The sequence below is a fragment of the Ruegeria sp. BI11 genome, from assembly GCF_056538005.1.
The window spans coordinates 222,254-276,435 of record NZ_JBQFSM010000004.1; the positions used below are offsets into that span (position 1 = coordinate 222,254).

A 54,182-nucleotide genomic window follows, 5' to 3' on the forward strand; every position below is an offset into this window, starting at 1 on the left:
CCGCTCAGCCTGCGTAAAAAAAAGTGCTTTGAGAATGGCGCATCTTGTGTCAGGCTCACAGTTAACCGCAACAGATAGAAAAGGAGGTGATCCAGTGTCGAGAAAGAGATTGGAGAGAGGTGTCGGAACAACCGGGGGGATCGCCCGTTAGGGCAGCCCTTGGCGGAGCGAGCGCTCCGGCTGGTCGATTGATCTAACCGACCCGACCTCCTGTACTTTCGAAGGGCCGTCCCGCCGGGGCGGCCCTTTTTGTTTCTGGACATGGCGGGTAAAGTCCACCACATGTTGCGCATCACTGACGATATCACCCTGCAAGACTGGGAAATGACCGAGAGTTTCATACGCTCTTCCGGTCCAGGCGGGCAGAACGTCAACAAGGTGTCGACGGCCGTCGAGCTGCGGTTCGAGGCCGCGCGCTCACCTTCACTGCCTGATCCGGTCAAGTCGCGGCTGAAACGGCTGGCTGGGCGACGCTGGACCAAAGAGGGAGCGGTTATCATTCAGTGTGACGAGACCCGCAGCCAGGCCCGCAATCGCGAAATTGCCCGCGCCCGGCTGGCCGAACTGATCACCCGCGCGTTGGTCAAACCCAAGCGACGTATCGCCACCAAACCCACCTATGGCTCGGTCAAACGACGGCTGGCGGCGAAAAAGGCGCGCTCGGACGTAAAGGCACTGCGCGGCAAGGTCGCGGAAGATTGAACTGGCAGTTTCCAGACACCTTGCTAGTTTTATAGGCAAGGGAGAGCAAGATCATGAGGTTAGAGGGAAAAACCGCGATTGTGACTGGTGGGGCGTCCGGCTTTGGTGCCGGGATCGTGCAGAAATTCCTGTCCGAGGGCGCGCGGGTCATGATTGCCGATATCAATGGTGACGCGGCCGAGGTTCAGGCAAATCAGCTTGGGCCGAATGCGATTGCTCAGATGGTTGATGTGTCGGATGCGGCCTCGGTACAGGCCATGGCGGATATGGCGATAGATCGGTTTGGGCAGCTGGATATTCTGGTGAATAATGCTGGCGTCACGCACCTGCCAACACCGTTGGAAGATGTCACCGAAGAGGATTTCGACCGCGTGTTCAACGTGAACATGAAATCGGTTTACCTGACCGCGCGGGTATTGGTGCCCAAAATGAAGGCGCAGGGCGCAGGGGCGATCCTGAACGTGGCTTCGACTGCCGGCTTGTCGCCGCGCCCAAATCTGAACTGGTACAACGCCTCCAAGGGTTGGATGATCACCGCCACCAAAACAATGGCGGTGGAGCTTGCACCGTCAGGCGTACGGGTGAACGCGCTGTGCCCAGTGGCTGGGGAAACACCGCTGCTGAAATCCTTCATGGGGGAAGATACGCCCGAAATGCGTGCCAAATTCCTGTCGACCATTCCCCTGGGCCGGTTTTCGACCCCCGACGACATGGCCAACGCTGCCTGTTTCCTTTGCTCGGACGAGGCCAGCATGATCACCGGTGCCGCACTGGAGGTCGACGGTGGTCGTTGTATCTGAGGTGCACCCATGATCCCCGGACCCCACAATCTGATCACCGATGTCCCCGGCCTGTTGGTCGGAAACACGCAGGATGCCGCGCTAAAATCCGGAACGACTGTCCTGACGGCAGATCAGGCCTTTACCGCCTCGGTCCACGTGATGGGGGGCGCGCCGGGTACGCGAGAAACCGATTTGCTGGCACCCGACAAATCGGTGGCACGGGTGGATGCAATTACTCTGTCCGGCGGGTCGGCTTTTGGATTGGATGCCTGTTCCGGCGTGTCGGACGCGTTGCGGGCGCAAGGCAGAGGGTATCCGGTGGGCAATACTGTGGTGCCAATTGTGCCCGGCGCGATCCTGTTTGATCTGCTGAATGGCGGCGACAAAGGCTGGGCGGAGAACCCCTATCGCGAAATGGGGCGGACAGCTTTTGAAAGCGCGAGCGATGATTTTGCACTGGGCACCGCCGGGGCTGGAACCGGCGCATTGGCCGCGCGGCACAAGGGCGGGCTTGGGTCTGCCTCACTGGTTCTCGACAATGGAGTGATGGTTGGTGCCTTGGTCGCGGCCAATCCGCTGGGCAGCGTGACAACGCCCGGAGATCGTCATTTTTGGGCCGCGCCCTTCGAATTTGGAGACGAATTCGGCGGATTAGGGTCTGATTCAAGCGCAGGGTTGGGCCTGCCCGCACCCAGCCTCAAGGTGCAGGCGATGCGGCTTTCCGAGCCGGAGAAAGGCAACACCACCATCGCCATCGTTGCCACCGATGCGGCCCTGTCGAAACCGCAATGTCAGCGGCTGGCGGTGGCGGCGCATGACGGCATTGCCCGCGCCATCCTGCCTGCGCATACACCGGGGGACGGAGATCTGGTCTTTGCGCTCAGCACTGGCGCGCAAGTCATCGACGCGGAAGCAGAGTTGGGCCTGATCGGACACGCGGCCTCGGTCTGTCTGGCACGAGCCATCGCGCGGGCGATCTATCTGGCGACTCCGGCGGCGGGCGACCTATTGCCCTGCTGGTCTGCGCCACATGACATAAGTTAAGGACGGCCTTTATGCCGCAGGGCACAGTACCCTCGCGCGGCAATCCGCGCGTTGACTCTTTTTTGCGCCGACGGTCCATTCGGTGCAGCCAATTCGTATCGGAGCAAAAGCTATGAATCGTATCCTCGCTACCGCAATAGTCGGCCTGTTGGCCCTTCCTGCTTATGCGGAAGGTGACGCCGAGGCCGGCAAGAAAACCTTCAATAAATGCAAATCCTGCCATCAGATCGCTGACCCGGCTGGTGAAGTCATCGTCAAGGGCGGTAAGACCGGCCCGAATCTTTACGGCATCGCTGGTCGCACCGCAGGCACCGTCGAAGGATTCAAATACGGTGACAGCATCGTTGAGGCCGGTGAAAACGGTCTGGTCTGGGACGAATCCACCTTTGTTGAATATGCACAGGACCCTAAGACGTTTCTGAAAGATTATCTGGGTGAGACATCGGCCAAGTCCAAAATGACCTTCAAGCTAAAGAAGGGCGGCGAAGACGTCTATGCCTATATCGTCAGCGTCTCGGGTGAATAACGTCTGAAACCAGACAGTTCGTGAGATTGCAAAAGGCCGCAGCCCCTGCGGCCTTTCGTGCGCTTGATAACCAGTTGGATCAAGGTCACCTTGGGGGTGCGCGTTTTATCATGCTCCGCATGAACTCGCAGAGCCAAGCCGATCCGGCGGCAGCCAATTCCGTATATCCCGCCGCCCTGGCGGATCGGCAGCAGGAGACAACAGATGGGTATCATGATCCCGGCCTGGGTTGATGGTGAATTGACCCCCGTGGACAAGCTTGAGGCGCATGAAAAGGGCCTGCGGCACAAGGCTGTGTCGGTCTTTGTCGTGCGCGGTACCGAGATTCTGATGCAACGGCGGGCATTGGGTAAATACCATACACCCGGCTTGTGGGCGAATACCTGCTGCACCCATCCTGATTGGGGCGAGACGCCCTCGGAATGCGCCGTGCGTCGCTTGCGTGAAGAACTGGGGATTACCGGGCTTTACCCGGAATACCGGCACCGGTTGGAATATCACGCCGATGTCGGCAACAACATGATCGAGCACGAGGTGGTCGACATCTTTCTGGCCCATGTACGCGGTCCGCTGAAAATCGAGCCGAACCCGGACGAGGTCATGGAAATTCGCTGGATCGACTATCACGATCTGTTGGCCGAAGTGCAGCGCCATCCAGAGCGGTTTACCCCGTGGCTGAAGATTTATCTGCACAGCTATGCTGACACGATTTTTGGCCCGGATCTGATCATCTCGGCCTCGTCCTGACCGCAACGGCTTGCAAGGGCCGCTCAAGCCGCCTAAATCAACGCGTTATGGCCAAGCAGAAGCAGAATACAGACCCGAATTACAAAGTCATCGCCGAAAACCGGCGTGCGCGCTTCGATTACGCGATCGAGGACGATATCGAGTGCGGCATCGTGCTGGAGGGGTCCGAGGTCAAATCCCTGCGTGCAGGCGGATCGAACATTGCTGAAAGCTATGCGTCTGTCGATGACGGAGAGCTGTGGCTGATCAACAGCTATATCGCACCGTATGAGCAGGCGAAAGTCTTCAAACACGAAGAACGCCGCCGCCGCAAGCTGCTGGTGTCGCGCAAAGAGCTTTCGAATCTGTGGAATGCGACCCAGCGCAAGGGCATGACTCTGGTGCCGCTGGTTCTGTATTTCAACCACAAGGGTCGGGCGAAGCTGAAGATTGGCATCGCCAAAGGTAAGAAGCTGCACGACAAGCGTGAGACTCAGGCCAAGCGGGACTGGTCACGTCAGAAACAGCGACTGATGAAGGATCACAGCTGATCCTCCACCTGGTTCAGAACGCCATCGCTGCGGCAACGGCGCGTTTCCAGCGATCATAGGCGGCGTCGCGGTCCTCGGCAGACAATTCCGGTTCAAACCGGCGATCCAGCGCCCAAGTTTCGGAAAAACCCTGTTGGTCCGGATACACGCCTGCGCGCATTCCAGCTAGCCAGGCTGCGCCCAATGCAGTGGTTTCCTGCATCACCGGGCGGTCGACCTCGGCCCCCAGATAGTCCGACAACCCCTGCATTGCCCAGTCCGAGGCGCTAGCGCCCCCATCTACGCGCAGGGTGACATCAGTATCCGCCCCCCAGTCGCCCTGCATGGCATGCCAAAGGTCACGGGTTTGATAGGCAATGCTTTCCAGCGTGGCCTTGGCGAATTCCGCACGACCGGAATTGCGGGTCAGTCCAAACACCGCACCCCGGCATTCGGGTTTCCAGTACGGTGCACCGAGGCCGGTAAATGCAGGCACCAGAACCACATGCTGGTTCGGGTCGGCCTGTTGCGCCAACTCGCCGCTTTCTGGAGCCGAATCGATAATTTGCAGCGCATCGCGCAACCATTGCACGGCGGCGCCAGCCACAAAGATCGACCCTTCCAGCGCATAGGTGCGCTTGCCGCCCAACTGGTAGGCGATGGTGGTCAGCAGGCGGTTCTTAGATTCAACCGGTTTGTCACCGGTGTTCAGCAGGGCAAAACAGCCCGTGCCATAGGTCGATTTCATCATGCCAGGTCGGAAACAAGCCTGCCCTATGGTGGCGGCCTGCTGATCCCCCGCAACACCCAAAATCGGGATATTTCCCCCTAATAGGGTCGTTTCTCCGAAATCTGAGGCGCAGTCATGCACCTTGGGCAGAATATTCATAGGCACATCCAGCAGATCGCAAATCTCGGCGCTCCACGCGCCTTTGTGGATGTCGAACAGCAGGGTGCGCGCGGCATTTGTTGCGTCGGTGGCGTGGCTGCGTCCCTCGGTCAGGCGCCAGATCAGGAAACAGTCGATGGTGCCGAACATCAGTTCTCCGGCCTCGGCGCGTTCGCGCGCGCCCGGTACGGTGTCCAGCAGCCATTTGACCTTGGTGCCCGAGAAATAAGGGTCCAGCAGCAACCCGGTTTGGGCGGTCACGTCATCCTCGCAGCCTGCCCGTTTGTAGCGGGCGCAAATCTCGGCGGTGCGGCGGTCTTGCCAGACGATGGCGTTGTGGATCGGCTGACCCGTGGCGCGGTCCCAGACCACGGTGGTTTCGCGCTGGTTTGTAATGCCTATGCCCGCGATCTGATCAGCGGTGACACAGGTAGTTTCCATCACCTCACGACAGACGCGCAGAACGCTCTCCCAGATTTCCTCGGCGTCGTGTTCGACCCAGCCTTCCTGCGGAAAATGTTGCGTAAACTCGTGCTGCGCGGTGCCTGCGCGCTGCATATCCGCGTCGAACAAAATGGCCCGCGATGATGTGGTACCCTGATCAATGGCAAGAATATAGGTCACGCCTGCGCCCCTCCCGTTTGGTTTTGCGGGACTTTAGCGCAAACAATGACACTCGTGCCAGAGCGTTCAGACAGGAATATTGTCGATCAGCCGCACGCCATCCGCCCAGGCCGCCGCAAACAGCCGGGCAGGCCGTGTAGCATGGGTCAGCGGCTCTAGCGTGTCTGCACAACGCAGTTGGATGTATTCGACCTGCGTAAATCCTGCGGCCAGCAGATCGGTTTCGGCGCGCGCGGCCAGCGTGTCAAACGCGGCCCCGGCTTTCAGCGACTGGGCCACACCCTGCAAAATCCGATGCTTGTTGGCGGCATTCTGCAGCCCCTCGGGCGAGAGGAGAAGATTGCGCGAAGACATCGCCAGCCCCGAAGGTTCGCGTACCGTGGGGCAGCCGATCACTTCAATGGGGATGTCCAGGTCACGTGCCATACGGCGGACGATCATCAGTTGCTGATAGTCTTTTTGCCCGAAATAGGCTCTATCCGCCTGCGTTTGCAGAAACAGCTTGGCAACCACGGTGGCGACGCCATCGAAATGGCCGGGACGGAATTCGCCCTCCATCACATCTGTCAGCCCGGCGACCGAGACAGTGGTGGCAAAGCCCTGCGGGTAGATTTCTTCGGGGTCGGGGACGTAAATCGCGTCGACGCCGTAGGGGACCAGTTTCTGCGCGTCTTCATTCTCGGTCCGCGGGTATTTGGCCAGGTCTTCGGGGTTGTTGAACTGTTTGGGGTTCACGAAAATCGTCACAATCACCCGGTCGGTTCCGGCCTTGGCGGCCTCGGCCAGAGACAGATGCCCTTGATGCAGCGCGCCCATGGTAGGGACAACGCCGATCGTTTCTCCGTTGCCGTGCCATTTGGTCGTAAGCGCACGCAGGTCACTCAGACGGCGCAGGATTGGGGCGGTCATGTCTTGGGTCCTTTGGACGGGGCCTGGTCGGAAAACACATGTTCGGCGGCAGGGAAAGTGCGGGCGCGCACATCGGCGGCATATTCTGCGATGGCGGCCTCGGCTTGCGGGCCCAGTTCGGCATAGCGTTTGACGAATTTTGGTTTGAAGGCGGTGAAAAAGCCCACCATGTCATCCACGACCAGAATCTGCCCGTCGCAACCGGCCGAAGCGCCAATGCCAATGGTAGGTATCGCAACCTCGGCGGTGATCTGATCAGCAAGGCCTTGGGGAACCTTTTCAAGCACAACGGAAAACGCGCCAGCCTCGGCCACAGCATGGGCGTCGGCCAGCACGGCTTGCGCCTGCTCGTCGCGACCCTGAACCTTGTAGCCACCCAGCGTGTTGATCGACTGCGGCGTCAGGCCGATATGTGCCATCACAGGGATGCCGCGTTTGACCAGAAAGCGGATCGTCTCGGCCATTTCCACGCCGCCTTCCAGCTTAACTGCGCCTGCGCCGGTTTCAGCCATAAGGCGGGCAGCATTCTTGAAGGCGTGGGACGGGTCATGTTCGTAACTGGCAAAGGGCATGTCGATGACCATCATCGCCCTGTCCAGACCGCGCGCGACGGCCTGACCATGCATGATCATCATTTCCATCGTCACGCCTAGGGTCGATGTTAGCCCATGCAGCACCATGCCGACGCTGTCGCCCACCAGAACAAAATCGCAATGGGTATCCATCAGCCGTGCCATTGGCGTGGTATAGGCGGTCAGGCTGACCAGAGGGGTGCTGCCTTTTCGGGCGCGGATGTCCTCGGCATTGGGGGCTGTTTTGCGGGCGGTGGCGCTCATGATCGCTCCTGCGGGGTTCATGTTGCAGTGCGGCATAGCAGATCAAACCGGGCCATAGAAACCCCGGTTGCGCGAACATTTCCTTGAATGACCCGAGGTTTGAAGGGACATTACCTGCAGAACGGCCCGAATAAACGCAGGGTCACGCCTTTCAGCGGGGAGAGTTTTTCATGACAAAGCAGATGTTTCGGACCTTTGCGTCAGCGCTGGCTGTGGGTGTCAGCCTGTTTGCCACGCAGGCTTTGGCAAAATCCGACATTACCATTGCGATGCAGCTAGAACCACCACATCTGGACCCGACCAGTGCCGCCGCGCAGGCCATTGATTCGGTGGTGTACACTAATATTTTCGAAGGTCTGACCCGCTTTATGGGCGACGGTTCGGTCGTGCCTGGCCTGGCCGAAAGCTGGGAAATTTCCGAGGATGGTACTGTCTATACATTCAAGCTGCGCGAAGGGGTGACCTTTCATGACGGCACCGTCATGGATGCTGAGGATGTCAAATTCAGCCTCGACCGCGCCACGGCTGAAGATAGTGCCAATGCGCAAAAGGCGCTGTTTGCAGGGATCGAAAGCGTTGAGGTTGTGGACCCACTGACTGTCAAAGTCACCCTGTCCGAGCCGAACGGGAATTTTCTGTTCAACATGGCTTGGGGGGATGCGGTGATCGTCGCGCCCGAAAGTATCGACAACATCAAAACCAATCCGGTGGGGACCGGAGCATTTACCTTTGGCGACTGGGTGCAGGGCGACAGTATCACGCTGAACCGGAATCCGAATTACTGGGGCGAACAGCCTGCATTAGAGACTGCTACGTTCAAGTTCATCTCGGACCCCACCGCCGCCTTTGCCGCGGTGATGGCCGAAGATGTGGATGTGTTCGACAACTTCCCCGCACCCGAAAACTTGCCGCAATTCGAGGCCGATCCACGCTTTCAGGTACTAGTAGGGTCGACCGAGGGGGAAACCATACTGTCGACCAATAACAAGAAACCCCCGTTCGATGATATCCGCGTGCGGCAAGCGCTGGCTCATGCCATCGACCGGCAGGCAGTCATTGACGGGGCGATGTTCGGCTACGGCACGCCCATTGGGACTCATTTCGCACCGCATAACCCGGCCTATGTCGATCTGACCGGCACCTCGGCCCATGACCCGAAAGAGGCTGCCAAGCTACTGGCCGATGCAGGGTATGAAGAAGGGTTTGAAACCACACTGCACCTGCCGCCGCCCTCTTATGCCCGGCGTGGGGGTGAGATCATTGCCGCGCAACTGGCCGAAGTTGGCATCAATGCCGAGATTATCAATGTGGAATGGGCGCAGTGGTTGGAATCTGTTTTCAAAGGCAAGGATTACGGCCTGACCATCATCAGCCATACCGAGCCGATGGATATCGGGATTTATGCCCGCCCCGACTATTATTTCCAGTATGACAGTCTGGATGCACAGACGCTGATGGAAACACTGAACGCAACCACTGACCCGGATGAGCGTAAAAAGCTGCTGGGCGATATGCAGCGCCTGATCGCCACGGATTATGTCAACGGATACCTTTTTCAGCTGGCCAAGCTGGGGGTCGCCAAGGCCGGTGTTCAGGGCCTGTGGGAGAACGCGCCAACCGCTGCCATCGACCTGACCCAGATCAGCTGGGCCGAATAATCTGATCCAGGGCTGTATCCGGCCCCGGATTACCCGTTTCCGAGTGAGCCTGACAATGAATTTGGTCCGTTTTTTGTGTTTTGTTGCGGTTACTGCCTGCCTGTTCGTGCTGGGCGGCAAGGCGCAGGCGCAGAATGTGCTGGATGGCGGGCTTGGGGCGCTGGTCGGCACACCGGAAAACCCGCTGGAGGTGGGGATTGGCATCCGTATCGATCAGGTCACCAGCGTGGATCAAAAGGCCGAAAACTACGGCGCTGTCGTTGTTCTGCGTGTCGAATGGACCGATCCTGCGCTGGCCTTTGACCGCGATACCGTCGGGCGCGAGATTCAGGTTTTCAATCCAAGCGCGCTGGCCGAACATGCCTCGGATATCGGGGCGGTGGTTCCGGCCTTTGTCATCCACAACCAGCAATCCAACAAATGGATACACGAGGCCGCGGCCTCGCTGCGCCATGACGGGCATGTGGTTTATGTCGAGAAATCCTCGCTGACATTGCAGGCGCCGCATTTCGATTTCCGCAAATATCCGTTCGACACGCAGGAGTTCTTCTTCGAGGTGGTTTCGATCTTTCCGTCCGAATACGTTTCCTACTATCCGCTGGAAGAGTACTCCGGCCTGGGCGATCTGCTGGGCGAAGAGGAATGGGTGTTGGACAACCCTCAGGTTCTGCATTCGACGGTCATCGGCCTATCGGGTCGGGACAGCGATCAGGTCGCGCTGGCGTTTCAGGGCCACCGGCACCTGACCTATTATGTAATCCGGGTGTTCCTGCCGATGCTGGTTCTGATCTCGGTGGGTTGGGCGCTGTTCTTCCTTGATGAATACCGCCGCCGGATCGAGATTGCCGGGGGCAACCTGCTGGTCTTTGTGGCCTTTAACTGGGCCATTTCTGCCGATCTGCCCAAACTGGGCTATCTGACGTTTCTGGATTTCGTCTTGCAATGCATGTTCCTGATGACCGGGGCGCTGATTGTGTTCAACGTGGCCTTACGCAAACTGAAGGTGTCCGGGCACGAGGACGGGGCCAGAAAGCTGGACAATTACGCGATCAAGTGGATTTACCCGCTGGGCTATGCCGCCATCGTCGGTTACGCGATTTTTGCCTATCTGTTGGTACCTTAGGTGCTGGACCCGCGCGATATGTGTACCTAACGTGGCTTAATGCTGCGCTATGCCCTCAAACGTCTGATATCGCTGGTCATCAGCCTCGTGGTCGCCTCGGTGGTCATCTTCGCGGTGATCGAGGTGGCACCGGGCGATCCGGCCTCGTTCATGTTGGGTGTGAACGCGCAAGAGGATACCTTGGCTGCCCTGCGCGCCGAGCTGGGGTTGGACGGGTCCAAGATACAGCGGTACTTCAATTGGGTTGGCGGGATGATGGTGGGGGATTTTGGAACCTCATACACCTATCGCACGCCGGTGTCGCAGATGATTGCAGATCGGATGTGGGTGTCGCTGCCGCTGGCGCTTTATGCGTTGACCTTGTCGACCCTGATTGCCTTTCCTGCAGGCATTTACGCTGCCGCCCGCCGGGGCAAGCCGGGGGATTTGACGGTGATGGGGGCGACGCAGCTGGGCATCGCGGTGCCGAATTTCTGGTTCGCAATGATGCTGGTGCTGATCTTCGCCATCAACCTGCGCTGGTTCAATGCTGGCGGGTTCGCGGGGTGGGACGAGGGTATCTGGACCGGCCTACATTCACTGACCTTGCCCGCCATTGCGCTGGCCCTGCCGCAGGCGGCGATCCTGGCACGGGTCATGCGGTCCTCACTGCTGGATATTCTGGGCGAAGATTTCATGCGCACTGCCCGCGCCAAGGGATTGTCACGGCGTCAAGCGCTGTGGCGGCACGGGGTGCGCAACGCGCTGATCCCGGTTCTGACCATTATCGGGCTGCAGTTTTCGTTTCTGCTGGCCGGTTCGATCATTATCGAGCAGGTGTTCTATCTGCCGGGCCTCGGGCGGCTTGTATTTCAGGCGATATCGGCCCGCGATCTGATTGTGGTGGAATCGGTGGTCATGCTGCTTGTCTTTGCTGTTATCACGGTGAATTTTCTGGTCGATCTTACCTATGCCGCCGTTGACCCAAGGCTGAGAGGTCGGTCATGAGCCGCAATCTGATCCTAGGTGCGGTGCTGTCATCGCTGGTGCTGCTGGCGGCTCTGATGTCCTTTGTCTGGACGCCTTATGATTATGCCGCGCTGGACATTCCCAACAAGTTGCAACCACCTAATTCACAGCACTGGTTTGGTACAGATCATTTCGGGCGTGACATGTTCTCGATGATCATGGTGGGCGCGCGCACGTCTATCGCCGTGGCGCTGGTAGCGGTGGGGATCGGCATGGCGCTGGGCGTGCCGCTGGGCCTGACGGCAGCAGCGCGCAAAGGATCGTGGCTGGATGAGGTCATTATGCGTGGCAATGATCTGGTCTTTGCCTTCCCTTCGCTGGTCATCGCAATCCTGATCACTGCCGTGTTCGGCGCGGGAGCGATCAATGCCATCATCGCCATTGGCATCTTCAACATCCCCGTGTTCGCCCGCATCACCCGCGGCGCGGCACTGTCCCTTTGGGAGCGTGAGTTCATTCTGGCCGCGCGTGTCTCGGGCAAGGGTGCGGCGCGGATTTCTGCAGAGCATATCCTGCCCAATGTGGCGAACCTGCTGATCGTGCAGGGGACCATCCAGTTTTCGCTGGGTATTTTGGCCGAGGCGGGCCTATCCTATGTCGGTCTGGGCGCACAGCCTCCAACGCCCAGCTGGGGTCGGATGCTGGCCGACGCGCAGACAATGGTCAGTTTTGCCCCGCATTTGGCTCTGATTCCCGGTGTTGCGATTATTGTCACGGTTCTGGGGCTGAACCTGTTGGGTGACGGTCTGCGCGATTGGCTGGACCCCAGAATACGGGTGGCGCGAGCATGAGCTTGTTGAAGATTGATAACCTGTCTCTGACCATCCACGAGACCGAGATTCTCAAGCATGTCAGCCTGCGCCTTGATGCTGGTCAAATCGTGGCTGTGACCGGTGAAAGCGGGTCGGGCAAGTCGATGACTGCACTGACCGTGATGCAATTGCTACCGAATGGGGCAAAAACAGAAGGTGCGATCCGCCTGAATGGAAAGAACCTGCTGACACAGTCTGAGCGTGATATGTGCGCCTTGCGCGGGGCCGAGATCGGGATGGTGTTTCAGGAACCCATGACGGCCCTGAACCCGGTCAAAACCATCGGCGATCAAGTGGTCGAAACAATCCTGATCCATAAGGCCATGCCGCGCGCTAAGGCGCGGGAGCGCGCGCAAGAGGTTCTGACCCGCGTTGGCCTTCCTTCTGACCGTTTCCCGCTGTCTCGCTATCCCCATGAATTGTCCGGCGGTCAACGGCAGCGCGTGGTGATCGCCATGGCCATCGGGCTGCGCCCCAAGCTGTTGATCGCGGATGAGCCGACAACTGCGCTGGATGTGACAACACAGGCGCAGATCCTGGGCCTGCTCAAAGATCTGGCGCGCGAATACGGCATGGGTCTGCTGATGATCACCCATGATCTGGCCGTGGTGGCTGACATGGCTGACCGGATCGTCGTGATGCGCCGCGGCGAGGTTGTCGAAAGCGGCGCAACAACTGATCTACTGTGCAATATGCAGCACCCCTATACACGGATGCTGTTTCAAGCCTCAGGCCATCAGGTTTCGTTGCCTGACCCACCGGCGGCCCGGCCGCTGCTCGAGGTGAAAAATGTTGTACGTGACTATCGCTTGCCCCGAAAAGGCCTGTTTGGAAAGCCGGGGCGCCAACGTGCAGTGGACAAGGTTAGTTTTACCCTGAATCGAGGTGAGAGACTGGGGCTGGTCGGAGAGTCCGGATGTGGGAAATCGACCCTAACACGGGCTATTCTTGGCTTAGAAGAGATGCAGAGCGGTGAAGTTTTACTGGACCACCAGCCTGTTTTTGCCAGTCACAAGCCCAACCCTGTTGTCCGTCGCAAGATGCAGGTGGTGTTTCAAGACCCCTATGGAAGCTTCAACCCGCGCCACCGTGTGGCCCGCCTGATTACCGAGCCGTTTTACCTGCTGGAATCCCCGCCCACAGGGTCCGAGCGACAAGACCGTATCGCAGAAATGCTGACTGCCGTGGGCCTCAGCCCTGATGATGCGGGCAAGTACATCCATGAATTCTCGGGCGGGCAGCGGCAGCGGATAGCAATCGCCCGAGCCCTAATCATCCGCCCTGAATTGATCCTGTTTGATGAGGCGGTCTCGGCCCTGGATGTATCGGTCCGGGCGCAGATTCTGGATCTGTTGGCCGAACTATGCGCTACTTATAACCTTACTTATCTGTTCATCAGCCACGATCTGAGCGTTGTGCGTACAATCACGGACCGGGTGATAGTGATGCAAGCTGGCAAAATCGTCGAACAGGGAGAGACTGAGCAAGTGTTCTCCAACCCGCAACACCCGTACACTCGAACCCTGATTGATGCTGCGCCAGTCTTGCCAGATATCGGGGTGAATGTTTCTTGAGCCCATATTAGAGCCAAAAACGGAGGTGAAAATGTCCAATCCACTCTGGTTCAATCCCAGCCTTTGCCTGATCGGTGGCGAATGGGTTGCCCCCGTATCACAAAAGACAATCCCCATGATCAACCCATCGGACGGGTCCGAGATTTGTCGGATCGCCCGTACAGATGCAGCGGATATTGACCTCGCAGTGAAGGCGGCGCAGGCGGCGTTGGACGGAGATTGGGGGCGTAAAACGGCGTTAGAGCGGGGCCGCATCCTCACCCGGCTTGGTCAACTGGTGTTGGAGCGCGTAGACGACCTGGCACAGCTTGAGGCGATGGATGTGGGAAAACCGCTGACGCAGGCCCGTGCAGATGCCGTGGCGCTGGCGCGGTATTGCGAATTCTACGGCGGTGCGGCGGATAAGGTGATGGGAGAGACGATCCCCTATCTGGACGGGTACACCGTCTATACCCTGCGCGAACCGCACGGGGTGACCGGGCATATCGTGCCGTGGAACTACCCGATGCAGATCATCGGCCGCTCCGTCGGAGCGGCTTTGGCGATGGGCAACGCCTGCGTGCTGAAACCAGCGGAAGAGGCGTGTTTGACCGCGCTTGCCTTTGCCCATCTGGCGCAACAGGCCGGTTTGCCCGCCGGGGCGCTGAACGCGGTGCCAGGGTTGGGGCCTGAGGCCGGGGCGGCATTGTCAGCGCATCCGGGTGTCCAGCATATCTCATTCACTGGGTCAGTTGCCACCGGCGCGCTGGTGCAGGAGGCGGCGGGGCGTAATGTGGTGCCGGTGACGCTGGAATTGGGGGGGAAATCGCCCCAACTGGTGTTCGACGACGCTGATCTGGGCGCTGCGCTACCGTTTTTGGTGAATGCGGGTATCCAGAATGCGGGGCAGACCTGTTCGGCCTCGTCCCGCATTCTGGTGCAGCGTGGGGTGTATGAACAGGTCAAGGCCCGCATGGCAGCCGCCTATGCCGAGCTGACCGTTGGTCCGGCGTCCGAGGATTTGCGGGTTGGTCCCCTGATCTCGGCCCGTCAGAAAGAAATCGTCAAGGGATTTCTGGCCAAAGGTACGGATCTCAGCATCGCGGGGCAGGGCAGCATCGTAGATTACGCGCCTACTGAGGGGGCTTATGTGCAGCCGACCCTTTTCGCAGATGTCCCGCCAGGTCACATTCTGGCTCGAGATGAGATTTTTGGACCGGTGCAGGTTCTGATCCCCTTTGAGACCGAGGACGAGGCCGTTCAGATCGCCAATGCCACCGAATATGGGCTGGTCGCCAGCATCTGGACCCGCGACGGGGCACGGCAGATGCAGTTGGCGAAACGGCTGCGCTCAGGTCAGGTGTTCATCAACAACTATGGCGCGGGTGGTGGGGTCGAACTGCCCTTTGGTGGCGTCGGTAAATCCGGCCATGGCCGCGAAAAGGGGTTCGAGGCGCTGTTTGGGTTCTCACAGGTGAAAACCGTGGCGGCTTTTCATGGTTAGGGTCTAAACGATCACTTCGATCGACTGTTGCGCGCCAACACCGAAGACGCGCTTATAGCGCTCGATCTCATCCTTCGGACCCATCGCTTTTTCCGGGTTGTCCGACAGTTTCACGGTTGGTCGGCCATTGGCGGACACAGCCTTACAGACTAGAGAGAACGGTGCCAGCGCGTCCTCTGGGACAAGTCCACGGAAATCGTTGGTCAGCAGGGTGCCCCAACCAAATGAAACCTTGGTGCGATGGGCGAATTGGTTGTGCAGCTCGTGAATCTTGTCCACGTCCAGCCCGTCAGAGAAAATAACGCGCTTTTGCATAGGGTCCTCGCTACGTGAATTCCACCAATTGATGGCAATCTCAGCGCCCGTCGCCGGATCACCGCTGTCGACGCGGATGCCTGTCCAGCCCGCCAGCCAATCCGGCGCATTGTCCAGAAAGCCCTGCGTACCATAGGTATCGGGCAGGATAATACGCAGGTTGCCGTCATGTTCTTCGTGCCAGTCGCTGAGGACGTCGTAGGGGGCCTGCGCCAATTCGGCGTCGGATTCGGCCAGCGCGGAATAGACCATGGGCAGTTCGTGGGCGTTTGTGCCAATCGCCTCAACCTCGCGCCGCATGGCGATTAAACAGTTCGAGGTGCCGGTAAACGCAGCTCCCAACCCTTCGATCATTGCCTGCACGCACCAGTCCTGCCACAGGAAGGAGTGCCGCCTGCGGGTGCCGAAATCGGCAATACCCAGACCTTCAATGCTTCGCAATTGTTCGATCTTTTCCCATACGCGGGTCATGGCGCGGGCATAAAGCACCTGCAGTTCGAACCGGCGCATGTTGTTCAGAACCGCGCGGGATCGCAGCTCCATCAATACCGCCAGCGCCGGAATTTCCCACAGCATGACCTCATGCCACTTGCCCTCGAAGGTCAGTTCGTACTGATCGCCTTTGCGCTCAAGGTGGTAGGGCGGAAGGCGCAGATTCTCGAACCATTGCATGAAATCCGAGCGGAACATCTGCCGTTTTCCATAGAAGGTATTGCCGCGCAGCCATGTGCTTTCACCCCGACTGAGGCTAAGAGACCGGATATGATCCAGCTGCTCACGAAGTTCGCCTTCGTCGATCAACTTGGCCAAGGGAATGTGATTCGACCGGTTGATCAGCGAAAAAACCACGTCTGTTTGGGGCTTATTTCGAAACACTGACTGGCACATCAGCAGTTTGTAGAAGTCTGTGTCGATTAAAGACCGTACAATCGGGTCAATCTTCCATTTATGATTGTACACGCGCGTCGCAATATCGACCATGCTGGAACTCCTGCGATTTCCGTTGTTAGATCAATAGGTGCATGGATTGGCAAGAGTCGCTAGATTGAAGACAATGACAAGGTGAGGTCACAAATCGAGCATATTGTGTGATCTTTTCATTGGTTAGTGAAAAGAAGGGGTTGGAAGAACAAGGTTTAGTTAGTGCATGGGTCTCGAGTACGACTTTGATATTGTAGCGATTGCACCGGATGAAGTGGATCCGGAACATGGCATGGCCGCCGTGACCGGCCACCGTGCCGTTCGCGCGTCCTTTCGCGACATCCAAACCGTTGAGGCGCTGCACAGCGCGTCCCCCAAGATTCGTCGTATATTTTTGGAATCAGGGTTCAGCTTGGAGTCTAAGGGTAAGGACCTACCGCACGGGGTTTTCCTGCCCGAAGATGCCCCGGATCGTGAGCGTATTCTGAAGCGGTTATTCTCGAATATTCGCAATATGGGTGTTCAAGGAGAATACTGCGGTGATTTTGACTTCTGGCATTTCCTCGATGACGTAAAGCGGGCTCGCCCGAGGGCGGGCATGACCCACGAAGTGCAGGATCGTATGCCGAAGCCACAACAGCCTGACGTGACCACACCAAAAAGGCGCTCGGTTCAGGGGCGTATCGGGTTTGCGCTTGGTCTGGCCGTGGTTGTGATTGTTGTGCTCAGATATCTGGCGTCCGAGGGCTCTGCCCCCTAGGCCAGGGTAACGCCCGCTTCCCGCATTGCGGTTTCTGCGGCAGCCAGCGAGCCGTCCAGATCAATGGCCCGGCACGCATCCATCTGAACAGTTACATCAAACCCCAAACGGGCCGCATCGATCGCTGAGTAGTGCACGCAAAAGTCTGTGGCCAATCCGACCAGCGTCAGCTTCGTGATCCCACGGGTCTTTAGATATCCCTCCAGTCCGGTGGGCGTTGTCTGATCGTTCTCAAAAAAAGCCGAGTAGCTGTCGATGCCTTTACGAAAACCCTTGCGAATGACCAGGTCGGCATGGGTGTTCAAGTCCGGGTGAAAATTCGCACCCTCAGTGCCCTGAACGCAGTGATCCGGCCAAAGAACCTGTGGGCCGTAATGCATGTCTTTCACTTCAAAGGGATCTTTGTCGTCGTGCCCGCTCGCGAATGAGGAATGGTCCGCCGGGTGCCAGTCCTGCGTCAGGATCACGGCATCGAAATCATTCATCATCGCGTTGATGGGGGCGACGATTTCATCCCCTCCGGGAACGGCCAGCGCGCCGCCGGGGCAGAAATCGTTCTGGACGTCGATTACAAGCAGGGCGTGGGTCATCGCGGTTTCTCCTCGGGTTGCACTATCGGTAGGACGCGCAGGCCAAATCGTCAATCTGGCTGCGAAGCGTCAATTCGATCCCTTGCGACTCTGTAGCGTCAGGTTTAGACCGCGCGCATGTATACGATCGCTGCTCTCTATCACTTCACCCGTTTCCCGGATCACGCTGCCCTGCGTGAACCTCTGCTAGATCTTTGCCGTGCGCAATCTGTCAAAGGCACGCTTCTGCTGGCGCAGGAGGGGATCAATGGCACTATCGCCGGCCCTCGTGCCGGGATTGACGCGGTGCTAGCGCATATCAAGGCGCTGCCTGGCTGCGCTGATCTGGAATGGAAAGAGGCCACTGCCGATCATCCGCCATTCGGCAAGATGAAGGTGCGCCTGAAGAAAGAAATCGTGACCATGGGTCAGCCGGATGTCGATCCGCGCGCCCGCGTCGGCAATTATGTTGAACCTGAGGATTGGAACGATCTGATCCGTTCGGACGACGTGGTGGTGATCGACACGCGCAACGATTACGAGGTGGCGATTGGCACGTTTGAAGGCGCAATAGACCCTGAAACAGCCAGTTTCCGCGAATTCCCAACATGGTGGGAAGACAACAAGGATCGCTTCCACAACAAGCGCGTCGCCATGTTCTGCACCGGCGGTATCCGCTGTGAGAAATCAACCAACTTCCTGCTGGGGCAGGGGGTCGAGGATGTGTATCACCTGAAAGGCGGTATCCTGCGCTACCTTGAGGAAACGCCCGCCGAGGACAGCACCTGGCAGGGTGAATGCTTTGTGTTCGACAACCGTGTGTCCGTCGGGCACGGGCTGGTCGAAGGGCCGCACAAGCTGTGCCACGGTTGTCGCCGCCCGATCCTGCCCGAGGACGTAAAGCGCCCAGAATACGAGCATGGCGTATGCTGCCACCAATGCCTTAACGAGACCTCAGAGGCCGACAAGATGCGCTTCCGCGAGCGGCAGAAGCAGATCGTTCTGGCGCGCCAGCGTGGGCAAGAGCATCTGGGCGTCGACTAACTCTCTGATAAATAAGGTTGCGGGCAAAGGGCGGAATGCCGATCATTGTGCCTGTAACACCGTATCGGAGGTTTCATGCACCGCGACCCCTCAACGCTGAACGAGTGGAAATCGACTCTGATCGCGGCCTTTGGTCTGGTCATCGTCAGCTTTGTTGCCTGGTACGGCTTATCACGGCTGAGCGAGGCCGCGGCTGGCGACACCATAGGGACGGTAACAACCATAGGATTGACGATCTGGTTGGTGTCGCAAACTTGGTATTCCATGACCCAAGTGAAATCCCCTAAGCATCAGCTATTGCTGATGGGGATTTCCTTCATTCAGGTCGTGCCTTTCCTGTTCGCGGCGGTCTACGGCTCGTTCGGATATTACGATCTGTGCGTCGTCGGTGCCAAAGGGCCGTCGGACGTGTTGTATTTCTCATATGTCACGTTCACGACGGTTGGGTTCGGTGACCTTCACCCCGCAGGCCTGTGTCGTGGTCTGGCTGTGGCTGAGGCGATCACTGGATATATCCTGCTGGGTCTGTTCGTTGCAGCAGCCGTGGGTGTCTATGCGCGCGGGCACAGTCAGACCTGAACGATTACTTATTGTGGTCGATCCACAGCGACATGGCGTGTTTGTCGCGGAAACATTCAGATGGAATCGGTCTGCGCTTGCTGCGCGAAATCCGCTCGGCAAAAGCCACCTGCTTACCAGAGGGGTAATTGGCAAAGGGTGACGGGTCGTGTGGCTTATGCGCCGAAATCCAGGCCGACATCGTCCGCCGGTCGCGTTGCGCCTCGACCGGGATTTCCAGCGCCGACTGTTCGGCAATGGCGCGGGCATAGCGCATCTGCCGATCCGTGACGGGCAGCAAGTGATAGTCGTTTGACGGTCCGCTCGGGGCGGAATTTCGCAAGTTCTGGGCCATCGGATGTTCCCCTGACTATGTAGAACATAAATGGAACATTAACTTTTCATTTCAAGAGTAGGGGGCTGCGACTCGGCGGGATATTGCCTGTTACGGGTTTTATTGACTGGCCAATCAATAAAAGTTAAATCCGCGGGCAACGCTCTTTACCCGACGCGGGTGCAATCAAGAAAAGGACGCGGCATGAAGTTTCAGCCCAAGGCCAGCCATTTCATCAATGGCGAATATGTCGAAGACACCACTGGCGCCCCTATTGACGTCATTTACCCGGCCTCTGGCGAGGTGATCGCGCGGCTGCATTCCGCCACGCCTGAGATCGTAGATCAGGCTCTAAACAGTGCCAAAGCGGCACATGCCACGTGGACCGCGATGTCCGGAACTGAGCGTGGGCGGGTTCTGCGCCGCGCCGCCGATATCATGCGCGAACGTAATCGCGAGTTGTCGATCCTCGAAACTCACGACACCGGAAAACCGCTGCAAGAGACGTTGGTGGCAGACGCAACCAGTGGCGCGGATGCGCTGGAATATTTCGGCGGGTTGGCGGCTTCGCTGACAGGCGAGCATATCCCGCTGGGCGGTGGCGATTTCGTCTACACAATTCGCGAGGCGCTGGGCGTCTGCGTCGGCATCGGCGCGTGGAACTATCCGACTCAGATCGCTTGCTGGAAGGGTGCGCCGGCACTGGCTTGCGGCAATACGATGGTGTTCAAACCCTCCGAAACCACGCCTCTGTCGGCATTGCAAGTGGCAGAGATCCTGATCGAAGCGGGTGCGCCTAAAGGTGTCTACAACGTGGTGCAGGGTTATGGTGATGTGGGTGCATCGCTGGTGACCGACCCGCGTGTAGCCAAGGTATCGTTGACCGGGTCCGTACCGACCGGTCGCAAGGTCTATGCCGCCGCAGCCGATGGCATGAAGCACGTGACCATGGAATTGGGCGGCAAATCCCCGATGATCGTGTTTGACGATGCCGATATCGAAAACGCCGTGTCGGGCGCTATTTTGGGCAACTTCTATTCTTCTGGCCAGGTTTGTTCCAACGGCACCCGCGTATTCGTTCAGAAGGGGGTAAAAGAAGCCTTCCTGTCTCGTCTGTCCGAACGTCTGGCAACAGCGAAAATCGGCGATCCGCTGGATGAAGAGGTCAATTTCGGCCCCATGGTCAGTGAAAACCAGATGAACATCGCGCTGGGTTATATTGAAAAGGGCAAGGCCGAGGGCGCACGGCTGGTCTTTGGCGGTGAACGGATCGACGGTGACGGTTTCTACATGCAGCCCACGGTCTTTGCCGATGTCACCGATGATATGACCATCGCGCGCGAAGAAATCTTTGGCCCGGTCATGTCGGTACTGGATTTCGACACCGAAGAAGAGGTCATGGCCCGCGCCAATGACACCGAATTCGGCTTGGCCGCTGGTGTGTTTACCAATGACCTGACCCGCGCCCACCGCATCGTGGCCGGGTTCGAGGCAGGCACCTGCTACATCAACACCTACAACCTCGCCCCGGTCGAGGCCCCGTTTGGCGGGTCGAAAATGTCAGGTGTCGGGCGTGAGAATTCGAAGCTGGCGATCAACCATTTCAGCGAGATGAAGACAGTTTATGTCTCGATGAACGATGTTGAGGCGCCGTATTAACTCATCTCAGCGTGAATATTTTTCGTGCCGAGAATACTCTGTTCCCGACATTTCGCGTCGGGAACAGAGCATAAGCCACCTTTGACCTGTGGCTGACTTTCCTGACAGGGTGCCGTTCATGCGCCCACCAGCAGGAGGTCACACCCATGAAAACCCACGCCCAGGCCGTTGTGATCGGAGGTGGCCTTGTCGGCTGTTCGATCCTGTATCATCTGGCCAAGCTCGGTTGGACCGACGCGGTGCTGCTGGAACGGGATGAGCTGACCTCAGGGTCCACCTGGCACGCTGCGGCGAATATTCACGGTCTGCACGACAACAACAACATCACCCGCATCCAGCATTACACGATGAACCTGTATAAAGAGCTGGAGAAGGAAACCGGACAGGGCTGTGGCGTGTTTCAGCCGGGGTCTCTGTATCTGGCGCAGACCGAGGACCGCGAGCATCAGTTGCGCCTGCAAGAGGCCAAGGCAAAGTTCTACGGCTTGAACTTCCACGAAATCAGTCGCGAACAGGCCAAGGAACTGCACCCGTTGGCGCAGTTCGATGACATCCGTTGTATCATGTATGAACCCGACGGCGGCAATGTGGACCCCTCAGGGGTGACCATGGCCTATGCTGCGGGGGCACGCGCACTTGGGGCCACGATTGAGCGGTTTTGCCCTGTAATAGGGACTGAACAGCAACCTGATGGCTCGTGGATTGTCCGCACCGAAAAGGGCGATATTCACACGCAATGGGTGGTCAATGCCGGGGGCCTGTGGGGGCGTGAGGTTGCGGCGTTGGCGGGGATCGAGCTGCCGCTGCAACCGACCGAGCACCAGTATTTCGTGACCGAAGCCATTGATGAAGTCGCCAATCTGGGCCGTCGTCTGCCCTCTATCGCGGATCGGGACGGCGAATACTACTTCCGGCAGGAAGGCAACGGGCTGCTGATTGGAGCCTATGAAAAGGATATGAGGTTCTGGGCCGAGAATGGTACCCCTCTGGACTTTGCCCATGACCTGTTCCCCGACGATCTGGACCGGATCATGGAGAACGTGATCCGCGCCACCGAACGTGTGCCCGTGGCGGCAACTGCTGGGGTCAAACGTGTGATCAATGGCCCAATGATCTGGTCGCCGGACAGCAACGCAATCTGGGGACCGGTGCCGGAACTGAAGAACTATTTCTGCTGCACCGGTATTATACCCGGCTTTTCGCAATCCGGTGGCCTCGGGCTTCTGGCGGCGCAATGGATGGTCGAAGGCGAGCCGCAATATGACATGTTCGCCTGGGATCTTGCGCGGTTCGGCGACTGGGCCGACAAAAAATTCACCAAGGCGCGGGTCGAAGACGTCTATACTCACCGTTTTGCCATCCACTTCCCGAACGAGGAACGCAGCGCTGGTCGCCCGGCCCGAGTGCGCCCAGCCTATGAGATGCAGAAGGACATGGGCTGCGTCTTTGGCCTGAACTGCGGTTGGGAACACCCGCTTTGGTTCGCCGATCAGCCCGGCGCGCCCGAAACCAACGGCTTCACCCGTCAGAACTGGTGGCAGCCTGTGGGACGCGAAGTGCAGATGCTGCGCGACCATGTTGGTGTCATCGATATTTCGAACTTCGCCAACTACGTGATCAAGGGGCCGGGCGCGTATGACTGGCTGGATCGTCTGGTGGCCAATCGGGTGCCGACCGAAGTGGGTCGGTCCTGCCTGACGCCGCTGATCTCGGTCCGGGGCGGCGTGGCCGGTGATTTCACCATCACCAAGGTGACCGAGGAGGAATATATGATGATCGGCTCCGGCATGGCGGAACGCTATCATCAGCGCTTTTTCAACATGGTTGATCTGCCGGAGGGCACCACGTTCGAGGTCGCCACCAACCGCATTGCGGGTTTCAACGTGGCAGGGCCCAAATCGCGCGATCTGTTGCAACGGCTGACCAACGCGAACCTGTCAAACGAGGCGTTCCGCTTTATGCGATCCCAGACTATCGAGGTGGCTGGTGTTACGTGCCTGGCCATCCGCGTCAGCTTTACCGGTGATCTGGGGTGGGAACTGCATTGCGCCGAATCCGATCAAATAAGGCTCTATTCTGCGCTTTTGGATGCCGCGAAGGAACTGAACGGCGGCCCGGTCGGTGGCCGTGCGTTGGGATCGCTGCGCATCGAAAAGGGATATGGCTCGTGGGGCCGGGAGTATTCTCAGGAGTACTGGCCGCAGGAGGTTGGTTTGGCCGGTCTGATCAAACTGGACAAGGATTTCCTGAATAAAGAGGCCTATCTGTCCGTCAAAGACAATCCAGCACGCGAGGTGCTTTCGATATTTGAGGTTGTTGCGATTGACGCTGACGCCACCGGGGGCGAGCCGATTTTCACGCCAGATGGTAGGCCCGTGGGTCGCGTGACCTCGGGCGCGTATGGCTATTCGGTGGGTAAATCACTGGCCGTTGGCTATGCTGACCCTAAGGTGGCCCGCCCTGGCGATACGATTGAAATTTACATTCTGGGCAAACCGCACAGCGCCAGAGTCCTCTCGGAACCGCCCTTCGATCCCAAAGGTTACAAACTGCGCGATGTTCAACCGGTGGCCGAGGGGGTCTCATGACCGACACCTTCGCCCGCGTCGCTGACTTTGCGCTGAATCGGCCTGCAGAACAGATGCCGGACAGCGCAAAGGAAGCAGCGGCGCTGATGATGCTGGACACGATGGGCATCCTGATCGCCTCTGGCCCGATGGAGGCCGGGGTGATCGCGCGTGACACAGCGGCCCTGCTCTATGTCAGCTCTGATCCGAATTTCAGCGCCCGGATGATGTTCGACGGGCGCTCGGTCAGCATGGCAGGGGCGGCCTATGCCGGGGCGACCCAGACCGACAATCTGGATGGGCATGACGGCTATAACCCGACCAAGGGGCATATCGGAGTTGTGGTTCTACCCGCTTTGATCTCTTTGGCCGCGCATCGCCCGGACCTTACAGGCCCCGAAGCGCTGGCTACTGTGATCACCGGCTATGAAATTGCTGGGCGCGCGGGTCTGTCCCTGCATGCCTCGGTCAGCGACTATCACACGTCGGGCGCATGGAATGCGTTAGGCGTGGTGGCGATGGCCGCCCGGCTGCGCGGGCATACGCAGGATCAGATGCGGCAAGCGATGGGCATCGCTGAATATCACGGCCCCCGCAGCCAGATGATGCGCGAGATTGCCAACCCTACAATGTTGCACGACGGGTCTGGGTGGGGCGCGCTTGTCGGAATTTCCGCCGCAATTTTGGCCGAGCGTGGCTTTACCGGTGCGCCAGCCATTACGATCGAGGCCGAAACAGCCGCGTCCCATTGGGCCGATTTGGGCCAGTTCTGGCAGGTCGAGCATCAATATGTGAAACCCTACCCGATTTGCCGCTGGGCCCATGCAGCCATCGACGGTGTCCGGGCGGTGATGCGGGACAATGACCTGACCCACACGCAAATCCGGTCCATTCAGATCAACACATTCCATCAGGGCGCGTGTTTGTATGGCGGTATGCCGGAAACAACATCTCAGGCGCAGTATTCTTTGCCCTTCGCGGTGGCCGCGCAGGCCCTGTACGGCCGGATTGGCGTAGAGCATATTTCCGGTTCTGGCCTGTCAGACCCGGCCGTGGCCGAGCTTTTACCCCGTATTCACGTGGCTGAGACCGACCGTCACAACGCCCGCTTCCCGAATGGGCGTTGGGCCGATGTCAGCATCGAAACCAAGGATGGGCAGGTTTTCGATTCCGGAGATATCCATGCCCGCGGCGGCCCTGAGGCACCAATCAGCCGGGATGAAGTGATCACTAAGTATTTGGAATTCGCAACTCCGGTTATCGGTCTAACGCGTGCCGAGTCTATCCAGGATGCCATTTTAGGCTGGGTTGCGTCCGGCGCGCAGATCTCTGACCTGTCACCATTGATCTTTGAACCCTAGGACAGGTGCTTGCCGAAGTCTATTGCGCTAGAAAATTACCCACAACTCTCCTGAATTAGAGCCAAAATCAATCCTAATTCACCGCTTTAAACAGCTCCGCAATTCTTTGGCGTGTGTCCGCACTGTCCCGCAGCAGTCTTTCTGCATCCGCCAAGGGCGTTTCTGGCAGCCGAGTCGGTATGGCCGTAAGCCCTTGGGTGGTCTGAACGACCTGATCGAACTTTGCTTTGTGCGCCAAACTTGCCCGAGCCGGCTGATCTGCCAACCAGAACAAGCGATTTGCTTCATCCACACGGCCCGCTTTTCGCATCAGATCACCAGCCGTCGCATAGTCACCTGCTGCCAGCAGGGCCTCGGCCCGCAACACAATGGCTTCATCCGTTTGGTCATCGTCAAGTTCCAGCATTGCCTGATGGGGATGCTGATTCAATAGTGCCGCTTTGGCCCGCAGGCGGGCGCGCTCGCCCCGTCTGAGCCTGTCCCGGGGGCGCTTTGCCAAAACATACGCTTGTCGTGAAAACCCAAGTGCCGTCAGCCGGTCTGCAACAGCGATGACCGTGTCGGTTGTTAGGCTCTGGGATTGCGCGGGTGGCAAGATCAGAACACGGCGCAAAAAGGTGGCATCATCAGCCCGTTCAGTCAGAAGAAACACCACTCGGTTCAGGGTTTCCGTGGACTCGGCATCTTCTGGCAGGTCTGTTGCCATATCCAGCGAAGCATCAAATTCCTGACTCAGGCTTAGCGCGACGGCATGGGTGCGCTGCATCAGTGGGCCGATGTCGGCGCGGCGAAATTCCACCGTGTAGGATTCCGCCAAATCCAACTCTTGCGGTGAAACTGAGCCGCCTTCCAACCAGCGTTTGTCTACCAGCCGGGCCAGTGCCAGCGGAGCCTCCAGCTTGGCGTCCGACGCTTTGATGACGTCGGTCAGAAGGGCTTCGGTCCTGGGGGCGTCTCCTTCGGCTGTTGCAACCTTGGCATTGGATTGCGTGACACTTGCACTGGTCTGCGTTCTGACGCGATCGACTGAGCGCAAGACGCGTCGCGCGGCCTCCAATTCCTTTCCGTCCACCAGAATGTCCGATAGTGCCGGACCGACATGGCGCCGCAGGTGATCGGGCAGGCGGGCAAAGCTCTGTTCGATCGCCGTCAGATTGGCGTCCTCCTGCAAGTGACCTTCGCTCAGCGCCGCCCACAACGCCGCATCGCTGTCGCATCGCTGCAGACCCTGAAATGGACTATCTTCGGTCAGTGGACCGCCGTCTAAAACTTGGGCAATGGCAGCGATGCGTTTGGTTTCCAAAGATCGCTGCCCCAGCAGATCCAACGCCCGGATCGCTTCGGCGCCAAACCCGAAATGCGCGTAGAGCTTCGCCAGTTTCAGCGCGGTATCTGGGTCGAGGGTGTCAAACTCATGGTATAAATCAGCTCGAAGCGGCGCGGCCTGTTCCGAGAACGGGTGGCCATCAGACCAATCGTCAAAGGCCAACTCGGCACTGGATACGCAAGGAGGGCGCCTTTCTACTTTTGGAATGTCCGGGCCCAAAAGCCCGTTCAGTTCGTCCAGAATCGAAGTCACCTGTAAGTTTAGTTCGACGTCGGGTGGCATAAACAAGCTTTGATTTCCCGTGGAAGCGCGCGGACCCACCGGAGCAATGTTCAGATCAACGATACCCCGATCTGCCCCTTGTAGCAGCCGGGTCGAAAGCTGGTTTTCATACCCGTTCGCGTTCAGATTCAACAGGGGCAAGGCTAGCGCGCCAATGGACTGCGCCGGGTCGGGCGTTTCGTTTTCCTTTGGGGCTTTGGGAAAAACCGGGGCCGGAATATCGCTGGTGAGTGGCGGCAGGAATGTGCCGGGCGCGATATCGACGACAATCATCGTGTTCTTGAACAGAAAGGCCGAGGCGACACAATCGCAGCCGAACTCAAGCTCCAGGGTTCCACCAGGCTCGGCCTGCGAAATGGCGGCCAGACGGTTTTGCGTCAGGCGCTGGAACACGGACCCGGTCCGGTATGTCACATCATTTAACGCGACGTTCAGTCGTGCGCCGTTTTTCGTCTGTTTTAGCACCCAGCCAGTTTCCGGCGGCACTTGAACTACCAATCTGGTGTAGCCGTCATGCTCGCCCGAGCGCACCGTCAGATCTTGAGCAGCGGCCCCGCTGACCCCAGCGATGAACGCAGAGAATGAGAACGCGAACCGGATCATGCCGCGGCCTGCTTGAGTTCTTTCAACGCCTCTTCCAGTTCGGTGAAGTCCGGGCGGTTGTGGGTCGGGGTGTTTTGTCTTCCGACCTCAATACACATGGCGGCGTTGTGGTTATGCAGATTGGCAACCAGGACTTCTTTGATCAACTGGTAGAAATGGTTGTCCTCTTCAACGACGGCTTTCAGCTTGCCCGCGAAAGGGCCGACCAGGCCATAGGCCAAAAACACTCCCAGAAAAGTCCCCACCAGCGCGCCACCGATCAGTTTTCCCAGAACCTCTGGCGGCTGGTCAATCGAACCCATCGTCTTGATCACGCCCAGCACCGCCGCCACGATCCCCAACGCGGGCAGACCATCGGCAACCGTCTGCAAGGCGTGGCTGGAATGCATGGCGTGGTGGAAGTTTGCCTCCATCCGTTTTTCCAGCACCTCTTCCACCTGATGCGGATCGTCGTAATTCATCGAGGCCGAGCGCATTGTGTCGCAGATCAAGTCAACCGCTTCTTTATCTGCCTGAATTTTTGGATAGACCGAAAACAAAGACGAATTGTCCGGGTCTTCGATATGCTGTTCCACCTCGACTGGGTTGGCTTTGGCAATGCGGATCAGCGAGAACAGTAGGCACAACAGGTCTCGATAATCTTCGGGCTTCCATTTCGGTCCCTTGAACACTTTGCCCATGTCTTTGGCCGTGTGTTTGACGGCGCTCATGTCATTGCTGATCAGAAAGGCGCCAACGGCGGCGCCGCCGATCATCATCATCTCGAAAGGCAGCGATTTCAAAATGATGGCCATCTTGCCGCCCGCAGCCAGGTAGCCGCCGAACACCATAACGAAAATGACGACAATTCCGATTAATCCGATCATGGGTGATCTCCAGCAAAATCCTGTGCGGGTTGAGAGTGTTATTCCTGCGGGGCTGCAGCGTTGCGGCCTGCCATTATGACGCTGATGGTATAGGCGACCTCGGGGTTTAGCCCGGCCAGAACGCCAGCAGCCGCGTCCGGCGGCATGCGGGACAGGAATCCAGCGGCAAAACTTGGGTCCATCGTTTCAAACAAAGCGGCAGCATCTTTAGGTTTCATGCTTTGATAGACATCTGTCAGGCGCGTCAGATCTGTCTCGGCAGCTTTTTCGGCGATGGCGAGCGTCGCACGCAGGGCCTCTTCGGCTTCTTGCAAGGCAACCAGTCGCGTTTCTATTGCCTGATCGGCGATGGCCAGCGCCTTTTCCTTGTCCAGCGCCGCAGCCTCGCGCTGTTTCAGTGCTTCTTCCCGGCGCAGCAATTCGGTCAGCAAAACCTGTGCACCAGGCAGGTCGGCCTGCGCCGACTTGGCATTGGGGGCGGAAGGTTCGGTTGTTTTGGCCAATGCTGGACCCGCTTCCAGCCCAAGACGGATCGCAGCCGACCCGATCATCAACATTGAGATGACAGCCAATACACCGCCCCTTGGACGCCTATCGGTTTTCTGGCGGGTCATGTCGCTGCCTCACGCTGAGAGCGGTTGTGCCGGAAGAACATTAGACCACCAGGCCCCTTAGCCGATGCCGTTGTGGCCGCCTCCTTTTCCGGTTTCTCGGGCGTTTCGGTCGATTCAACAGCCTCTTCTGGCTCTGTTGTGGTGGGTTCCTCAGGGTCTTCGATCGTGGTGCCGGCGTCTTCTGGGATTTCGGCAGTCTCGACCGGCTGCGTGGCCGTGTCCTGAGGCGGAACGACGTCATGCATGGACGCCATCATCAACTCCAGCCGCTGCGCCACCGATTCGGCCCGCTGTGTTAGTTCTTTCAGCGCCGCGCCGGACTGGTCCGAAGCGTCACGCGCTGCGCCCAGTGACTTCTTCAACTCATCCGCCTGAGTGGACAGAACAGCCACCGCACCGCCCACGCCTTTTTCCAGATCAGTGAAGCGTTTCAGCCGCCGGGACAGCACGAAACAATAAAGACCTGCACCCAGCGCGCCGGCGACAAGCAAAATATCTGCAATCAGCTCCAACTTCGCCTCCTAGTTCAAAACGAATTCCATCACGAGAACGTCGCGCACGCGACCTTCTCCGACGACGATTTCAATGCGACGCAGCAGGTGTCCGCGGATGCGCATCAGGGCCAGAGAATCCTCAAGATCCGACACTTCAACCGCGCGTAGATACCCGTTCAGAACGTCCATGATTCGGGGTTTCATTTTTTCCACATCGCCGGTGTATTCGCTGTTCACCTCAAGCTGAGCGTGAAATTTCAGATGCCGCGAATCGCCTGCGTTCACCGAAACAATCACAGGTGGCAGATCAATGAATCCCACCTGCGGTAGCGCCTTTACCGCCTCGCCTTTGTCCTTTTCCTTGGTCTCTTCCATCGCCGGTTTGCCACTAAATGGCAGCAATCCGGACGACGTCAGGAAGTAACCACCGGCTGCCCCGGTCACAGCCAGAATCACCCCTAGGATCATCCCTTTTTTCCTAGATTTTTTTGGGGCTTCTGCCTGTTCTGCAGTCGCGTCAGTCATGACGTCCTCATTTGTGCGTTCTGCAATCGTCATAACCCGGCAGGGACTAACCGATTGTTAAGGGCAATCGTTCAAACAAGGGATGCGCCGGGCAGAATGTCGGCGAGTCGGAGGTGAGCGTGCAGCAGATCGGAACTGTCTGGGCAAGTTTGGACAGGCGTAAACAAATCATCGTCGCCGGTGCAGTCGTACTGGTATTTCTTGGGGTCATTGCGATGTCGCGGCTGGTCACAGCGCCGTCGATGACCTTGCTTTATGCCGGGTTGGAAAGCGGTGCGGCGGGGGATGTCGTTCGCTCGCTGGACCAGCGCGGGATTCCTTATGAGATTCGGGGCAGCTCGATCTATGTGCCCGGATCGCAGCGGGATGAGCTCCGCATGACACTCGCCAGTGAAGGGCTGCCCGCCAACGGCAACCAAGGCTACGAATTGCTGGATTCGCTTAGCGGATTTGGCACCACATCGCAGATGTTTGACGCCGCCTATTGGCGCGCGAAAGAGGGTGAGCTGGCCCGAACCATCGTTGGCGGTCCTCATGTCAATCAAGCGCGGGTTCATATCGCCAACGGATCGTCCAACCCGTTTCAGCGCAGCGTGGCGCCGACGGCTTCGGTCTATCTGGTGCCGTCGGGGGCGCAGATCTCATCCGATCAGGCCAAGGCGATTCGGTTTCTGGTGGCGTCTGCCGTAAGCGGATTAGCGCCCGAGAATGTTACCGTGATTGATTCGAACGGTGCGGTGATTGGGGCGCAGGAAACCGCCGCTGCCACCGATACCGCTGATGACAAGGCGCGGCAGCTGCGTGAGCGTGTGATGCGACTGGTTGAGGCGCGCGTAGGCACGGGAAATGCGGTGGTTGAGGTCAGCGTTGATACGGTGACCAAGACCGAATCCATCCGCGAACGCCGTTTTGACCCCAATGGCCGCGTCGCCATAAGTACCGATGTTGAGGAACGCTCGGACAGCGCCCGCAACCAATCCGCTGACGTCACCGTGGCCTCGAACCTGCCGGATGGTGATGGCGCGGGTGGGGACGAATCGAACTCGAACGCGACGCAGACGCGGGAACGGGTGAATTATGAGGTCTCGGAAACCGAGCTGGAAGTTCATAATGCTCCCGGCGCAATCAAACGCCTGACAGTTGCCGTTCTGGTTAACGGCACGCGCTCTGTGGATGGGGCTGGGGTCGAAACCTTCGAACCGATGCCAGAGGCCGAGATGGATGCGTTGAAGGAGCTTGTGGCCTCGGCCGTGGGATTCGACGCCGAGCGTGGGGATGTCATCACCCTGAAATCTTTGGATCTGCCGATGGTTGAACCGCAGGGAACGCTGGCCGCTGCCTCGATCTGGCAAAAGGTGCATTTCGACGCGATGTCGCTGATCCAGATGGTGGTGCTGGCGATTGTTTCGCTGGTGCTAGGGCTGTTCGTGATCAGCCCGATCCTGACCAAGCCGGCGATGGCTCCGGCCTTGCTGCCCGCCGGGACGGGGCCTGAGCCCGAGGCTGTTCTGACTGGTGAAATCGCGACTGGCGAGAACGGACAATTCACTGCGCTGCCTGGGCAGGCCGTCGCGGGCGACGTCCCGGCGCTGGCAGCGCAGACGGGGGTTGATCCGGTCGATCGGTTGCGGGCGATGATTGGCGATAAACAGGAAGAGACCGTCGAGATCCTGCGCAGCTGGCTCGAAGAAGGGGAGGAGCGTGTCTGATGTCGATTGCCCATCTTCTTGAGGATTTCACGCTGCAGGCTGGCGGCGGCAAGCTGCACCTGCTGGACGAGGACGCGCTGGAAGAACAGCGGCTGGCCGCGTTCGAACAAGGCTATAGCGCCGGCTGGGAAGACGCGGTTCAGGCGCAAGAACAAAGCCGGGGGCAGGTCTCGGACGGGTTGGCCAGGTCGTTGGAAGACATGTCCTTCACCTATCACGAGGCTGTCACCCGCATGACCCTGTCGCTGGAGCCGATGTTTCAGAGCCTTGTGAGCGCGGTTCTGCCCGAAACGCTGGATCGTGGATTTGCTGCCCGGTTGGCCGAACAATTGACCGAAATGGCGAAGGAACAAATAGGACAGCCGATGCAGGTCTTCGCACCCAAGGGTCGTGCGGCTGAGGTAGAGGCCCTGCTGCCGCAAGAGATGTCCGCACCCACACGTGTGATTGAGGACCCATCGTTAGAGCCCGGACAGGCCCGGTTGCAGGTCGGCACATCCCAGCGCGAGGTGGATTGCAGCGGTCTGCTCGCTGCTGTCGCAGGGGCATTTGACGCATATGTATTTGAGGCAAACGAGGCAGTGAACCATGAGTGACCCCCAGACCCCGAAATCCGAAAAAGCCAACCCGTTCGAAGCGGTTCCGATTGAGGTTACGGTCTCGGTCGGCCGTGCGCGCCCCCTGATCCGAGACCTGCTGAATATGGGTGAAAACGCCGTGCTGATACTGGATAAACGGATCGAGGACCCGGTTGACCTGTATGTCGGCGACCAGCTGGTTGCCCGCGGCCTGTTGGAAGAGATGGAGGGCGATCAGGCCGGGCAGCTTGCCGTGCGCCTGACTGAGATTGCGGATCTGCAGAACGGGATCGGTTGATGCGGGTTCTGCTTTGGCTGGTTGTTGCACTGGTGACGCTGGCCCCGTCTCTGGCCGCGGCGCAAGAGCTGTCGCTGTCATTGGGCGAGGGCGGTTCGATCTCGGCGCGAACCATCCAGCTGATTCTGCTGATCACGATCCTTAGCCTGGCACCTGGGCTGGCGATTATGGTCACGTGTTTTCCGTTTCTGATCACCGTACTGGCCATTCTACGGCAGGGGATTGGATTGCAGCAATCGCCGCCCAACATGCTGATCGTCAGCCTGGCGATGTTCCTGACCTATTTCATCATGGAGCCAGTATTCTCCGAGGCTTGGGTTACCGGCATCCGGCCGATGGTCGAAGACAGGATGGAGGTCGAACCAGCGTTGCAGATCGCCATTCAACCCTTCCGCGCCTTTATGGCCGCGCGGTTGGACCCGGATACGTTTCATGCCATGGCGGCCTTGCGACCCGGCGGAGATGCCATCGCCCTGACGCCCGAGGCGCCGCTGTCGATCCTGATGCCATCTTTCATGCTGTCCGAGATCGCCCGTGCCTTTCAGATCGGCTTTCTGATATTCCTGCCGTTTCTGATCATCGATCTGGTCGTGGCGGCGGTGCTGATGTCGATGGGGATGATGATGGTGCCGCCCGCGACCGTGTCCCTGCCGTTCAAATTGGCGTTTTTCGTGATTGCGGATGGCTGGTCATTGATCGCCGGGGCGCTGGTGCGCAGCTACATGAGCTAGACTGTCACTGCCGGGTGATTTGCATCCGCGCGCGCAACCCCTGATCCCCGGCCTCGAAACTGAGGGAACCACCGTGTTGTTCGGCAATCGTGGCAACGATCGTCAAGCCCAAGCCGAACCCGTCGGATGACCCGATGTTCGAGCCGCGCCGGAACGGGGCCATCAGGTTTTCGATATCATCGACGGTCAGATCTGTGCCCTTGTCCTCGACGGTAATGGTTGCGGTGCGGGCGTCGGTTTCCAGCTGAACCTCGGCATGACGGCCGTATTTCAGGGCATTGTCGATCAAATTAGTTAGGGCTCGTTTCAATGAGATAGGCCGCCCCATCACCAGCATCCGCCGTGTTTCAGGCAGTGATCCGTGCCCGCGCCGGGACATGAAGACCGAGGGCGCGCCTTCGACGGCGACCGGGGCGATTTTCTTCAGGGTCACGGGCAAGTCCATGTCCTGATAATCGGCGACCAGAGATTCAACCAACGCAGTCAGGGAAATCTGACGGGGTTCCTCGACGCTGAGTTCCGAGCGCGTATAGGTCAACACGCTTTCGATCATGCCAGTCATCTGATCCACATCGGCCTCAAGCTTTTCGCGCAGTTCGTCATCAGCGATCAAGGCAGCGCGCAGGCGAACGCGCGTGGCGGGAGTGCCAAGGTCGTGACTGACGCCGGACAGAACGGTGGCGCGATTTTCCAACTGCATACGTTCCGCATCAAGATGGTCGTTCACGGCGGACACGATCTCGCGCAGTTCCGCCGGGCCGTCTGCATCATAGCTGTTCGGCCCACCCCGGCGCTTGCGGTCGCGCAGGGCGTGAGAAAACCGGGTGAAACTGTCCGAGACATTGCCGATCGAGGTCAGAATGACCGCCAAAGCCACAATTGCGGCCAGAATGGCGGGCAGGCGCAGGTCGGTAGGGGCAGCCTTGCAGCCCCAAATATTGGTGCCATCCACCTGCTGCCAGACCCGGTGCCCGAACCGGGCGATCAAGATGGGTTCGCTGCAATAAGTGGCCAGCAGACGGGTAAGATTACCCATCTTCTCGGCTCCGGTCTGATCAACGCGGGAGAGAAGGTCTGATACCGGATAAACCAACCGGTCGGACATCACCGCCAGCGTCAGCTCGCGCCCAGCCAGGGGGGCGGTGTTGTCAGTGAGGATCGACAGGTTGGTGACAAAGCTGCGGTCTGACAGGCCCGGCAACTGTTCGAACCGACCGACCTCGGCCAATTGCGCGGCCTCGGGCGTCAAAGGGGTGATTGTGATCCCCGGCGGAGGGATTTTGCTGACCCGCAACTCTTCATAGACGGAAAAACCTGCGACATAGGCGCGGGTCAGAAAGTCGTCCCACGCGCGGGCCGAGGAAAACCACAGCCCGGCGGATAAAAGTCCCGAGGCAAAAGCGGCGCCGACCCAGATCCAGCCCAGGCTGCGCAGGCGCGGGGCGCGGACGGTCATGCGTCCTCTTCCACCGACACCTCAGCCGCAAAGACGTAACCGACCCCGCGTTCGGTGCGCACCATTTGGGGGTCTTTCGGATTGGCCTCGATCTTTGATCGCAGCCGCCCGACCAGCATGTCGATGGCGCGGCCCTGCGCCTCGGGCTTGTCAGCGCTGCCGGTGACGTCCAGTGCGGCGGCAATTTCATCCCGGGTCAGTGGGATATGCGGGTTGGCAAGCAAGACCTTGAGCAGCGCGGTTTCCCGTTGCGACAAAGGGACCATATAGCCTTCGGGCGAATGAACCTCATCCCGCTTGCCGTCATAGACCCAGTCGTTGAACCGAAAGCTGTGCGTGCGACGGCGATAGGCCAGCGACGGCGTACGCCGGGCGCGCTGCATCACCGCGCGGACCCGGGCCAGCATTAGCTGCGGGTTGAATGGTTTGGCGATATAGTCATCGGCCCCGACCTCATACCCCGCCATGCGCTGATGGTCGGCGGACAGGGCCGAGACCAAAATAATTGGCACATCTTGTTCCGTCCGAAGACGCGCGCAGATCTCGACTCCGTTCTCATCCCCAAGCATCACGTCTAACAGGATCAGGTCGATCCGCCCTGCTGTCAGATGGCTGCGGATTTCAGCTTCGGAGCTCGCGGGCAGCGCGATGAACCCGTTCTGATGCAGGAACTGTGTCATCATCGACCGCATTTCAGGGTCGTCATCCACTACCAAAAGTCGCGGAATGCTCACGCGGTTTTCCCTCCCAATTACTGTTCCTCCGACATCATGCATTGTAACGAACGGAAACAGATTCAATGTCAACGTAACACGCTGTAACAAAAGCGGTGAATTTCTGAACGTTGGTGGGCAATTGACCCGGATTCCGCGTTGCCAGGCGGCAATCTGTCCGCAGTATGGCGGACATCGCTGCTTTGGCAGTCACAAGGTTCTCTAGGGAGGAGAAACAATATGAAGCGTTTTGCATTTGCGACCGTTTCGACTTTGGCCGTGGTGGCCGGGTCGTCGGTTCTGGCCGGTCCGCAGGCCGAAGTTCTGCACTGGTGGACCTCGGGGGGTGAGGCCAAATCGGTGGCTGTTTTGCAGGAAGAGTTCGCCTCGAACGGCGGCACTTGGACCGACATGCCGGTGGCCGGCGGTGGCGGTGATGCGGCAATGACCGCACTGCGCGCCCGTGTTCTGGCGGGCAATGCACCGACCGCCGTTCAGTTGAAAGGCCCAGCCATTCAAGAATGGTATGAAGAGGGCGTGCTGGCCGATATTTCCTCGGTCGCCGAGGCCGAGGGCTGGGCAGATGTCCTGCCTGCCTCCATCGCAGGCCACATGATGTGCGAAGGCACATGGTGCGCGGCTCCGGTGAATGTGCACCGTGTAGACTGGATCTGGGCCAACGCAGACGTGCTGGCGGCCAATGGTATCGAAATGCCGAGTACGTGGGATGAGTTCAACGCCGCTGCCGTCAAGCTGATGGACGCCGGTGTGATCCCGCTGGCGCACGGTGGACAGTCCTGGCAGGACGCAACCGTATTCGAGGCCGTTGTTCTGGGCATCGGCGGCCCCGAGTTTTACCAGAAAGCACTGGTTGATCTGGACCCCGAGGCGCTGACTTCGGACACGATGGTGCAGGCATTTGACCAGATGCGCCTGATGCGCGGCTATGTGGATGAAAACTTCTCGGGCCGCGACTGGAACCTTGCCACAGCGATGGTGATGAACGGCGAAGCCGCGTTCCAGATCATGGGCGACTGGGCCAAGGGTGAATTCCTGGCGGCGGGCAAGAAACCTGGCGAGGATTTCCTGTGCGCCTCGACCCCCGGCGACGGCTATCTGTACAACGTCGACAGCTTTGCCATGTTCAACGTGGACGGCGACGACAAGAAAGCCGGTCAGGACTTGCTGGCCAAGCTGATCGTGGCGCCGAACTTCCAGAAAGTGTTCAACCTGAACAAGGGCTCGATCCCGGCACGCACCGACGTGGCTCTGGATGACTTTGATATCTGTGCCAACCTGTCGGCCGAAGAAATGGGCTCGACCTCTTCTGCAGGATCGCTGTTGCCGTCCTATGCGCACGGCATGGCACTGCGCGGTTCGCAATCTGGTGCGATCACTGACGTAGTGACCGCGCATTTCAACTCGGAAATGTCCTCGGCTGACGCGGTTCAGCAATTAGCGGACGCAGTAGCCAACAGCTACTGATCCAACACGCTCTGCCCCCTATAATGAGGGGCAGAGCATCTTTCCCCGGAGGAAAAAATGTCCGAATGGCTGGAAAACCACCTGCCCAAGGTGGTGCTGGCACCGTCGTTCATCGCTGTATTGATCTTTGTCTATGGCTTTATCGGATGGACCGCATGGGTGTCGCTGACCCGATCGAAACTACTGCCGAAATACGAGATCAAGGGCTTCATCCAGTATGAACGCCTGTTCGACTCGCCCCGCTGGGATACGGCAATCAACAACCTGTATATCTTTGGCGCGCTGTTCATCGTGATTGCGATGGTGCTGGGCCTGTTGCTGGCCATCCTGCTGGATCAGAAGATCCGTGTCGAAGGCGCGATCCGCACCATCTACCTGTACCCCATGGCGCTGTCGATGATCGTGACCGGCACCGCGTGGAAGTGGATTCTTAACCCGGGTCTGGGCATCGAATCCATGGTGCAAGGCTGGGGCTTCACAAATTTCGAGTTCGACTGGCTGGTGAACCCCGATTACGCCATCTACACCATCGTAATGGCCGCGATCTGGCAGAGCTCGGGCTTCGTCATGGCGCTGTTTCTGGCCGGTCTGCGGTCGGTGGATGGTGAGATCATCAAGGCCGCGCAGGTCGATGGGATCCCCACATGGCGCATCTATACCGCGATCATCATCCCCTCGATGGCGCCGATCTTCCTGTCCGCTTTCATTGTTCTGGCGCACCTCGCGATCAAGAGTTTTGACCTAGTCATCGCCCTGACAGGCGGTGGTCCCGGTTACGCAACCGATCTGCCCGCCACTTACATGTACGCCATGGCGTTTTCGCGCGGTGATATCGGTCAGGCGGCTTCGTCCGCGATGATCATGATGCTGGTCGTCTTTGCCATCGTGGTTCCCTATCTTTACTCAGAGCTGAGGGCGAAAAATGACTGATCTGTCGATGCCCCAATCCCAAACTGAACCCCGCAGCCAAAGTGCCGCTGGCAAGATTGCCTTGCGTTGGTTGCTGTATGTCCTGCTGGGCCTATTCGCGCTGTATTACCTGATGCCGCTATTCGTGATGTTGACCACGTCGCTGAAAAGCCTTGAGGAAATCCGCACTGGCAGCCTTATTTCGCTGCCGCGTGAGGTCAGCTTTGACGCCTGGAAAACTGCATGGTCCAGCGCTTGTACCGGCATTCAGTGTGAAGGCCTGCGGCCATACTTCTGGAACTCGGTCCTGATCGCGGTGCCTGCAGTGGCCATCTCGACCCTGCTGGGCGCACTGAACGGCTATGTCGTGGCGCAGTGGCGGTTCAAAGGCGCGAATATCATCTTCTCGCTGATGCTGTTTGGCTGCTTCATCCCGTTTCAGGTCGTGCTGCTGCCAATGGCGCGTCTGCTGGGTCTGATGGGGATCGCCGGAACCATTCCGGGCCTGATCTTTGTGCACGTGATCTACGGGCTTGGCTTCACTACGCTGTTTTTCCGCAACTACTATGTCACCATCCCGGCCGAATTGACCAAGGCCGCCCGTGTCGATGGTGCCGGGTTCTTGCGGATCTTCTGGTCGATTTTCCTGCCGCTGTCGTTGCCCATTATCGTGGTGACGGTGATCTGGCAGTTCACGCAGATCTGGAATGACTTCCTGTTCGGCGTGTCGTTCAGCCAAGCGGGGACGCAGCCCGTGACCGTGGCGCTCAACAACATCGTAAACTCCACCACCGGCGTGAAAGAGTACAACGTCGACATGGCCGCCGCGATCATCGCGGGGCTGCCGACGCTGCTCGTCTATGTCGTCGCCGGTAAGTATTTCATCCGCGGTCTGACCGCTGGCTCAGTGAAGGGATAACCCATGGCTCCCATCCTCGATATCAACAATCTGTACAAGAATTACGGCGCGACCGAGGTTCTGAAGGACATCAACATTTCGATCGAGCCGGGCGATTTCCTGGTGCTGGTTGGCCCCTCGGGCTGCGGCAAGTCCACCCTGCTGAACTGTATTGCGGGGCTGGAGGAAATCACCGGCGGCACGCTGTCCATCGGGGGCAAGGACATGACCCATGTCAGCCCCAAGGATCGCGACATCGCAATGGTGTTCCAGTCCTACGCCCTGTACCCGACCATGTCGGTGGCGAAGAACATCACTTTCGGCATGAAAGTGCGCGGGGTCGATCAGGCAACGCAGGAGGCCAAGCTGAATGAGGTTGCCTCGCTGCTGCAGATCGAACCACTGCTAAGCCGCCGCCCCAGCCAGTTGTCGGGCGGTCAGCGTCAGAGGGTGGCGATGGGTCGGGCGCTGGTGCGCGATCCCAAGCTGTTCCTGTTCGACGAACCTCTGTCTAACCTCGACGCCAAACTGCGGGTCGAAATGCGGACCGAGATCAAGAAACTACACCAGACCCTGGACGCATCCATCGTCTACGTGACCCATGACCAGATTGAGGCGATGACTCTGGCGACCAAGATCGTGGTTCTGAAAGGCGGGATCGTGCAGCAGATCGGCAGCCCGGCCGAGATATACAATAATCCGGCCAACCTGTTTGTCGCCGATTTCATGGGCTCACCTGCGATGAACCTGATCCCGGCGCAGGCGTCCAAAGGCGGACCGGGCACTCAGATCGCCATTGCCCGCGAAACAGGCGAGACGCTGGTCCTGAACGATGCCCGCGACCTGTCACTGCCCAAGGATGTGATTCTGGGCCTGCGCCCCGAGGACATTGCCGAGGCCGGCTTCCGCGCAGGCGACGGCGTACAAGAGGCTGCCTGTATGGTCGATATGGTCGAACCGGCAGGGGCGGACACCTATGTGGTCTCGGAACTGGGTGGCAAACAGGTCACGGCGCGTCTGCACGCGGAAACCAGTGCGCAGGCTGGCGAGATGTTGAACCTGGCCTTTGACATGAGCAAGGTGTCCTATTTCGCCAAAGAAACCGGTGAAAGGTTGAACTAAACAAAAAAAGCCGCGCGAACCCAATCGCGCGGCTTTTTTCAATTTGTGAACCGGATCAGCTGACCTTGTTCCGTTTCATATCCTTGATCAGACGGTTCAGATCACCGCCGCGCGCATCCAGCATGGCACCGATCTCGGTCCGCTCGGTCAGCAGCATATTCACCCCTTCGATGAACATGTTGAAGAACTTGTCACGGCCTGATTTATCCGACACCAGGAAGGTTACTTCGAACGGGGATGAACCTTGCAACTTGACCGAGGTGCGCACCTCATAGCCTGCCTTGATCTTGCGGGCATTGCGAACAGTGACCTGGCCACCAATAAATTCGCGAAACCGGCGGCCATATTTGTTGGAAATATAGCCCTGAAACGCACTGGTGAATTGCTTGATCTGCGACGGGCTGGCTGATCTGCCATCGGCCCCCAGCACATAGCGCGCCATGATCGGCACATCCGCATATTGCACGAAGATCTTTTCAAAATCGCGGATCATCGCCTTTTCGGATTTACCCGAGGCGATCACGCGGTTGATGTCGTCCACGACACTGACAACCAACGCCTTGGCGCTGGCTTCGGTCTGGGCAAAAGCGGGCATGGCGGTCAGCGCCAAACCGGCCAGGCCGGTGGCGATAAAACCGCGTCTATTCAGATTGTTATTCGGCATAGGGGTCCTCGTAGGGGTCTAGGTAGGGGTCCCTGACTGGGTCAGTCCCGATATCTGCATAAGGGTCATCGTACAGACCCAGATAGGCGTCTTCATCATCGCGTGCCAGTTCAAAGCGGCGGTTCTGAATGAAAATTGTCTGTGCCTGCGCATAGCTGTCAGCGCTTTCATACAGGATCGAATCCACCGTGTCCGAGAACCGGCCCCGATCACCCATGCGTCTGACGACCTCGGCGTAGACGCCGATATTGTCGACCGGACGGACCGGAGAGAAATTGATCGGATTCGAGAACAGATTGACTACGACGCCAATCGCGTCCCGTTGGGTAGACGGGCCATAAAAGGGCAGTTCGACATAGGCGCCCTCGCCGACACCCCAGACATGCAGGGTCTCGCCGAAATCGGTATCGACCGGCGGCAGGTTCAGTTCGGCGGCGGGATCAGACAAGCCCAAACCGCCCACCGTGGTATTGACCACAAACCGCAGCAAAGCGTTGCCGGATTGTTTGACATTACCCTGCAACAGATAGTCCAATGCCTGCCCGGGCATTGTCAGGTTCTCGGCAAAATGGTTGAAGCTGGTCACCATTGGATCCGGTACGATCTTGACGTAGCCTTTCGAGGCCGGACGGAACAGGAACCGGTCGACGCCCAGATTGAACTTGTGGATGCCGCGGTTGGTGTTTTCATAGGGATCAAACACCGCGCCCGGTGGCGTTCCTTCCGGGGGGCGCGTGGCACAGGCGCCAAGGACTGTCATCACGGACAGGACGATCAGGTGCTTCAGGCGGGGTCTGCTCAACACGGTCTTTGCCACTCCTAAACATTCGGGTTCTTTTGGCCCGAACTATCAATCAATACTGCCTGTGGCCATTTAGTACGGCCTAATCCGATGTCACATATACGTTTCGCATCCAGTTTGAAACAGATAGCGTTTAACCTGTGCAATGGGCTTACGTAAAGCGGCACAGGTTCAACTGTTCGGCATGAGAAGAGTTACGCTTACCGCTCAAGCCCGTCCATCCTTGTTTTTCGTACTTTCCGATCCGGGTCTTCCTCGTTAGCTTCGCCGCGACTCATTATTTGGAGGAAACCTCATGAGCATCGCAGCAAAACTGGAAAGCCTGGGCGTCAATCTGCCGGACGCGCCTGCGCCGGCGGCGAACTATGTGCCCTTCGTGCGCGTAGGCAATATTGTTTATGTCTCGGGGCAGATATCCAAGGATGACGATCTGATTACCGGCAAACTGGGCGATGACATGGAAATCGAAGCCGGGGCTGCGGCGGCGAAAGTTTGCGCCATCAACTTGTTGGCGCAGGTCAAGGCGGCTTGTGGTGGAGATATCGATAAGCTGGTGAAAGTGATCAAACTGACTGGCTTCGTGAACTCGACCGCCGATTTCACTGCGCAGCCGCAGGTGATCAACGGCGCGTCGGACTTCCTGGTCGAGGCGTTGGGCGAGGCTGGTCGCCATTCCCGTTCCGCCGTCAGCGCCGCGGCATTGCCGCTGGGCGTGGCCGTCGAAATCGAAGGTATTTTCGAGGTTCAATGACACCTTCTCTGCCATCCGTATTCTTGCAAGCCCCGATAGCCCATCGGGCGCTGCATGATCTCTTGGATAGCCGCCCGGAAAACAGCCGGGCGGCCGTACGTGCTGCTGTCGAGGCCGGGTACGGGATCGAGATCGACTTGCAACTGACCTCGGACAAGCAGGCGATGGTGTTTCATGACTATGACATGACACGCCTGACCGGTCAGCCTGGTCCCATTCAGCAGGTGTCGGCGACACGGGCGCAGGCGACGCAATTGCTGCACGCAGATGACGGCATTCCGACGTTGGACGAAGTGCTTGAGATTGTGGGTGGCAAGGTGCCCTTGTTGATCGAGTTCAAGGATCAGGACGGTGCGATGGGTCCCGATGTCGGGCCGCTCGAGGCTGACGCCGTGCGGGCTTTGCAAGGATATGACGGACCAGTCGCGTTGATGTCGTTCAACCCCAACAGCGTGGCTGAGCTGGCCCGTCTTGCCCCCCATCTGCCACGCGGGTTGGTGACCTGTTCTTACCAACCCAAGGTCGAACTGTTGCCGCAAAAGGTCTGCGATCACCTGCGTGAGATTCCCGATTTCGACAGGGTCGGCGCCAGTTTCATCAGTCATGAGGTTGCCGACCTGTTCCGTCCCCGCGTGGCCGAACTGAAGGCGCGCGGTGTGCCGGTACTGTGCTGGACCGTACGCTCGCCCGAACAAGAGGTTGAGGCCCGTGCCGTTGCCGACAACGTGACCTTCGAAGGTTATTTAGCCCCGCATCCGGGTTGAACCTGCCCCCCGGTGTCACAGATAAAGATCAGACGCGGAGGGCACATGGATCAGGCACAAATCGAAGTTCAGGTTCTGGGATCGCTCTCGCAGATTCCTGCGGCCGATTGGGACGCTTGTGCCTGCCCCGAGGCCGCCGATGGCGGGCGACCGCTTGATCCTTTTACAACGCATCGGTTCCTGCTGGCGCTGGAAAACAGCGGTTCTGTCGGGCAGGGCACCGGATGGCAACCGCAATACCTGACTGCTTATCTGGACGGGATGATGATCGCGGCCGCGCCGATGTACGCCAAATCACACAGTCAGGGTGAATATATCTTCGACCACAACTGGGCTCATGCCTATGAAAACGCCGGTGGGCAGTATTACCCCAAACTGCAGATCGCGGTGCCATTCACCCCTGCCACCGGTCGACGCTTTCTGGTGCGGCCAGGATATGAGGTGCCGGGCATGTCGGCCCTGGTGCAGGGGGCCGTACAGATTGCAGCCGATAACCGGGTGTCTTCGGTCCACGCCACATTCTGTACCGAAGGTGAGGCGCTGGCGGGGGAACAGATGGGCCTGCTGCTGCGCCAGTCGCAGCAGTTTCACTGGCTCAATGATCAGTATGCAGATTTTGACGGATTTCTGACCGCGCTGTCCTCGCGCAAGCGCAAGAATATCCGCAAGGAACGCGCGCAGGCTTGTGGCTTTGGTGGGGAAATCCGCACGCTGACCGGCGATGATCTGCGTCCTGAACATTGGGACGCATTCTGGCGGTTCTATCAAGATACTGGCGCGCGGAAATGGGGGTCGCCTTACCTGACGCGGCAATTCTTTGATATCGCTCAGGAAACCATGGCCGATGATATGGCGCTGGTTCTGGCAGAACGAAATGGCTATCCAATTGCCGGGGCGCTGAACTTTATCGGACGCGAAACGCTTTATGGTCGTTATTGGGGCTGCGTCGAACATCACCCCTGCCTGCATTTCGAATTGTGCTACTATAGGGCGATCGACTTTGCCATTGCGCAGGGTTTGGCCCGTGTTGAGGCCGGCGCGCAGGGCGAACACAAGCTGGCGCGGGGCTATCTGCCGATGCGCACGCATAGCTTGCATTGGGTCGCCGACCCCGGCTTTGCCGATGCGATCAAGAAATATCTGGACGCCGAGGCCCACGCATTGGGACAAGAGATTGAAATTCTGACGGAATACGGTCCGTTCAGGAAATCAAACCCGGAGGAACAGCAATGACCAAACTACTGTCGCCCGAGACCCGCGGACCGCTTCTGGACCCTCTGTTCGACAACGGTTGGACCATGGTCGATAACCGGGATGCGATCACCAAGACTTTTATCTTCGAAGATTTCGTGCACGCTTTTGGCTGGATGACGCAGGTGGCGATTTTTGCCGAAAAGTGGAATCACCACCCCGAATGGTCCAACGTCTACCGCACGGTCGAGGTGACGCTGGCAACCCATGACGTCGGCGGCATTTCGGCGCTGGACGCCAAGCTGGCGCGCAAGATGGACAGTCTGTGCTAACGGTTGCCTGAACCGACCCCGCCCGCAAGCGATGCGGTTATGCCCATCTGCTCGAACTCGGCGGGTGTTACGGTGCCACTGCTGACATCGATGTCGCGCGGAATACCAGTTGTCCGGTTTCCGATCTGACGGACACTGCGCGCGGCTGGGTTAATGTCCAGACAGCGGGTTTTGTAACAGGTCAGCCCGGATGTGTTGATCTGAATCCGTTCCTGCCCGTCTGGTCCGGTCACAACCGGCGCCTGCGGCGCATCGCACGCCGCAAGCAGTGTAAGCGCACCCAAACCGATCCATTTGTTCATCGTGCGCTCCTGTTGCTAGTCCAATTGACCGTTGCCGTCCTTATCCGCCGCGTTGAAATCGTCATTCATCTGCGCGTCGTATTCCGCCCTTGAGATAAAGTCATCATTGTCGCGGTCAACGTCCTGAAACTGTTTTATGTCCAGAAACGGCTTGGCCTCGTCCAAGCCCAGCGTGCCATTCCTGTCGTCATCCATTTCCTGAAAAGCATAATCGGAAAAGGCGTTGAATTCATCGCGGGACAGGAAACCGTCATTGTTCTTGTCGATGGCTTTCAGCTCATTTTCATGCAGCTCGCCGACGGTTTCAGCCGTGGCCGCACCAGCCAGCACAAGAGCCGCAGCAATCAATATTCCACGTGTCATCTTGGCTCTCCTCAGCATGCGAATCTGTTGCCTTCAACGGCGCCAGCGGCTGCGCCTGCCGCTGTCAGGATGGATTTACCTGACCCGCCACCGAATTGGTTGCCGATTGCGCCGCCAATCAGCGCTCCGCCCAGTGACCCGCTGAGGCAGGCAATTTCATGCTGCCGCGCCGCCTGTTGCTGAGGGGTGGGCGCCGGGCCGCAGGCGGCCAGTGCGCCCGCCGCGCCCAGCACTAGGACAAATACTTTCAGTTTCATAAATGAACTCCCTGATTGTATGCCACAACTATTGGCGGATCAGGGCGTTGCATCAAGTTAAATAGCGTTCAAGGCCCCGAGGTGACCCGGGGCCGAGCGCGGATTCAGATCGCGTCCAACAGGGTCTCACCCGCCGAAATCTCGCAAGCACCGGGGCTTTCTTCCAGGTTCAGCGCGGTCACTTTGCCGTCTTCGACCAACATGGCATAACGCTTGGACCGGGTATAAAGCCCGGCGGGTGGGGCATCGAATTCCATGCCGATGGCCTTGGTAAATTCCGCCGAGGCATCGCCCAGCATGGTCAGGCCCGCATCAGCCGCGCCCGTGGCCTCGCCCCAGGCTTTCATCACAAACGGATCGTTGACCGAGACGCAGATGATCTCATCCACGCCTTTGGCCGTGAACTGGTCCTTGGTGCGGATGAAGCTGGGCACATGGGCCGAACTGCAGGTTGGTGTGTATGCACCGGGCACTGCAAAGATCACTACTTTGCGTCCTTTGATCTTGTCTGAAATCCGCACCTCTTCGGGGCCGTCTGCGCCGAGTTGCGTCAATGTGGCGTCTGGCAGTGTGTCACCTTTTGAAATCATTTTTAAGCTCCTGTCGTTTGGATTTGCAGAGTCGGGCTCAGCCGCAATATAGGTGGTCGCGTGGATGAGACCACGGGAATTCGACAGGGCGGGAGGAACATGAGCCATATTGTCGTCATCGGTGCGGGGCAGGCGGGATCATCGCTTGTCGCCAGACTGCGTAAGGACGGGTTCGAGGGGGACATTACCCTGATCGGGGCCGAGCCGCATTTGCCGTATCAGCGTCCGCCGCTGTCCAAGGCTTATCTGCTGGGCGAGATGGAATTGGAACGCCTGTTCCTGCGGCCCGAGAGTTTCTATGCCGAAAACAACATCACCCTGCGTCTGGGCCAGCGCGTGACTGCGATTGATCCGCAGGCCAAAACCGTGACCGTTGGGGATGAGGTGATCTCCTATGACGAGTTGGCCCTGACCACAGGTTCGGACCCGCGCTATCTGCCTGCTGCAATTGGCGGCGATCTTGAAGGCGTGCATGTGGTGCGCGATCTGGCCCATATCGACGAGATGGAACCGCGGGTAAAAGACGGCGCGCGCGCCCTGATCGTGGGCGGCGGCTATATCGGGCTCGAGGCTGCGGCGGTCTGTGCCAAGCGCGGGGTCAAGGTGACCCTGGTTGAGATGGCCGACCGCATCCTACAACGGGTCGCCGCACCCGAGACCAGCGACTACTTCCGCGCTCTGCATGCCGATTATGGAGCCGATATCCGCGAAGGGGTGGGGCTGGATCGTCTAGTCGGTGAAAACGGCAAGGTGGTCGGTGCTGTTCTGACCGACGGTACCGAGGTGCAGGTTGATTTCGTTGTTGTTGGCGTCGGCATCGTGCCGTCGACCCAACTGGCCGAGATGGCAGGGCTTGAATTGGACAACGGCATCAAGACCGATGCGCATGGCCGCACCTCTGATCCGTCGATCTGGGCAGCAGGGGATTGCGCGTCCTTCCCACATGGTGATGCCCGTATTCGTCTGGAAAGCGTGCCGAACGCAATTGATCAGGCCGAGGTTGTGGCCCAAAACATGCTGGGCGCGGCCAAGGATTATGTAGCAACACCTTGGTTCTGGTCGGATCAGTATGACGTCAAACTGCAGATCGCAGGCCTGAACACCGGCTATGATCGCGTGGTGACTCGTCAGGGCGAGGGCCAGACCGTGTCCTTTTGGTATTACAACGGCGAGCGGCTGATTGCTGTGGACGCGATGAATGACCCGCGTGCTTATATGGTCGGCAAGCGCCTGATTGAGATGGGAAAAACCGCTGATCCGGCTGTTGTGGTCGACCCTGACGCGGACCTTAAACCGCTGCTCAAGGCGTGAGGATCATCGCCGGAGAGTTCCGGGGCCGAGCCTTGGCCTCGGTTGGCAAAGGGGATGCGGGCGCACATCTGCGCCCCACCACCGACCGTGTGCGCGAAAGCCTGTTCAATGTATTGGGTCACCAGATCGACTTTGACGGGCTGCGCGTGCTGGACCTGTTCGCAGGAACCGGCGCGCTGGGGCTTGAGGCGCTGTCGCGTGGCGCTGCACATGTGACCTTTGTGGATGACGGGCGGGTGGCACAAGGACTGATCCGCAAGAATATTGACCTGACCCGCAGTTCTGACCGAACGGACCTGATCCGCCGCGACGCCACTCGGTTGGGTGAAAACCAAGGTGCGCCCTACGATCTGATCTTTCTGGACCCGCCTTATGGGAAATCTCTGGGGCAGAAAGCCATCGTCGCCTTGTCCCATGGTTGGATTGCTGACGATGCATTGATCGTGTGGGAGGAAAACAGCCCCATGATCGCGCCGCAGGGGTTCGACCTGCAGGACAGCCGCAAATACGGCGACACGCATATCTCATTGATGTGGCGAAATGTTTCAGGCTGAAACTCTGCGGGCAAAGTTACGCTGACGCCTGGTTTGCACCCACGCGCACGGTTGGCTAGGCACAGTGCAAAACAACGAGGGCAAAGATGCACGATCTGGTCATTTTCGATTGCGACGGCGTTCTTGTGGACAGTGAGCCGCTGTCCAATCAGGTGCTGGTCGACAACCTCGGGCGGTACGGGCTGAACCTGACACTGGAAGACAGTGTTGCATTCTTCCTTGGCGGCACGATGACCGGGGTTCGCGACAAGGCGCGCGCGCTGGGTGCGAACCTGCCAGACGATTGGGTCGATGAGGTGTATGCAGAAACCTATGACCGCTTAAGACAAGGCGTGGATCTGGTTCAGGGTATTCCGGAACTGCTGACCGCGCTGGACACCAAGGGCATCCCTTTCTGCGTCGCCTCGAATGGTAGCCCGGACAAAATGAAGATCACTTTGGGTCAGAACGGATTGTGGGAACGTTTTAGCGGCGCGATGTACTCGGCCCATGTTTTGGGAACAGCTAAGCCTGATCCGGTCATGTTCCAGACGGCTGCCGATCAATTTGGCGCCACCACGCCGGTGGTGATCGAAGACAGCCAGAACGGCGTGATGGCAGCCAAACGCGCGGGTATGCGATGCCTGGCCTATACGCCGCACGGGCAGGGTGAGGCGCTGGCGGAACTGGGCGCTGAAGTCTTTACCGATATGGCCGAGGTTCAGTCGCTTTTGGGAATCTGACCCGGGCGTGTTAGCATCCGCGGCATGGACCGCACCCTGACCCCTTCAAACTGGACCCTTTCAAAGGATACGGACTCGGCTACAGCCCCTGAACGCAAACCACTGCGCGCGCCGGTGTTCATCCACGACGCCGTGACGCCGTGGAGGGATGAGACGATGCTGTTGAAACTGATGCGCGATCAGGCCAGCGATCAGGACGAATAGGTCGGGTGGAACTTGCTGCCCGGTGACAGAGTAAAGATCTCGACCCCATCTGCCGTCACACCCACCGAATGTTCGAACTGTGCCGACAGTGACTTGTCGCGGGTCACGGCGGTCCAGTCATCGGCCAGCGTCTTGGTCTCGGGGCGGCCCAAATTGACCATCGGTTCAATGGTGAAGAACATGCCTTCTTCCAGCTTCGCTCCGGTGCCCGGACGGCCATAGTGCAGCACGTTTGGCGGGGCGTGGAACACACGGCCCAGCCCGTGGCCGCAGAAATCGCGGACAACGCTCATGCGGTGCGCTTCGACATAGGCCTGAATCGCGTGACCGATATCGCCGAAGGTGTTTCCCGGCTTGACCATCTCGATGCCCTTGAACAGCGCGTCATGGGTCACCTGGATCAGACGTTCCGCCTTGCGCGGTAGCTTGCCGGCCACATACATGCGCGAAGTATCGCCGAACCAGCCGTCAACTATGACGGTGACGTCGATATTCAGGATGTCGCCATCCTTCAGGCGCTTGTCGCCGGGGATGCCGTGGCAGACCACGTGATTCACACTGATACAGCTTGCGTGCTGATACCCCTTGTAGCCGATGGTTGCCGACGTTGCGCCCGCATCCTCGACCATCTGGGTGATCAGGCGGTCAATCTCACCGGTTGTTTGGCCGGGAAAGACATGTTCCGCAATATCGTCGAGTATCCGCGCAGCCAATGCCCCTGCCGCGTGCATGCCGGCAAAGTCACCTTGTTCATAGATGCGGATGCCATCTTTGGTCAGACGGCCACGATGTTCTTTCATGGATGCGAAGCTCCAAATGTTGCGCGCAGCACTCCTTTTACGCTGCTTGTGCAGAAAGTACCAGAGGGCGTAGGGCCGCTACGTCAAGTCTACTTTTATCGCGTATAGACCCTCAGCTAATTTTGAACTAGCACAAGGCAAGGCGGCGCAGGTGCGCGGAACATTGAAAGGCGTGCAGATGCAAAGAAAAGCTGACCAGTTGAGAGCCGAAATCGCCAGTATCAGCGAGCTTCTCAAGGCGGGTCGGCCGGACCGGGCCTTTAAACGCGCCACCAAGGCCGCCAAGAAATGGCCAAAGACGGCTGCATTGCCCAGACTGGCCGGCCTGTGCGCGGTTCAGCAGCAGAACTTCAAGCAAGCGCAGACGCAATTCGAACGCGCGTGGCAGTTGGACCCAGGCAATGCCGAGCTGATTCAGAACTATGGTCTGAGCTTGGTTCAAGGCGGCGATCCCGCCGCCGCGCTGGAGTTTCTCGAAAAAATCAGCGCCCGTGGGCCCCTCAGCCCGGCGCAGCATTTCATTCAGGCGCTGGCCCTTGTGCAAGAGCATGAACCGGCCAAGGCTTTGGCTGTCGTCGAACAGGTCCTGAAACGCGAACCCGCCAATCTGAATGCGCAGATTCTGAAGGCGGACGCATTGGACGCGATGCATCAATGGGAAGAGGCCGTCGAGGTGCTGACAGCGCTTGTTCGAAAGAACCCGAGGTTTCTGCCTGGCCTGCTGCGTCTGGCCAGATCTCAGATGGGTCTGGGTCAACTTGGTGAGGTGGCAAAGAACCTACGTGCGGTCTTGCAACTGGCACCCGGCCATGCGGAAGCGCTTGAGATGATGGCGGGGCTGCCAAACCTGACATTTGACGACATCGCGACGCTGAAGCCACAGATTAATGGCGCGCTGGATCGTGGCTTGTCGAACCCTCAGGATGAGGTGATGCTGCGCTTTGCTGCGGCGAGCCTGGCCCGTCGCGAAAAGAACACGCCGCTGGAAATGCAACACCTGTCCGAGGCCCATAGGCGGCAGCGCGATGGGTTTGACACGTGGGAAAAGCGCAGCGCGCAAGAGTGTGACAAAAGACTGGCTTCCCCTTTGCCCGCGGCCGAGTCCGAGCGGCTCGAAGATAGTGCCCGCCCGATTTTCGTGGTTGGACTGCCCCGGTCAGGCACCACATTGGTCGAGCGTATTTTGGACCGTCACTCTGCCGTTCAGGGGTTGGGCGAATTGGCATCCGTACATCAATGGGTCAGGCAGGCCGAAGCGCAGCCGCCCGAGTGGCGCGCGGGCAATAGACTGGCCGATCACTACATGGATAAGCTGCCCGAGTTGACTGATGGCACTGTGGCTTTTGTTGACAAAGCGCCGGGGAACTATGCGTTTCTGGGCGAGATTGCGCAGGCTTTCCCAGATGCCTTGATCCTCAACGTTTTGCGCGACCCGCGTGATGTTGCCCTGTCCATGTGGCGCGCGAATTTCGGTGCGGGTGGGTTGTATTACACCCATGATCTGAACTGGATGGCAGCCGAAGCCAACCGGTACCAACGCTATCTGCGGCACTGGCACAAGGTCTTGCCGGGCCACATTCACGACATCCAGTACGAGACGTTGGTGGGAAATCTGGAAGACACCGCACAAGAGCTGGCCCGGGTATGTGATCTGCCCTTTGAGGAAAGGATGCTGTCGCCGGATAAATCCCCGAATGCGATCAGAACGGCCAGTAACCTGCAGGCGCGCAAACCGGTCAATGCTACTTCGGTCGGAGGCTGGCAGGCTGTGGCCGAACAGTTTGAGCCGTTTTTGAAGGGGCTGGATGCCGAATTGTGGGCTGATTTTCTGAATGTGATAGACGGTGTAGAGGATCAGAAAGCTTGAAATCTGCTGCAGCCCCACAAATTGAGGCCGCATTGATTTAATACCTTACAGGCAATCTATCCCGCGCAAGCGCGGTCCAGAAATCAACGCCCGAGAAGAGCAATTTATCGTTGAAATCGTAATCGCTGGAATGCAGCGGTTGTCCGTGCGGTCCGGTTTCGCCATTCCCCATCAGCAGAAAACAGCCAGGAACGGCCGCACTGAAATGGGCGAAATCTTCGGAAAAGCTCATGGGTTGGCGGTCGGATATGGTTTCGGCCCCGATGGATTGTGCAACCCTGACAACAGCCTGCGTGGGTTCTTCGGCATTAATTGTTTCGATGAATTCCGTGTTGAAGGTGACATCGACCGAGACACCATGAGCGATGGCCACACCCCGCGCGATTTCGCGCATCAGGCTCTCGATCGTGATGCGGTCTTCGGGGCTGCGGGCACGCACGTCGCCTTTCAACGTTGCATGTCCCGGCAGAACATTGCGCTGCCCGTCGGTCAGAAATTCGGTCACCGACACTACCGCTCCGGCTCCGGGGGCAAGTTTGCGCGAAACGATGGTCTGCAACGACTGCACCATGTCCGCACCAATGGTAATCGCATCCCGCCCCGCTTGCGGCATTGAGGCATGACCCCCCTGACCGGTGATCGCAATCTCGAACAGGCTTTCGGAGGAACAGATCAACCCGGTCCGTGTCGAAACCTGCCCGACAGGGGCGCCGGGAAGGTTGTGAATGGCATAGATCTCATCCACTGGAAACTGTTCCAGAATGCCTTCATCAATCATCGCCCGCGCGCCCAGCCCGTGCTCTTCATTGGGCTGGAAGACGAAAACAATCGTGCCATCGAAGCGCGGATCAGCGGCCAGTACCTGCGCAGCACCCAGCAACATCGTCATGTGGCCGTCGTGACCGCAGGCATGCATCACGCCTTCTGTTTCCGAGGGGTAATCGTGTTGGCTGGTCTCATGGATTGGCAGGGCGTCCATATCGGCGCGCAGGCCGATCGCCCGGTTGCCGGTCCCTGCTTTTAACACCCCAACGACCCCGATGCCCTCGTGCACGTCCAGTCCAAGATTGCGCAGAAATTCCGCCACTTTGGCCTTGGTGCGGATCTCGTTGAACCCAAGCTCCGGAAAGCGGTGAAAATCTTGCCTCAGGGCAGCTAGATTTGCTCGATTGGACTCCAAGTGCGTTCCCCTGACTGTCTGGTTTGTTGCTGGTGCTGTTGACCCGCGTTAGTCAAACGCTTCGGCCGGTAAATGGCAACGGGCGCGACGGATAAATCCCGGTCTTACCTGGGTTGCGCCCGAAGTCTTTCGCCGACGGTGATTTCACTGGTCGAAATACGCGTGTCGTAAACCAACCGCTCGACCCCTTGCGCCTGCGCTGCCTCGAACGCCGCCGCGTATGCCGGGTCGATATCTGCGGCCAGCGCAAACCGGTCGCAATCGGTGCGCTGTACCAGATACAGCATGATCGCCCGATGACCCTGCGCCGCCATGGTGGCCAGCTCTCCCAAATGTTTGGTGCCGCGGGCGGTGACGCTGTCGGGGAACTCGGCCAGACCCGCTTCGCGGGACAGGGTGACGCTTTTGACCTCGACATAGGCGTCCGGCAGGCCCGGCTGGGTCAGCAGAAAGTCGATCCGGCTGTTTTCCCCGTATTTCACCTCGGGTCGGATAGTTTCATAGGCGGCCAATTCCGGGACCTCTCCGGCTTCCAACGCCGCGCGTAACGCTTTGTTGGGGACCGAGGTGTCGACCCCAGTAAATTGCCCGTTCTCATGGTCGACCAGCCGCCAACCGTACTTCAGTTTCTTCTTCGGGTCGTCGTTGGGCTCCAGCCAGATTTTCTCACCCGGCTCAGCCAGACCCATCATTGAGCCTGGGTTGGCGCAATGGGCAGTGACCTCGCGCCCGTCCTCTAACGTGCAATCGGCCAGAAAGCGTTTGTAGCGGCGGATCAGGCGGGCGGGGACAAGGGGGGTTTCAAATCTCATGCCCCCCGGCCTATACCTGCCCCAAAGGTCGATCAAGAGGGGGGCACGCGCCATGGCCAATCCAACCGCTGCAATGCTGGTGATCGGGGATGAGATCCTTTCAGGCCGTACCCGCGACGCGAATATGCATTATCTCGCAGGTGAACTGACCAAACATGGCATCGACCTGAAAGAAGTGCGCATTGTCAGCGACGATGCCTCTGCGATTGAAACGGCGGTCAAGGCGTTGTCACAGGCCCATGACAATGTGTTTACCAGTGGCGGTATCGGGCCGACCCATGACGATATCACAGCCGATTGCATAGCCCGAGCCTTCGACACTCCCATCGATGTGCGCGAGGATGCCCGCGCGCTGTTGCAGGCGCGCTATGACAAATCCGGTCAGGAGTTGAACGAGGCCCGCCTGCGCATGGCCCGCATTCCGGACGGGGCGGAACTGATCGACAATCCGGTTTCGACCGCGCCCGGGTTCACCATTCAGAACGTGCATGTGATGGCCGGGGTGCCCTCGGTGTTTCAGGCGATGGTTGCCAGCGTGTTGCCCGGCCTGACCGGCGGCAGCCCGTTGTTGTCGCAGACCCTGCGCGTGGAGCGCGGTGAAGGCGATATTGCGGGTCCTCTGTCCGCGTTGGCCGAAGATTTTTCGGATCTGTCTATCGGCAGCTACCCGTACCAGGTCAACGGCGTGTTTGGGTCAAACGTGGTTGTGCGTGGTACCGACGGGGCGCGCATCGACGCCGCCGTCACCCGGTTGGCGAAAGAGCTTGAGCTGTGAACGTCAACTGGCCCGAC

61 protein-coding genes (2 of these 61 running past the window's edge) are annotated in these 54,182 nt (G+C 58.8%); 39 read left to right on the forward strand and 22 right to left on the reverse strand.

Translation table 11 applies throughout. The features are described 5' to 3' along the window. The 8 genes from ACR0DT_RS11665 to smpB all read left to right on the forward strand — a co-directional run. Window positions 1-17, forward strand: partial view of a queuosine precursor transporter gene (locus ACR0DT_RS11665; protein ID WP_480710899.1) — the 3' portion only. 628 nt of this gene lie to the left of the window's left edge; the window shows 17 of its 645 coding nt (coding positions 629-645); its start codon lies off the left edge, out of view; it ends in the stop codon at window positions 15-17. A 265-nt stretch (window positions 18-282) separates the two neighbouring features. Beyond that, on the forward strand, window positions 283-702 hold the full coding sequence (arfB, locus tag ACR0DT_RS11670; protein WP_480710900.1) for an alternative ribosome rescue aminoacyl-tRNA hydrolase ArfB: 420 nt from the start codon (window positions 283-285) through the stop codon (window positions 700-702). A gap of 53 nt (window positions 703-755) precedes the next feature. Then, complete coding sequence (locus tag ACR0DT_RS11675) at window positions 756-1,502, forward strand: SDR family oxidoreductase (RefSeq protein ID WP_480710901.1); 747 nt, start codon at window positions 756-758, stop codon at window positions 1,500-1,502. Between the two features lie 9 nt (window positions 1,503-1,511). Continuing rightward, window positions 1,512-2,528: a P1 family peptidase gene (locus ACR0DT_RS11680; protein ID WP_480710902.1), complete on the forward strand. Its 1,017-nt coding sequence runs from the start codon at window positions 1,512-1,514 to the stop codon at window positions 2,526-2,528. A 112-nt stretch (window positions 2,529-2,640) separates the two neighbouring features. Then, a complete protein-coding gene (locus ACR0DT_RS11685) occupies window positions 2,641-3,054 on the forward strand; it encodes a c-type cytochrome (RefSeq protein WP_480710903.1) in 414 nt (137 codons plus the stop codon). Between the two features lie 20 nt (window positions 3,055-3,074). Next, the gene (locus tag ACR0DT_RS11690) at window positions 3,075-3,287 is read left to right on the forward strand and encodes a hypothetical protein (RefSeq protein ID WP_480710904.1); all 213 of its coding nucleotides are present in this window, start codon (window positions 3,075-3,077) and stop codon (window positions 3,285-3,287) included. Next, window positions 3,259-3,801 (forward strand): isopentenyl-diphosphate Delta-isomerase, encoded by a 543-nt coding sequence (idi, locus tag ACR0DT_RS11695; RefSeq protein ID WP_480710905.1) that lies wholly within the window; start codon window positions 3,259-3,261, stop codon window positions 3,799-3,801. The genes ACR0DT_RS11690 and idi overlap by 29 nt, the downstream gene beginning before the upstream one ends. Before the next feature lie 47 nt (window positions 3,802-3,848). Beyond that, the gene (smpB, locus tag ACR0DT_RS11700) at window positions 3,849-4,331 is read left to right on the forward strand and encodes an SsrA-binding protein SmpB (RefSeq protein ID WP_039543014.1); all 483 of its coding nucleotides are present in this window, start codon (window positions 3,849-3,851) and stop codon (window positions 4,329-4,331) included. 13 nt (window positions 4,332-4,344) lie between these two features. Here smpB and glpK read toward each other — a convergent pair whose 3' ends face one another. From glpK to panB, 3 genes are all read right to left on the reverse strand, one after another. Continuing rightward, window positions 4,345-5,823: a glycerol kinase GlpK gene (gene glpK, locus ACR0DT_RS11705; protein ID WP_480710906.1), complete on the reverse strand. Its 1,479-nt coding sequence runs from the start codon at window positions 5,821-5,823 to the stop codon at window positions 4,345-4,347. Between the two features lie 66 nt (window positions 5,824-5,889). Then, the gene (gene panC, locus ACR0DT_RS11710) at window positions 5,890-6,732 is read right to left on the reverse strand and encodes a pantoate--beta-alanine ligase (protein ID WP_480710907.1); all 843 of its coding nucleotides are present in this window, start codon (window positions 6,730-6,732) and stop codon (window positions 5,890-5,892) included. After that, window positions 6,729-7,568: a 3-methyl-2-oxobutanoate hydroxymethyltransferase gene (panB, locus tag ACR0DT_RS11715; protein WP_480710908.1), complete on the reverse strand. Its 840-nt coding sequence runs from the start codon at window positions 7,566-7,568 to the stop codon at window positions 6,729-6,731. The genes panC and panB overlap by 4 nt, the downstream gene beginning before the upstream one ends. Window positions 7,569-7,738: 170 nt before the next feature. Between panB and ACR0DT_RS11720 the strand changes: the two genes are divergently transcribed. From ACR0DT_RS11720 to ACR0DT_RS11745, 6 genes are read left to right on the forward strand one after another with little or no spacing between them, the layout of a single operon-like run. Continuing rightward, window positions 7,739-9,226: an ABC transporter substrate-binding protein gene (locus tag ACR0DT_RS11720; protein WP_480710909.1), complete on the forward strand. Its 1,488-nt coding sequence runs from the start codon at window positions 7,739-7,741 to the stop codon at window positions 9,224-9,226. 55 nt (window positions 9,227-9,281) lie between these two features. Continuing rightward, window positions 9,282-10,349: a ligand-gated ion channel gene (locus tag ACR0DT_RS11725; RefSeq protein WP_480710910.1), complete on the forward strand. Its 1,068-nt coding sequence runs from the start codon at window positions 9,282-9,284 to the stop codon at window positions 10,347-10,349. A 39-nt stretch (window positions 10,350-10,388) separates the two neighbouring features. Next, on the forward strand, window positions 10,389-11,336 hold the full coding sequence (locus ACR0DT_RS11730; RefSeq protein WP_480710911.1) for an ABC transporter permease: 948 nt from the start codon (window positions 10,389-10,391) through the stop codon (window positions 11,334-11,336). Beyond that, window positions 11,333-12,148, forward strand: coding sequence for an ABC transporter permease (locus tag ACR0DT_RS11735; protein ID WP_480710912.1), 816 nt, complete (start codon window positions 11,333-11,335; stop codon window positions 12,146-12,148). The genes ACR0DT_RS11730 and ACR0DT_RS11735 overlap by 4 nt, the downstream gene beginning before the upstream one ends. Next, window positions 12,145-13,743, forward strand: coding sequence for an ABC transporter ATP-binding protein (locus ACR0DT_RS11740; RefSeq protein WP_480710913.1), 1,599 nt, complete (start codon window positions 12,145-12,147; stop codon window positions 13,741-13,743). Before ACR0DT_RS11735 ends, ACR0DT_RS11740 begins: the two co-directional genes overlap by 4 nt. A gap of 31 nt (window positions 13,744-13,774) precedes the next feature. Further along, on the forward strand, window positions 13,775-15,226 hold the full coding sequence (locus tag ACR0DT_RS11745; protein WP_480710914.1) for an aldehyde dehydrogenase family protein: 1,452 nt from the start codon (window positions 13,775-13,777) through the stop codon (window positions 15,224-15,226). 3 nt (window positions 15,227-15,229) lie between these two features. Here ACR0DT_RS11745 and pncB read toward each other — a convergent pair whose 3' ends face one another. Further along, window positions 15,230-16,522 (reverse strand): nicotinate phosphoribosyltransferase, encoded by a 1,293-nt coding sequence (gene pncB, locus ACR0DT_RS11750; RefSeq protein WP_480710915.1) that lies wholly within the window; start codon window positions 16,520-16,522, stop codon window positions 15,230-15,232. Window positions 16,523-16,688: 166 nt separating this feature from the next. On the opposite strand from pncB, the gene ACR0DT_RS11755 reads away from it, so the two are divergent. Further along, window positions 16,689-17,222 carry a hypothetical protein gene (locus ACR0DT_RS11755; RefSeq protein WP_480710916.1) on the forward strand — a complete coding sequence of 178 codons (534 nt, stop codon included), beginning with the start codon at window positions 16,689-16,691 and terminating at the stop codon, window positions 17,220-17,222. Here the strand turns inward: ACR0DT_RS11755 and pncA are convergent. Next, the gene (pncA, locus tag ACR0DT_RS11760) at window positions 17,219-17,812 is read right to left on the reverse strand and encodes a bifunctional nicotinamidase/pyrazinamidase (RefSeq protein WP_480710917.1); all 594 of its coding nucleotides are present in this window, start codon (window positions 17,810-17,812) and stop codon (window positions 17,219-17,221) included. The two genes, ACR0DT_RS11755 and pncA, sit on opposite strands and share 4 nt — an antisense overlap. Before the next feature lie 117 nt (window positions 17,813-17,929). Between pncA and trhO the strand changes: the two genes are divergently transcribed. Together trhO and ACR0DT_RS11770 are read left to right on the forward strand one after the other, a co-directional pair. After that, entirely contained in the window at window positions 17,930-18,835 is a 906-nt protein-coding gene (gene trhO, locus ACR0DT_RS11765; protein WP_480710918.1) for an oxygen-dependent tRNA uridine(34) hydroxylase TrhO, read from the forward strand. A 75-nt stretch (window positions 18,836-18,910) separates the two neighbouring features. Then, window positions 18,911-19,414: an ion channel gene (locus tag ACR0DT_RS11770; protein WP_480710919.1), complete on the forward strand. Its 504-nt coding sequence runs from the start codon at window positions 18,911-18,913 to the stop codon at window positions 19,412-19,414. Between the two features lie 4 nt (window positions 19,415-19,418). On the opposite strand, the gene ACR0DT_RS11775 is transcribed toward ACR0DT_RS11770, so the two are convergent. After that, on the reverse strand, window positions 19,419-19,748 hold the full coding sequence (locus tag ACR0DT_RS11775) for a hypothetical protein (protein ID WP_480710920.1): 330 nt from the start codon (window positions 19,746-19,748) through the stop codon (window positions 19,419-19,421). Window positions 19,749-19,931: 183 nt separating this feature from the next. Here ACR0DT_RS11775 and betB point away from each other — a divergent pair, with 183 nt between their 5' ends. The 3 genes from betB (at window position 19,932) to ACR0DT_RS11790 (ending at window position 25,314) form a co-directional block, all read left to right on the forward strand. Continuing rightward, window positions 19,932-21,386, forward strand: a complete 1,455-nt coding sequence (gene betB / locus ACR0DT_RS11780; RefSeq protein ID WP_480710921.1) for a betaine-aldehyde dehydrogenase — start codon at window positions 19,932-19,934, stop codon at window positions 21,384-21,386. A 146-nt stretch (window positions 21,387-21,532) separates the two neighbouring features. Continuing rightward, complete coding sequence (locus ACR0DT_RS11785; protein ID WP_480710922.1) at window positions 21,533-23,974, forward strand: GcvT family protein; 2,442 nt, start codon at window positions 21,533-21,535, stop codon at window positions 23,972-23,974. After that, window positions 23,971-25,314, forward strand: a complete 1,344-nt coding sequence (locus ACR0DT_RS11790) for an MmgE/PrpD family protein (RefSeq protein WP_480710923.1) — start codon at window positions 23,971-23,973, stop codon at window positions 25,312-25,314. The genes ACR0DT_RS11785 and ACR0DT_RS11790 overlap by 4 nt, the downstream gene beginning before the upstream one ends. Before the next feature lie 73 nt (window positions 25,315-25,387). On the opposite strand, the gene ACR0DT_RS11795 is transcribed toward ACR0DT_RS11790, so the two are convergent. From ACR0DT_RS11795 to ACR0DT_RS11815, 5 genes are read right to left on the reverse strand one after another with little or no spacing between them, the layout of a single operon-like run. After that, complete coding sequence (locus ACR0DT_RS11795) at window positions 25,388-27,526, reverse strand: hypothetical protein (protein WP_480710924.1); 2,139 nt, start codon at window positions 27,524-27,526, stop codon at window positions 25,388-25,390. Then, on the reverse strand, window positions 27,523-28,392 hold the full coding sequence (gene motA, locus ACR0DT_RS11800) for a flagellar motor stator protein MotA (RefSeq protein WP_480710925.1): 870 nt from the start codon (window positions 28,390-28,392) through the stop codon (window positions 27,523-27,525). The genes ACR0DT_RS11795 and motA overlap by 4 nt, the downstream gene beginning before the upstream one ends. 38 nt (window positions 28,393-28,430) lie before the next feature. Then, window positions 28,431-29,006 (reverse strand): MotE family protein, encoded by a 576-nt coding sequence (locus ACR0DT_RS11805; RefSeq protein ID WP_480710926.1) that lies wholly within the window; start codon window positions 29,004-29,006, stop codon window positions 28,431-28,433. Beyond that, on the reverse strand, window positions 29,003-29,518 hold the full coding sequence (locus ACR0DT_RS11810; protein WP_480710927.1) for a hypothetical protein: 516 nt from the start codon (window positions 29,516-29,518) through the stop codon (window positions 29,003-29,005). Before ACR0DT_RS11810 ends, ACR0DT_RS11805 begins: the two co-directional genes overlap by 4 nt. A 9-nt stretch (window positions 29,519-29,527) precedes the next feature. Then, window positions 29,528-30,025 (reverse strand): flagellar basal body-associated FliL family protein, encoded by a 498-nt coding sequence (locus tag ACR0DT_RS11815; protein WP_480710928.1) that lies wholly within the window; start codon window positions 30,023-30,025, stop codon window positions 29,528-29,530. A 119-nt stretch (window positions 30,026-30,144) separates the two neighbouring features. Here ACR0DT_RS11815 and fliF point away from each other — a divergent pair, with 119 nt between their 5' ends. The 4 genes from fliF to fliP are packed head-to-tail and all read left to right on the forward strand — an operon-like array spanning window position 30,145 to window position 33,341. Next, window positions 30,145-31,734 (forward strand): flagellar basal-body MS-ring/collar protein FliF, encoded by a 1,590-nt coding sequence (gene fliF / locus ACR0DT_RS11820; RefSeq protein WP_480710929.1) that lies wholly within the window; start codon window positions 30,145-30,147, stop codon window positions 31,732-31,734. Further along, complete coding sequence (locus ACR0DT_RS11825) at window positions 31,734-32,330, forward strand: FliH/SctL family protein (RefSeq protein ID WP_480710930.1); 597 nt, start codon at window positions 31,734-31,736, stop codon at window positions 32,328-32,330. The genes fliF and ACR0DT_RS11825 overlap by 1 nt, the downstream gene beginning before the upstream one ends. Then, complete coding sequence (locus ACR0DT_RS11830; protein ID WP_480710931.1) at window positions 32,323-32,610, forward strand: FliM/FliN family flagellar motor switch protein; 288 nt, start codon at window positions 32,323-32,325, stop codon at window positions 32,608-32,610. Before ACR0DT_RS11825 ends, ACR0DT_RS11830 begins: the two co-directional genes overlap by 8 nt. After that, the gene (fliP, locus tag ACR0DT_RS11835) at window positions 32,610-33,341 is read left to right on the forward strand and encodes a flagellar type III secretion system pore protein FliP (RefSeq protein ID WP_480710932.1); all 732 of its coding nucleotides are present in this window, start codon (window positions 32,610-32,612) and stop codon (window positions 33,339-33,341) included. Before ACR0DT_RS11830 ends, fliP begins: the two co-directional genes overlap by 1 nt. 4 nt (window positions 33,342-33,345) lie before the next feature. Here fliP and ACR0DT_RS11840 read toward each other — a convergent pair whose 3' ends face one another. Together ACR0DT_RS11840 and ACR0DT_RS11845 are read right to left on the reverse strand one after the other, a co-directional pair. Beyond that, window positions 33,346-34,797, reverse strand: coding sequence for a sensor histidine kinase (locus ACR0DT_RS11840; protein ID WP_480710933.1), 1,452 nt, complete (start codon window positions 34,795-34,797; stop codon window positions 33,346-33,348). Next, window positions 34,794-35,531: a response regulator transcription factor gene (locus tag ACR0DT_RS11845; RefSeq protein ID WP_480710934.1), complete on the reverse strand. Its 738-nt coding sequence runs from the start codon at window positions 35,529-35,531 to the stop codon at window positions 34,794-34,796. Before ACR0DT_RS11845 ends, ACR0DT_RS11840 begins: the two co-directional genes overlap by 4 nt. A gap of 219 nt (window positions 35,532-35,750) precedes the next feature. Here ACR0DT_RS11845 and ACR0DT_RS11850 point away from each other — a divergent pair, with 219 nt between their 5' ends. Genes ACR0DT_RS11850 through ACR0DT_RS11865 form a run of 4 tightly spaced genes read left to right on the forward strand, consistent with a single transcriptional unit; the run spans window position 35,751 to window position 39,924 of the window. Beyond that, complete coding sequence (locus ACR0DT_RS11850; protein WP_480710935.1) at window positions 35,751-36,995, forward strand: ABC transporter substrate-binding protein; 1,245 nt, start codon at window positions 35,751-35,753, stop codon at window positions 36,993-36,995. Window positions 36,996-37,052: 57 nt separating this feature from the next. Further along, the gene (locus ACR0DT_RS11855; RefSeq protein WP_170387762.1) at window positions 37,053-37,925 is read left to right on the forward strand and encodes a carbohydrate ABC transporter permease; all 873 of its coding nucleotides are present in this window, start codon (window positions 37,053-37,055) and stop codon (window positions 37,923-37,925) included. Then, on the forward strand, window positions 37,918-38,823 hold the full coding sequence (locus ACR0DT_RS11860; RefSeq protein WP_480710936.1) for a carbohydrate ABC transporter permease: 906 nt from the start codon (window positions 37,918-37,920) through the stop codon (window positions 38,821-38,823). The genes ACR0DT_RS11855 and ACR0DT_RS11860 overlap by 8 nt, the downstream gene beginning before the upstream one ends. A gap of 3 nt (window positions 38,824-38,826) precedes the next feature. Next, on the forward strand, window positions 38,827-39,924 hold the full coding sequence (locus tag ACR0DT_RS11865) for an ABC transporter ATP-binding protein (protein WP_480710937.1): 1,098 nt from the start codon (window positions 38,827-38,829) through the stop codon (window positions 39,922-39,924). A gap of 55 nt (window positions 39,925-39,979) precedes the next feature. On the opposite strand, the gene ACR0DT_RS11870 is transcribed toward ACR0DT_RS11865, so the two are convergent. After that, window positions 39,980-40,588, reverse strand: coding sequence for an MlaC/ttg2D family ABC transporter substrate-binding protein (locus ACR0DT_RS11870; protein ID WP_480710938.1), 609 nt, complete (start codon window positions 40,586-40,588; stop codon window positions 39,980-39,982). Continuing rightward, window positions 40,578-41,348 (reverse strand): MlaA family lipoprotein, encoded by a 771-nt coding sequence (locus ACR0DT_RS11875; RefSeq protein ID WP_480711028.1) that lies wholly within the window; start codon window positions 41,346-41,348, stop codon window positions 40,578-40,580. Before ACR0DT_RS11875 ends, ACR0DT_RS11870 begins: the two co-directional genes overlap by 11 nt. A gap of 337 nt (window positions 41,349-41,685) precedes the next feature. Between ACR0DT_RS11875 and ACR0DT_RS11880 the strand changes: the two genes are divergently transcribed. The 4 genes from ACR0DT_RS11880 to ACR0DT_RS11895 are packed head-to-tail and all read left to right on the forward strand — an operon-like array spanning window position 41,686 to window position 44,428. Then, complete coding sequence (locus ACR0DT_RS11880) at window positions 41,686-42,141, forward strand: RidA family protein (protein ID WP_058282655.1); 456 nt, start codon at window positions 41,686-41,688, stop codon at window positions 42,139-42,141. After that, window positions 42,138-42,905, forward strand: coding sequence for a glycerophosphodiester phosphodiesterase family protein (locus ACR0DT_RS11885; protein ID WP_480710939.1), 768 nt, complete (start codon window positions 42,138-42,140; stop codon window positions 42,903-42,905). The genes ACR0DT_RS11880 and ACR0DT_RS11885 overlap by 4 nt, the downstream gene beginning before the upstream one ends. A 45-nt stretch (window positions 42,906-42,950) precedes the next feature. Next, the gene (locus tag ACR0DT_RS11890; RefSeq protein WP_480710940.1) at window positions 42,951-44,138 is read left to right on the forward strand and encodes a GNAT family N-acetyltransferase; all 1,188 of its coding nucleotides are present in this window, start codon (window positions 42,951-42,953) and stop codon (window positions 44,136-44,138) included. After that, a complete protein-coding gene (locus ACR0DT_RS11895; protein WP_480710941.1) occupies window positions 44,135-44,428 on the forward strand; it encodes a 4a-hydroxytetrahydrobiopterin dehydratase in 294 nt (97 codons plus the stop codon). The genes ACR0DT_RS11890 and ACR0DT_RS11895 overlap by 4 nt, the downstream gene beginning before the upstream one ends. Here ACR0DT_RS11895 and ACR0DT_RS11900 read toward each other — a convergent pair. From ACR0DT_RS11900 to ACR0DT_RS11915, 4 genes are all read right to left on the reverse strand, one after another. After that, a complete protein-coding gene (locus ACR0DT_RS11900) occupies window positions 44,425-44,730 on the reverse strand; it encodes a hypothetical protein (protein ID WP_480710942.1) in 306 nt (101 codons plus the stop codon). The two genes, ACR0DT_RS11895 and ACR0DT_RS11900, sit on opposite strands and share 4 nt — an antisense overlap. Before the next feature lie 15 nt (window positions 44,731-44,745). Beyond that, complete coding sequence (locus ACR0DT_RS11905) at window positions 44,746-45,093, reverse strand: EF-hand domain-containing protein (RefSeq protein WP_480710943.1); 348 nt, start codon at window positions 45,091-45,093, stop codon at window positions 44,746-44,748. A gap of 11 nt (window positions 45,094-45,104) precedes the next feature. Continuing rightward, window positions 45,105-45,350 carry a glycine zipper 2TM domain-containing protein gene (locus tag ACR0DT_RS11910; RefSeq protein ID WP_480710944.1) on the reverse strand — a complete coding sequence of 82 codons (246 nt, stop codon included), beginning with the start codon at window positions 45,348-45,350 and terminating at the stop codon, window positions 45,105-45,107. Window positions 45,351-45,454: 104 nt separating this feature from the next. Continuing rightward, complete coding sequence (locus ACR0DT_RS11915) at window positions 45,455-45,940, reverse strand: redoxin family protein (protein ID WP_480710945.1); 486 nt, start codon at window positions 45,938-45,940, stop codon at window positions 45,455-45,457. A gap of 99 nt (window positions 45,941-46,039) precedes the next feature. On the opposite strand from ACR0DT_RS11915, the gene ACR0DT_RS11920 reads away from it, so the two are divergent. The 4 genes from ACR0DT_RS11920 (at window position 46,040) to ACR0DT_RS11935 (ending at window position 48,731) form a co-directional block, all read left to right on the forward strand. Further along, a complete protein-coding gene (locus ACR0DT_RS11920) occupies window positions 46,040-47,251 on the forward strand; it encodes an NAD(P)/FAD-dependent oxidoreductase (RefSeq protein ID WP_480710946.1) in 1,212 nt (403 codons plus the stop codon). After that, entirely contained in the window at window positions 47,248-47,805 is a 558-nt protein-coding gene (gene rsmD / locus ACR0DT_RS11925) for a 16S rRNA (guanine(966)-N(2))-methyltransferase RsmD (protein WP_480710947.1), read from the forward strand. The genes ACR0DT_RS11920 and rsmD overlap by 4 nt, the downstream gene beginning before the upstream one ends. An 86-nt stretch (window positions 47,806-47,891) precedes the next feature. Further along, on the forward strand, window positions 47,892-48,527 hold the full coding sequence (locus ACR0DT_RS11930; protein ID WP_480710948.1) for an HAD family hydrolase: 636 nt from the start codon (window positions 47,892-47,894) through the stop codon (window positions 48,525-48,527). 24 nt (window positions 48,528-48,551) lie between these two features. Next, entirely contained in the window at window positions 48,552-48,731 is a 180-nt protein-coding gene (locus ACR0DT_RS11935; protein ID WP_480710949.1) for a hypothetical protein, read from the forward strand. On the opposite strand, the gene map is transcribed toward ACR0DT_RS11935, so the two are convergent. Continuing rightward, window positions 48,719-49,531 carry a type I methionyl aminopeptidase gene (map, locus tag ACR0DT_RS11940; RefSeq protein WP_480710950.1) on the reverse strand — a complete coding sequence of 271 codons (813 nt, stop codon included), beginning with the start codon at window positions 49,529-49,531 and terminating at the stop codon, window positions 48,719-48,721. The two genes, ACR0DT_RS11935 and map, sit on opposite strands and share 13 nt — an antisense overlap. A gap of 178 nt (window positions 49,532-49,709) precedes the next feature. On the opposite strand from map, the gene ACR0DT_RS11945 reads away from it, so the two are divergent. Next, on the forward strand, window positions 49,710-51,398 hold the full coding sequence (locus ACR0DT_RS11945) for a tetratricopeptide repeat-containing sulfotransferase family protein (RefSeq protein WP_480710951.1): 1,689 nt from the start codon (window positions 49,710-49,712) through the stop codon (window positions 51,396-51,398). A gap of 37 nt (window positions 51,399-51,435) precedes the next feature. Here the strand turns inward: ACR0DT_RS11945 and ACR0DT_RS11950 are convergent, their stop codons facing one another. Beyond that, window positions 51,436-52,578 (reverse strand): amidohydrolase, encoded by a 1,143-nt coding sequence (locus ACR0DT_RS11950; RefSeq protein WP_480710952.1) that lies wholly within the window; start codon window positions 52,576-52,578, stop codon window positions 51,436-51,438. 104 nt (window positions 52,579-52,682) lie between these two features. After that, window positions 52,683-53,390 carry a DNA/RNA nuclease SfsA gene (gene sfsA, locus ACR0DT_RS11955; protein ID WP_480710953.1) on the reverse strand — a complete coding sequence of 236 codons (708 nt, stop codon included), beginning with the start codon at window positions 53,388-53,390 and terminating at the stop codon, window positions 52,683-52,685. A 52-nt stretch (window positions 53,391-53,442) separates the two neighbouring features. Between sfsA and ACR0DT_RS11960 the strand changes: the two genes are divergently transcribed. Together ACR0DT_RS11960 and ACR0DT_RS11965 are read left to right on the forward strand one after the other, a co-directional pair. After that, window positions 53,443-54,165 carry a competence/damage-inducible protein A gene (locus tag ACR0DT_RS11960; protein ID WP_480710954.1) on the forward strand — a complete coding sequence of 241 codons (723 nt, stop codon included), beginning with the start codon at window positions 53,443-53,445 and terminating at the stop codon, window positions 54,163-54,165. Beyond that, window positions 54,162-54,182, forward strand: the 5' portion of a protein-coding gene (locus ACR0DT_RS11965; protein WP_480710955.1) for a GNAT family N-acetyltransferase. 708 nt of this gene lie beyond the right edge of the window; only the first 21 of its 729 coding nucleotides appear in the window; the start codon lies at window positions 54,162-54,164; the stop codon falls past the right edge of the window. Before ACR0DT_RS11960 ends, ACR0DT_RS11965 begins: the two co-directional genes overlap by 4 nt.

What these genes read in the sequence shown, in the direction of transcription:
- ACR0DT_RS11805 (WP_480710926.1), bottom strand. Translation starts at nt 29,006, where the DNA reads ATGACCCGCCAGAAAACCGATAGGCGTCCAAGGGGCGGTGTATTGGCT.
- ACR0DT_RS11945 (WP_480710951.1), top strand. Translation starts at nt 49,710, where the DNA reads ATGCAAAGAAAAGCTGACCAGTTGAGAGCCGAAATCGCCAGTATCAGC.
- ACR0DT_RS11930 (WP_480710948.1), top strand. Translation starts at nt 47,892, where the DNA reads ATGCACGATCTGGTCATTTTCGATTGCGACGGCGTTCTTGTGGACAGT.
- ACR0DT_RS11935 (WP_480710949.1), top strand. Translation starts at nt 48,552, where the DNA reads ATGGACCGCACCCTGACCCCTTCAAACTGGACCCTTTCAAAGGATACG.
- ACR0DT_RS11960 (WP_480710954.1), top strand. Translation starts at nt 53,443, where the DNA reads ATGGCCAATCCAACCGCTGCAATGCTGGTGATCGGGGATGAGATCCTT.
- ACR0DT_RS11775 (WP_480710920.1), bottom strand. Translation starts at nt 19,748, where the DNA reads ATGGCCCAGAACTTGCGAAATTCCGCCCCGAGCGGACCGTCAAACGAC.
- ACR0DT_RS11735 (WP_480710912.1), top strand. Translation starts at nt 11,333, where the DNA reads ATGAGCCGCAATCTGATCCTAGGTGCGGTGCTGTCATCGCTGGTGCTG.
- ACR0DT_RS11720 (WP_480710909.1), top strand. Translation starts at nt 7,739, where the DNA reads ATGACAAAGCAGATGTTTCGGACCTTTGCGTCAGCGCTGGCTGTGGGT.
- ACR0DT_RS11905 (WP_480710943.1), bottom strand. Translation starts at nt 45,093, where the DNA reads ATGACACGTGGAATATTGATTGCTGCGGCTCTTGTGCTGGCTGGTGCG.
- pncA (WP_480710917.1), bottom strand. Translation starts at nt 17,812, where the DNA reads ATGACCCACGCCCTGCTTGTAATCGACGTCCAGAACGATTTCTGCCCC.
- pncB (WP_480710915.1), bottom strand. Translation starts at nt 16,522, where the DNA reads ATGGTCGATATTGCGACGCGCGTGTACAATCATAAATGGAAGATTGAC.
- ACR0DT_RS11725 (WP_480710910.1), top strand. Translation starts at nt 9,282, where the DNA reads ATGAATTTGGTCCGTTTTTTGTGTTTTGTTGCGGTTACTGCCTGCCTG.
- ACR0DT_RS11910 (WP_480710944.1), bottom strand. Translation starts at nt 45,350, where the DNA reads ATGAAACTGAAAGTATTTGTCCTAGTGCTGGGCGCGGCGGGCGCACTG.
- ACR0DT_RS11880 (WP_058282655.1), top strand. Translation starts at nt 41,686, where the DNA reads ATGAGCATCGCAGCAAAACTGGAAAGCCTGGGCGTCAATCTGCCGGAC.
- ACR0DT_RS11825 (WP_480710930.1), top strand. Translation starts at nt 31,734, where the DNA reads ATGTCGATTGCCCATCTTCTTGAGGATTTCACGCTGCAGGCTGGCGGC.
- arfB (WP_480710900.1), top strand. Translation starts at nt 283, where the DNA reads ATGTTGCGCATCACTGACGATATCACCCTGCAAGACTGGGAAATGACC.
- ACR0DT_RS11770 (WP_480710919.1), top strand. Translation starts at nt 18,911, where the DNA reads ATGCACCGCGACCCCTCAACGCTGAACGAGTGGAAATCGACTCTGATC.
- ACR0DT_RS11795 (WP_480710924.1), bottom strand. Translation starts at nt 27,526, where the DNA reads ATGATCCGGTTCGCGTTCTCATTCTCTGCGTTCATCGCTGGGGTCAGC.
- ACR0DT_RS11860 (WP_480710936.1), top strand. Translation starts at nt 37,918, where the DNA reads ATGACTGATCTGTCGATGCCCCAATCCCAAACTGAACCCCGCAGCCAA.
- ACR0DT_RS11900 (WP_480710942.1), bottom strand. Translation starts at nt 44,730, where the DNA reads ATGAACAAATGGATCGGTTTGGGTGCGCTTACACTGCTTGCGGCGTGC.
- sfsA (WP_480710953.1), bottom strand. Translation starts at nt 53,390, where the DNA reads ATGAGATTTGAAACCCCCCTTGTCCCCGCCCGCCTGATCCGCCGCTAC.
- ACR0DT_RS11895 (WP_480710941.1), top strand. Translation starts at nt 44,135, where the DNA reads ATGACCAAACTACTGTCGCCCGAGACCCGCGGACCGCTTCTGGACCCT.
- ACR0DT_RS11730 (WP_480710911.1), top strand. Translation starts at nt 10,389, where the DNA reads ATGCTGCGCTATGCCCTCAAACGTCTGATATCGCTGGTCATCAGCCTC.
- smpB (WP_039543014.1), top strand. Translation starts at nt 3,849, where the DNA reads ATGGCCAAGCAGAAGCAGAATACAGACCCGAATTACAAAGTCATCGCC.
- idi (WP_480710905.1), top strand. Translation starts at nt 3,259, where the DNA reads ATGGGTATCATGATCCCGGCCTGGGTTGATGGTGAATTGACCCCCGTG.
- ACR0DT_RS11745 (WP_480710914.1), top strand. Translation starts at nt 13,775, where the DNA reads ATGTCCAATCCACTCTGGTTCAATCCCAGCCTTTGCCTGATCGGTGGC.
- panB (WP_480710908.1), bottom strand. Translation starts at nt 7,568, where the DNA reads ATGAGCGCCACCGCCCGCAAAACAGCCCCCAATGCCGAGGACATCCGC.
- fliP (WP_480710932.1), top strand. Translation starts at nt 32,610, where the DNA reads ATGCGGGTTCTGCTTTGGCTGGTTGTTGCACTGGTGACGCTGGCCCCG.
- ACR0DT_RS11855 (WP_170387762.1), top strand. Translation starts at nt 37,053, where the DNA reads ATGTCCGAATGGCTGGAAAACCACCTGCCCAAGGTGGTGCTGGCACCG.
- ACR0DT_RS11685 (WP_480710903.1), top strand. Translation starts at nt 2,641, where the DNA reads ATGAATCGTATCCTCGCTACCGCAATAGTCGGCCTGTTGGCCCTTCCT.
- ACR0DT_RS11875 (WP_480711028.1), bottom strand. Translation starts at nt 41,348, where the DNA reads ATGACAGTCCTTGGCGCCTGTGCCACGCGCCCCCCGGAAGGAACGCCA.
- ACR0DT_RS11915 (WP_480710945.1), bottom strand. Translation starts at nt 45,940, where the DNA reads ATGATTTCAAAAGGTGACACACTGCCAGACGCCACATTGACGCAACTC.
- betB (WP_480710921.1), top strand. Translation starts at nt 19,932, where the DNA reads ATGAAGTTTCAGCCCAAGGCCAGCCATTTCATCAATGGCGAATATGTC.
- ACR0DT_RS11755 (WP_480710916.1), top strand. Translation starts at nt 16,689, where the DNA reads ATGGGTCTCGAGTACGACTTTGATATTGTAGCGATTGCACCGGATGAA.
- ACR0DT_RS11740 (WP_480710913.1), top strand. Translation starts at nt 12,145, where the DNA reads ATGAGCTTGTTGAAGATTGATAACCTGTCTCTGACCATCCACGAGACC.
- ACR0DT_RS11815 (WP_480710928.1), bottom strand. Translation starts at nt 30,025, where the DNA reads ATGACTGACGCGACTGCAGAACAGGCAGAAGCCCCAAAAAAATCTAGG.
- ACR0DT_RS11785 (WP_480710922.1), top strand. Translation starts at nt 21,533, where the DNA reads ATGAAAACCCACGCCCAGGCCGTTGTGATCGGAGGTGGCCTTGTCGGC.
- ACR0DT_RS11675 (WP_480710901.1), top strand. Translation starts at nt 756, where the DNA reads ATGAGGTTAGAGGGAAAAACCGCGATTGTGACTGGTGGGGCGTCCGGC.
- ACR0DT_RS11870 (WP_480710938.1), bottom strand. Translation starts at nt 40,588, where the DNA reads ATGCCGAATAACAATCTGAATAGACGCGGTTTTATCGCCACCGGCCTG.
- motA (WP_480710925.1), bottom strand. Translation starts at nt 28,392, where the DNA reads ATGATCGGATTAATCGGAATTGTCGTCATTTTCGTTATGGTGTTCGGC.
- ACR0DT_RS11850 (WP_480710935.1), top strand. Translation starts at nt 35,751, where the DNA reads ATGAAGCGTTTTGCATTTGCGACCGTTTCGACTTTGGCCGTGGTGGCC.
- trhO (WP_480710918.1), top strand. Translation starts at nt 17,930, where the DNA reads ATGTATACGATCGCTGCTCTCTATCACTTCACCCGTTTCCCGGATCAC.
- ACR0DT_RS11865 (WP_480710937.1), top strand. Translation starts at nt 38,827, where the DNA reads ATGGCTCCCATCCTCGATATCAACAATCTGTACAAGAATTACGGCGCG.
- ACR0DT_RS11680 (WP_480710902.1), top strand. Translation starts at nt 1,512, where the DNA reads ATGATCCCCGGACCCCACAATCTGATCACCGATGTCCCCGGCCTGTTG.
- ACR0DT_RS11790 (WP_480710923.1), top strand. Translation starts at nt 23,971, where the DNA reads ATGACCGACACCTTCGCCCGCGTCGCTGACTTTGCGCTGAATCGGCCT.
- panC (WP_480710907.1), bottom strand. Translation starts at nt 6,732, where the DNA reads ATGACCGCCCCAATCCTGCGCCGTCTGAGTGACCTGCGTGCGCTTACG.
- map (WP_480710950.1), bottom strand. Translation starts at nt 49,531, where the DNA reads ATGAAAGAACATCGTGGCCGTCTGACCAAAGATGGCATCCGCATCTAT.
- ACR0DT_RS11890 (WP_480710940.1), top strand. Translation starts at nt 42,951, where the DNA reads ATGGATCAGGCACAAATCGAAGTTCAGGTTCTGGGATCGCTCTCGCAG.
- ACR0DT_RS11885 (WP_480710939.1), top strand. Translation starts at nt 42,138, where the DNA reads ATGACACCTTCTCTGCCATCCGTATTCTTGCAAGCCCCGATAGCCCAT.
- ACR0DT_RS11920 (WP_480710946.1), top strand. Translation starts at nt 46,040, where the DNA reads ATGAGCCATATTGTCGTCATCGGTGCGGGGCAGGCGGGATCATCGCTT.
- ACR0DT_RS11840 (WP_480710933.1), bottom strand. Translation starts at nt 34,797, where the DNA reads ATGACCGTCCGCGCCCCGCGCCTGCGCAGCCTGGGCTGGATCTGGGTC.
- ACR0DT_RS11830 (WP_480710931.1), top strand. Translation starts at nt 32,323, where the DNA reads ATGAGTGACCCCCAGACCCCGAAATCCGAAAAAGCCAACCCGTTCGAA.